49 protein-coding genes, 1 tRNA gene and 5 pseudogenes (1 of these 55 running past the window's edge) are annotated in these 57,671 nt (G+C 62.6%); 29 read left to right on the top strand and 26 right to left on the bottom strand.

Annotated elements, in window-relative coordinates:
• Positions 1–32: 32 nt before the first annotated feature.
• Positions 33–338 carry a HalOD1 output domain-containing protein gene (locus B378_RS0110120; protein WP_017343681.1) on the bottom strand — a complete coding sequence of 102 codons (306 nt, stop codon included), beginning with the start codon at positions 336–338 and terminating at the stop codon, positions 33–35.
• 121 nt (positions 339–459) lie between these two features.
• Here B378_RS0110120 and B378_RS0110115 point away from each other — a divergent pair, with 121 nt between their 5' ends.
• A complete protein-coding gene (locus B378_RS0110115; RefSeq protein ID WP_017343680.1) occupies positions 460–1,995 on the top strand; it encodes a phenylalanine--tRNA ligase subunit alpha in 1,536 nt (511 codons plus the stop codon).
• Positions 1,995–3,776 (top strand): phenylalanine--tRNA ligase subunit beta, encoded by a 1,782-nt coding sequence (pheT, locus tag B378_RS0110110; protein ID WP_017343679.1) that lies wholly within the window; start codon positions 1,995–1,997, stop codon positions 3,774–3,776. Before B378_RS0110115 ends, pheT begins: the two co-directional genes overlap by 1 nt.
• A 130-nt stretch (positions 3,777–3,906) precedes the next feature.
• On the opposite strand, the gene B378_RS0110105 is transcribed toward pheT, so the two are convergent.
• A complete protein-coding gene (locus tag B378_RS0110105) occupies positions 3,907–4,512 on the bottom strand; it encodes a hypothetical protein (RefSeq protein ID WP_017343678.1) in 606 nt (201 codons plus the stop codon).
• Between the two features lie 449 nt (positions 4,513–4,961).
• On the opposite strand from B378_RS0110105, the gene B378_RS0110100 reads away from it, so the two are divergent.
• The 3 genes from B378_RS0110100 to B378_RS16805 all read left to right on the top strand — a co-directional run bounded on the left by B378_RS0110100 (position 4,962) and on the right by B378_RS16805 (position 9,519).
• Complete coding sequence (locus B378_RS0110100; RefSeq protein WP_237738334.1) at positions 4,962–8,222, top strand: S8 family serine peptidase; 3,261 nt, start codon at positions 4,962–4,964, stop codon at positions 8,220–8,222.
• Positions 8,223–8,316: 94 nt separating this feature from the next.
• Positions 8,317–9,066: a cohesin domain-containing protein gene (locus tag B378_RS0110095; RefSeq protein WP_017343676.1), complete on the top strand. Its 750-nt coding sequence runs from the start codon at positions 8,317–8,319 to the stop codon at positions 9,064–9,066.
• Between the two features lie 297 nt (positions 9,067–9,363).
• Positions 9,364–9,519 carry a hypothetical protein gene (locus tag B378_RS16805; protein WP_017343675.1) on the top strand — a complete coding sequence of 52 codons (156 nt, stop codon included), beginning with the start codon at positions 9,364–9,366 and terminating at the stop codon, positions 9,517–9,519.
• 45 nt (positions 9,520–9,564) lie between these two features.
• Here B378_RS16805 and B378_RS0110085 read toward each other — a convergent pair whose 3' ends face one another.
• Positions 9,565–10,203 carry a bifunctional 4-hydroxy-2-oxoglutarate aldolase/2-dehydro-3-deoxy-phosphogluconate aldolase gene (locus tag B378_RS0110085; RefSeq protein WP_017343674.1) on the bottom strand — a complete coding sequence of 213 codons (639 nt, stop codon included), beginning with the start codon at positions 10,201–10,203 and terminating at the stop codon, positions 9,565–9,567.
• 245 nt (positions 10,204–10,448) lie between these two features.
• On the opposite strand from B378_RS0110085, the gene dgoD reads away from it, so the two are divergent.
• From dgoD to kdgK1, 3 genes are all read left to right on the top strand, one after another.
• Positions 10,449–11,600: a galactonate dehydratase gene (gene dgoD / locus B378_RS0110080; RefSeq protein ID WP_017343673.1), complete on the top strand. Its 1,152-nt coding sequence runs from the start codon at positions 10,449–10,451 to the stop codon at positions 11,598–11,600.
• Positions 11,601–11,640: 40 nt separating this feature from the next.
• A complete protein-coding gene (locus B378_RS0110075; RefSeq protein ID WP_017343672.1) occupies positions 11,641–12,471 on the top strand; it encodes an SDR family NAD(P)-dependent oxidoreductase in 831 nt (276 codons plus the stop codon).
• A 151-nt stretch (positions 12,472–12,622) separates the two neighbouring features.
• Positions 12,623–13,579 (top strand): bifunctional 2-dehydro-3-deoxygluconokinase/2-dehydro-3-deoxygalactonokinase, encoded by a 957-nt coding sequence (kdgK1, locus tag B378_RS0110070; protein WP_017343671.1) that lies wholly within the window; start codon positions 12,623–12,625, stop codon positions 13,577–13,579.
• A gap of 68 nt (positions 13,580–13,647) precedes the next feature.
• On the opposite strand, the gene B378_RS0110065 is transcribed toward kdgK1, so the two are convergent.
• Positions 13,648–14,652 (bottom strand): Gfo/Idh/MocA family protein, encoded by a 1,005-nt coding sequence (locus B378_RS0110065; RefSeq protein WP_017343670.1) that lies wholly within the window; start codon positions 14,650–14,652, stop codon positions 13,648–13,650.
• An 85-nt stretch (positions 14,653–14,737) separates the two neighbouring features.
• Positions 14,738–15,415 (bottom strand): MBL fold metallo-hydrolase, encoded by a 678-nt coding sequence (locus B378_RS0110060; protein WP_017343669.1) that lies wholly within the window; start codon positions 15,413–15,415, stop codon positions 14,738–14,740.
• A 198-nt stretch (positions 15,416–15,613) separates the two neighbouring features.
• On the opposite strand from B378_RS0110060, the gene B378_RS0110055 reads away from it, so the two are divergent.
• Positions 15,614–15,991, top strand: coding sequence for a YccF domain-containing protein (locus B378_RS0110055; protein WP_017343668.1), 378 nt, complete (start codon positions 15,614–15,616; stop codon positions 15,989–15,991).
• A 33-nt stretch (positions 15,992–16,024) separates the two neighbouring features.
• Here the strand turns inward: B378_RS0110055 and B378_RS0110050 are convergent, their stop codons facing one another.
• Together B378_RS0110050 and B378_RS17485 are read right to left on the bottom strand one after the other, a co-directional pair.
• Complete coding sequence (locus tag B378_RS0110050; RefSeq protein WP_017343667.1) at positions 16,025–16,495, bottom strand: FKBP-type peptidyl-prolyl cis-trans isomerase; 471 nt, start codon at positions 16,493–16,495, stop codon at positions 16,025–16,027.
• A gap of 81 nt (positions 16,496–16,576) precedes the next feature.
• Positions 16,577–16,666: pseudogene (locus B378_RS17485) on the bottom strand (peptide methionine sulfoxide reductase); the annotation flags it as partial.
• 1 nt (position 16,667) lies between these two features.
• Between B378_RS17485 and B378_RS17525 the strand changes: the two are divergent.
• The 6 genes and pseudogenes from B378_RS17525 to B378_RS0110020 form a co-directional block, all read left to right on the top strand.
• A pseudogene (locus tag B378_RS17525) lies at positions 16,668–16,784 on the top strand (DNA-binding protein); the annotation flags it as partial.
• A gap of 319 nt (positions 16,785–17,103) precedes the next feature.
• Complete coding sequence (locus tag B378_RS0110040) at positions 17,104–17,592, top strand: type II toxin-antitoxin system death-on-curing family toxin (protein ID WP_017343665.1); 489 nt, start codon at positions 17,104–17,106, stop codon at positions 17,590–17,592.
• Between the two features lie 25 nt (positions 17,593–17,617).
• Positions 17,618–17,758 (top strand): hypothetical protein, encoded by a 141-nt coding sequence (locus B378_RS17095; protein WP_017343664.1) that lies wholly within the window; start codon positions 17,618–17,620, stop codon positions 17,756–17,758.
• A 156-nt stretch (positions 17,759–17,914) separates the two neighbouring features.
• Positions 17,915–18,924 (top strand): annotated as a pseudogene (locus B378_RS15885) (tyrosine-type recombinase/integrase).
• A 107-nt stretch (positions 18,925–19,031) separates the two neighbouring features.
• Positions 19,032–19,724 (top strand): nucleotidyltransferase domain-containing protein, encoded by a 693-nt coding sequence (locus B378_RS0110025; protein ID WP_026046248.1) that lies wholly within the window; start codon positions 19,032–19,034, stop codon positions 19,722–19,724.
• Positions 19,717–20,229 (top strand): hypothetical protein, encoded by a 513-nt coding sequence (locus B378_RS0110020; protein WP_017343662.1) that lies wholly within the window; start codon positions 19,717–19,719, stop codon positions 20,227–20,229. The genes B378_RS0110025 and B378_RS0110020 overlap by 8 nt, the downstream gene beginning before the upstream one ends.
• A gap of 14 nt (positions 20,230–20,243) precedes the next feature.
• Here B378_RS0110020 and B378_RS0110015 read toward each other — a convergent pair whose 3' ends face one another.
• The gene (locus B378_RS0110015; protein ID WP_017343661.1) at positions 20,244–21,359 is read right to left on the bottom strand and encodes a site-specific integrase; all 1,116 of its coding nucleotides are present in this window, start codon (positions 21,357–21,359) and stop codon (positions 20,244–20,246) included.
• 2 nt (positions 21,360–21,361) lie between these two features.
• Positions 21,362–21,619 carry a hypothetical protein gene (locus B378_RS0110010; RefSeq protein ID WP_017343660.1) on the bottom strand — a complete coding sequence of 86 codons (258 nt, stop codon included), beginning with the start codon at positions 21,617–21,619 and terminating at the stop codon, positions 21,362–21,364.
• A 557-nt stretch (positions 21,620–22,176) separates the two neighbouring features.
• Here B378_RS0110010 and B378_RS15880 point away from each other — a divergent pair.
• The gene (locus B378_RS15880) at positions 22,177–23,130 is read left to right on the top strand and encodes a metallophosphoesterase (protein ID WP_017343659.1); all 954 of its coding nucleotides are present in this window, start codon (positions 22,177–22,179) and stop codon (positions 23,128–23,130) included.
• A gap of 57 nt (positions 23,131–23,187) precedes the next feature.
• On the opposite strand, the gene B378_RS0110000 is transcribed toward B378_RS15880, so the two are convergent.
• The 3 genes from B378_RS0110000 to B378_RS0109995 form a co-directional block, all read right to left on the bottom strand.
• Positions 23,188–25,293, bottom strand: a complete 2,106-nt coding sequence (locus tag B378_RS0110000) for a DUF262 domain-containing protein (RefSeq protein WP_017343658.1) — start codon at positions 25,291–25,293, stop codon at positions 23,188–23,190.
• Between the two features lie 117 nt (positions 25,294–25,410).
• The gene (locus B378_RS16795; protein WP_155118209.1) at positions 25,411–25,968 is read right to left on the bottom strand and encodes a hypothetical protein; all 558 of its coding nucleotides are present in this window, start codon (positions 25,966–25,968) and stop codon (positions 25,411–25,413) included.
• Between the two features lie 678 nt (positions 25,969–26,646).
• Positions 26,647–27,600 (bottom strand): DUF4268 domain-containing protein, encoded by a 954-nt coding sequence (locus tag B378_RS0109995; RefSeq protein WP_017343657.1) that lies wholly within the window; start codon positions 27,598–27,600, stop codon positions 26,647–26,649.
• A 361-nt stretch (positions 27,601–27,961) separates the two neighbouring features.
• Between B378_RS0109995 and B378_RS16445 the strand changes: the two genes are divergently transcribed.
• Positions 27,962–28,831: a DNA adenine methylase gene (locus B378_RS16445; RefSeq protein WP_026046247.1), complete on the top strand. Its 870-nt coding sequence runs from the start codon at positions 27,962–27,964 to the stop codon at positions 28,829–28,831.
• Positions 28,832–28,846: 15 nt separating this feature from the next.
• On the opposite strand, the gene B378_RS0109985 is transcribed toward B378_RS16445, so the two are convergent.
• The 3 genes from B378_RS0109985 to B378_RS0109975 all read right to left on the bottom strand — a co-directional run bounded on the left by B378_RS0109985 (position 28,847) and on the right by B378_RS0109975 (position 31,638).
• On the bottom strand, positions 28,847–29,884 hold the full coding sequence (locus B378_RS0109985) for a restriction endonuclease (RefSeq protein ID WP_017343656.1): 1,038 nt from the start codon (positions 29,882–29,884) through the stop codon (positions 28,847–28,849).
• Positions 29,885–29,961: 77 nt separating this feature from the next.
• On the bottom strand, positions 29,962–30,978 hold the full coding sequence (locus B378_RS0109980) for a hypothetical protein (protein ID WP_017343655.1): 1,017 nt from the start codon (positions 30,976–30,978) through the stop codon (positions 29,962–29,964).
• Between the two features lie 345 nt (positions 30,979–31,323).
• A complete protein-coding gene (locus tag B378_RS0109975) occupies positions 31,324–31,638 on the bottom strand; it encodes a hypothetical protein (protein ID WP_017343654.1) in 315 nt (104 codons plus the stop codon).
• Positions 31,639–31,731: 93 nt separating this feature from the next.
• On the opposite strand from B378_RS0109975, the gene B378_RS0109970 reads away from it, so the two are divergent.
• Both B378_RS0109970 and B378_RS17090 read left to right on the top strand, forming a co-directional pair.
• The gene (locus tag B378_RS0109970) at positions 31,732–32,070 is read left to right on the top strand and encodes a hypothetical protein (protein ID WP_017343653.1); all 339 of its coding nucleotides are present in this window, start codon (positions 31,732–31,734) and stop codon (positions 32,068–32,070) included.
• A gap of 28 nt (positions 32,071–32,098) precedes the next feature.
• Positions 32,099–32,239 (top strand): hypothetical protein, encoded by a 141-nt coding sequence (locus tag B378_RS17090; RefSeq protein WP_017343652.1) that lies wholly within the window; start codon positions 32,099–32,101, stop codon positions 32,237–32,239.
• Between the two features lie 275 nt (positions 32,240–32,514).
• Here the strand turns inward: B378_RS17090 and B378_RS0109960 are convergent.
• The 3 genes from B378_RS0109960 to B378_RS0109950 form a co-directional block, all read right to left on the bottom strand.
• Positions 32,515–32,587: transfer RNA gene (locus B378_RS0109960), tRNA-Arg, on the bottom strand.
• A gap of 27 nt (positions 32,588–32,614) precedes the next feature.
• Positions 32,615–35,221, bottom strand: coding sequence for an RND family transporter (locus B378_RS0109955; RefSeq protein ID WP_017343651.1), 2,607 nt, complete (start codon positions 35,219–35,221; stop codon positions 32,615–32,617).
• The gene (locus tag B378_RS0109950) at positions 35,222–37,024 is read right to left on the bottom strand and encodes a COG1361 S-layer family protein (RefSeq protein ID WP_017343650.1); all 1,803 of its coding nucleotides are present in this window, start codon (positions 37,022–37,024) and stop codon (positions 35,222–35,224) included.
• A gap of 282 nt (positions 37,025–37,306) precedes the next feature.
• Here B378_RS0109950 and B378_RS0109945 point away from each other — a divergent pair, with 282 nt between their 5' ends.
• From B378_RS0109945 to pepF, 4 genes are all read left to right on the top strand, one after another.
• Positions 37,307–38,113: a TrmB family transcriptional regulator gene (locus tag B378_RS0109945; RefSeq protein WP_017343649.1), complete on the top strand. Its 807-nt coding sequence runs from the start codon at positions 37,307–37,309 to the stop codon at positions 38,111–38,113.
• A gap of 161 nt (positions 38,114–38,274) precedes the next feature.
• On the top strand, positions 38,275–39,927 hold the full coding sequence (locus B378_RS0109940; protein WP_017343648.1) for a PAS domain-containing protein: 1,653 nt from the start codon (positions 38,275–38,277) through the stop codon (positions 39,925–39,927).
• A gap of 107 nt (positions 39,928–40,034) precedes the next feature.
• Positions 40,035–40,583 (top strand): ribosomal protein S18-alanine N-acetyltransferase, encoded by a 549-nt coding sequence (gene rimI, locus B378_RS0109935; protein ID WP_017343647.1) that lies wholly within the window; start codon positions 40,035–40,037, stop codon positions 40,581–40,583.
• Positions 40,584–40,656: 73 nt separating this feature from the next.
• Entirely contained in the window at positions 40,657–42,456 is a 1,800-nt protein-coding gene (gene pepF, locus B378_RS0109930; RefSeq protein WP_026046246.1) for an oligoendopeptidase F, read from the top strand.
• Positions 42,457–42,474: 18 nt separating this feature from the next.
• Here the strand turns inward: pepF and B378_RS17480 are convergent.
• Positions 42,475–42,570, bottom strand: a pseudogene (locus B378_RS17480) (IS6 family transposase); the annotation flags it as partial.
• A 232-nt stretch (positions 42,571–42,802) separates the two neighbouring features.
• On the opposite strand from B378_RS17480, the gene B378_RS0109925 reads away from it, so the two are divergent.
• The gene (locus tag B378_RS0109925) at positions 42,803–44,062 is read left to right on the top strand and encodes an RNA-guided endonuclease TnpB family protein (RefSeq protein ID WP_026046245.1); all 1,260 of its coding nucleotides are present in this window, start codon (positions 42,803–42,805) and stop codon (positions 44,060–44,062) included.
• 1,163 nt (positions 44,063–45,225) lie between these two features.
• Here the strand turns inward: B378_RS0109925 and B378_RS16780 are convergent.
• The 6 genes from B378_RS16780 to B378_RS0109915 all read right to left on the bottom strand — a co-directional run bounded on the left by B378_RS16780 (position 45,226) and on the right by B378_RS0109915 (position 51,499).
• On the bottom strand, positions 45,226–45,600 hold the full coding sequence (locus tag B378_RS16780; RefSeq protein WP_155118208.1) for a hypothetical protein: 375 nt from the start codon (positions 45,598–45,600) through the stop codon (positions 45,226–45,228).
• Positions 45,601–45,933: 333 nt separating this feature from the next.
• On the bottom strand, positions 45,934–48,780 hold the full coding sequence (locus tag B378_RS16775; RefSeq protein WP_155118207.1) for a PKD domain-containing protein: 2,847 nt from the start codon (positions 48,778–48,780) through the stop codon (positions 45,934–45,936).
• 83 nt (positions 48,781–48,863) lie between these two features.
• A complete protein-coding gene (locus B378_RS16770) occupies positions 48,864–49,370 on the bottom strand; it encodes a hypothetical protein (RefSeq protein ID WP_155118206.1) in 507 nt (168 codons plus the stop codon).
• Entirely contained in the window at positions 49,367–49,933 is a 567-nt protein-coding gene (locus B378_RS0109920) for a hypothetical protein (RefSeq protein ID WP_017343644.1), read from the bottom strand. The genes B378_RS16770 and B378_RS0109920 overlap by 4 nt, the downstream gene beginning before the upstream one ends.
• The gene (locus B378_RS17520) at positions 49,926–50,273 is read right to left on the bottom strand and encodes a Mov34/MPN/PAD-1 family protein (RefSeq protein ID WP_394295097.1); all 348 of its coding nucleotides are present in this window, start codon (positions 50,271–50,273) and stop codon (positions 49,926–49,928) included. Before B378_RS17520 ends, B378_RS0109920 begins: the two co-directional genes overlap by 8 nt.
• A 554-nt stretch (positions 50,274–50,827) precedes the next feature.
• Positions 50,828–51,499, bottom strand: coding sequence for a hypothetical protein (locus B378_RS0109915; RefSeq protein WP_017343643.1), 672 nt, complete (start codon positions 51,497–51,499; stop codon positions 50,828–50,830).
• 814 nt (positions 51,500–52,313) lie between these two features.
• Here B378_RS0109915 and B378_RS16425 point away from each other — a divergent pair.
• The 5 genes and pseudogenes from B378_RS16425 to B378_RS16765 all read left to right on the top strand — a co-directional run bounded on the left by B378_RS16425 (position 52,314) and on the right by B378_RS16765 (position 57,001).
• Positions 52,314–52,948 (top strand): annotated as a pseudogene (locus B378_RS16425) (IS6 family transposase).
• Between the two features lie 61 nt (positions 52,949–53,009).
• Positions 53,010–53,486, top strand: a complete 477-nt coding sequence (locus B378_RS0109905; RefSeq protein ID WP_017343641.1) for a hypothetical protein — start codon at positions 53,010–53,012, stop codon at positions 53,484–53,486.
• Between the two features lie 388 nt (positions 53,487–53,874).
• Entirely contained in the window at positions 53,875–54,288 is a 414-nt protein-coding gene (locus B378_RS0109900; RefSeq protein ID WP_017343640.1) for a winged helix-turn-helix domain-containing protein, read from the top strand.
• Positions 54,289–54,818: 530 nt separating this feature from the next.
• Positions 54,819–55,958, top strand: coding sequence for an aminopeptidase (locus B378_RS0109895; protein WP_017343639.1), 1,140 nt, complete (start codon positions 54,819–54,821; stop codon positions 55,956–55,958).
• Positions 55,959–56,524: 566 nt separating this feature from the next.
• A complete protein-coding gene (locus tag B378_RS16765) occupies positions 56,525–57,001 on the top strand; it encodes a hypothetical protein (RefSeq protein WP_155118204.1) in 477 nt (158 codons plus the stop codon).
• Between the two features lie 6 nt (positions 57,002–57,007).
• On the opposite strand, the gene B378_RS0109890 is transcribed toward B378_RS16765, so the two are convergent.
• A protein-coding gene (locus B378_RS0109890; RefSeq protein ID WP_017343638.1) for an O-acetylhomoserine aminocarboxypropyltransferase/cysteine synthase family protein crosses the window boundary here: on the bottom strand, positions 57,008–57,671 show its 3' portion. It continues 638 nt past the right edge of the window; the window shows 664 of its 1,302 coding nt (coding positions 639–1,302); its start codon lies beyond the right edge, outside the window; its stop codon occupies positions 57,008–57,010.

The raw sequence follows: 57,671 nt of genomic DNA, 5'->3' as shown, positions 1-57,671 counted from the left end.
GCGGAAAACGGGTCCGCGCCGTCGGCTGCGTCTCAGTCCCGCGCTCGGCGAGCGACCGCGGAGTCGGGGCCGACGCGGACGTCGTAGCCCGCCACCGTGAGCGAGATGTCGACGTCGGCGTCGGCCCGTCCCGCGACGAGCGCGTTCAGCGCGTCGGGATCGACGTGTTCGTACAGCACCACGCCCTCCTTGGACAGGTCGACGGGGTCGACATCGACGAGTTCGGCGATCGCCTCGACGACGGCGAGACTCGGAGCGGGACCGTCGTCGCCGTGACAGACGCGGGCCGTCTCCGGAACCGAGCCGGAATCGTTCGATCCGGTCGTTGCGCTGCTCATAGCTCCCGTACACCGATACGTTATATAATTCGATCGCTCAATTTATCAGAAACGATTCTCTTCCGACGTCCCGGTCCCGGAACCGTTACCAACCAGCCGCACGCGTGTAGAGACAACTCGAATGCGACTCCCGGAACGACAGCTCGCGGTCCTCGAGGCCGCGAGCGCGACGGACGAACGAACGGTGGCGGAGATAGCCGACGAGACGGACCTGAAGCCGGAGACGGTCGCCGGCGCGGCGTTCGACCTCGCCGACGAGGGGCTCGTCGAGGTCGGGTCCGCGACCGACGAGACGCTCGAACTCACCGACGAGGGGCGGACCTACGTCGAGGACGGGCTCCCCGAGACGCGGCTCTACCGGGCCGGGCTCGACGCGGGCGCCGACGCCGAACCGGTCTCGATGGGCGAGGTCATCGGCGGGGCCGATCTAGACGGCCCCGAGGTCGACATCGCGCTCGCGAACTTCGCGCGGAAGGGATTCGGGAGCGTCAACGGCGGCGAGCTCTCGGTCGATCCGGACGTCGACCCGGACGCCGACCCCGAGGCGACGGCGCTCGCGGCGCTCGCTGACGCCGGCGGTGAGGGCGAGGGGCTCGACGCGGAGGCCCTTGATGTCGACGAGGCGGCGATCGACCAGCTCGACTCGCGCGGGTTAGTGGCGGTCGGCGAGTCGGTCACGCGGACGGTCCGGCTCACCGACGACGGCGTCGACGCGCTGATGACCGGCGTGGAGGCGACCGAGACGGTCGGGGCGCTCACGCCCGAACTCCTCGCCAGCGGCGAGTGGCGTGACGCCGAGTTCGCCGAGTACAACGTCGAGGCCGACGCTGAGACGGCCCGCGGCGGCCGGAAACACGTCCTCCGTCGGACCGCCGACCGCGTGAAGGACGTGCTGGTCGGCATGGGGTTCCAAGAGATGGAGGGCCCGCACGCCGACGCCGACTTCTGGATCAACGACTGCCTGTTCATGCCCCAGGACCACCCGGCGCGGACCCACTGGGACCGGTTCGCGCTCGACGTGGACCGGATGGAGTCGATTCCGGACGAGCTGATGGCCCGCATCGAGGCCGCCCACCGCGACGGGTGGGGGGTCGACGGCGACGGCTACCACTCGCCGTGGTCGGCCGACTTCGCCCGCGAGGTCGCGCTCCGCGGTCACACCACCTCGCTGTCGATGCGCTACCTCTCGGGGATCGCGGGCGCGGAGCTGGAGCCGCCCCAGCGCTACTTCTCGGTCGAGAAGGTGTACCGCAACGACACGCTCGACCCGACGCACCTGCTGGAGTTCTTCCAGATCGAGGGGTGGGTGATGGCCGAGGACCTCTCGGTGCGCGACCTGATGGGCACCTTCGAGGAGTTCTACCGGCAGTTCGGGATCACGGACATCCGGTTCAAGCCGCACTACAACCCGTACACGGAGCCCTCCTTCGAGCTGTTCGGCGAGCACCCGGAGACGGGCGAGGAGATCGAGATCGGCAACTCCGGCGTCTTCCGCGAGGAGGTCACCGGCCCGCTCGGCGTCGACTGCGACGTGATGGCGTGGGGGCTCGCCTTGGAGCGACTGGCGATGCTCACCACCGGCGCGGAGGACATCCGTGACCTCCACGGAACCTTAGCCGACATCGACTTCCTGCGGAACGCGGAGGTGAGCTACTGATGCCCGTCGTCGACATCGACACCGACGAGCTGCGCGGGCTCACCGGCCGCACCGACACGAGCGACGAGGAGTTCAAGGAGGACCTGTTCGGCCTCGGCTTAGAGTTCGAGGGCGAGACCGACGACGGGCTCCTCCAGTTCGAGTTCGCGCCCGACCGGCTCGACCGACTCTCCGTCGAGGGGGTCGCGCGCTCGCTGCGCTACCACTACGGCGACGACCGCGGCGTCTACGTCCCCGACACGAACGACCCCGAGTGGACGATCGAAGTCGACGAGTCGGTGCCCGACGAGCGCCCGTACGTCACCGGCGCCGTCGTCCGCGGCCTCGACCTCGACGAGGCGGCCTTAGAGTCGCTGATCCAGCTCCAGGAGAAGCTCCACGCGACGATGGGTCGCGGCCGCGCAAAGGGCGCGATCGGGATCCACGACCTCGCGATGGTGAAGGGCGCACCGCTCCAGGAGGGCGCGGAGCCGTCGATCACCTACCGCGGTGTCGACCCCGACGGCGACACGTTCGTCCCGCTCGACGCGAACGACGAGCTGACCCCGAACGAGGTCCTTGATGAGCACGACACGGGGACGACCTACGCCGATCTCGTCGAGGGGCTCGACCGCTACCCGGCGATCTACGACGAGCTCGGCCTCTTCTCGTTCCCGCCGGTTATCAACGGGAAGCGCACCGAGGTGACGACCGGCTCCCGCGAGCTGCTCGTCGAACTCACCGGCACCGACCAGTGGACGATCGACCGGATGTGTAATATCATCTGTTACGCGCTGTCTGCCCGCGGCGCGACGATCGAGGAGGTCAAGGTGAACTACGCCGAGGGCGCCACGCACCCGAGCGAGTACGGCCGAGAGCTCGTCCGCCCGAACCTCGACGTCGACGAGAAGACCGTCTCGCACGACCGGATCGAGACGCTGCTCGGCGTCGAGTTCGAGCCCGAGGAGGTCGTCGACTGCTTCGAGCGCGCCGGGCTCGACGCCTCCTACACCCTCGATGAGGACGTGACCTACGAGGTGTCGATTCCGCCGTACCGCGTCGACGTGCTCCACCCGCTCGACCTCGTCGACGACGTGGGGCGCGCGTACGGCTTCGACAACTTAGAGCCGCGCTACCCCGACGTGGGGACAGTGGGGGGCCGCCATGAGCGCTCGCGCTTAGAGGACGCGGTCCGGACGAGCCTCGTCGGCCTCGGCTTCGAGGATCTCCTGAACTTCCACATGACGAGCGGAACGGAGAACTACGACCGGATGAACGTCGAGCCCGGGACCGGGGGCGCGGCGCTCGCCGACGGGGAGACGGCGAACGCGAGCGCCGGCGTCTTCGGCGGCGGCGACCCCGTCGAGATCACCGAGCCGTACAGCGAGGAGTACACCCAGCTCCGCACGTGGGCACTTCCGTCGCTCGTGATGCTGTTGGAGCGGAACACCCACAACGCCTACCCGCAAGACGTCGCCGAGGTCGGCTTCGTCGCCGAGCGCGACGACGACGAGGAGGCGAACGTCGCCGAGTCCCGCCACGTCGCCGGCGCGGTCGCCCGCCGCGACGCCTCCTACGAGGCCGCGAAGGGGCGCCTCCAGGCGCTCTGTGACGACTTCGGCGCCGAGTTGGCGACCCCGCGGACCGAACACCCGTCGTTCATCGAGGGCCGCGCCGCCGACGTCGAGATCGACGGCGAGCGCGTCGGCGTGATCGGCGAGCTCCACCCCGCGGTGCTCGTCGAACACGACCTGGAGGTGCCGGTCGCCGCCTTCGAGTTCGACCTCGACGCGCTGCGGTGAACGCCGAGCGTCGGACGGACAGGCCGCAGTGACGGAATCGTCCGGGTCGACCGCATTCTAGCGCGACGACTGCCGAGGCTAAGACAGCGGCTCGCCGTCGACGGTCTGACCGAGTCGACCGAGACGACGACTACCGGCCGGAACGATTCCAAGTGACCACTCCGGTCACGATGGAGGTTGCGAGGACCACGAACGCGGTCGGGGAACCGGCGACAGTCGCCGTCGCGGCGACGCTGACGGCCACCGCTAGGACACCGGTGACGGCGGCCGCGTCTGAAGACATCCACTTCCTCTCGTCACCCGCCGAGCCGTCGACGTCAGCGTCGTCTCCGCCGAGTCCGAGACGGTTCGCGCGGTCGGTGAGTTCTAGGCGGCTGGTCCGCTTGTCGAACTCGACGAGACCGGCGTCGGCCATCTTGGGCGCGTGGTGCTGATAGATAGTCGACTGTACCGACTTTCGGTCGTCGTAGCTGACTGCGTCGGGGTCGTCGACATCTATCTCCCACGCGGCGATAGTAGATGCGAGATCGGGTATCGTCGCCGAGTTGTTGGACTCGGCTCCGAGGAGTTGAAGCATCTGCCGTCGACGGTAGTTGCTGAGGACGTCGTAGATGAGATTGAGGTCGTCCGGGTTTCTCGTGCCCTCATCGAGCCGTTCGCAGAGTACGGTCACGCCGCCGCAGGGCGTGGCCGTCTCTTCGTCGCCATCGTCCGTACGTACTTGTGTAGTGTTCACACCGCTCCCTCCGTATCTCCAAATATATGTATAACAACTAAAACTTTTCAATTGACAGTATCTATATATTTTCTGCTATTCATCGGCTCATTCTCCATTCTTACAAGTTGAAAATAACATTCATGGATGACTTCGTACACTGGTGTACGTATTCTTTCACTTGCGCGATCTGCGGCAGTTGACTGCGCTCTCGCAACGGAAAAATTCACACCAAATACTCGGAACGAAGTGAGCTGCTGCGCGTTCCATAGACATCCGTTGTGGTATCCTTTTACCGCCATATTCCACAGATTATGGGGCTACATAGGAACGAAACCCCCCAAATGCGGTCATTAAGGTGATCATATTCTGTCTACTAACTATGCCCCGATGGGCTGTGGCCTCGAGGTGCGTGGTACCGCCGCGCGCACCGAATGTCACGTAACGTAATATTCGCCACGGTATTCGCGGTGATACTCCTGCTCGCGCCTGTTGGAGGCGCGGCCGGGGTAGCACCGGGGAGCGGGGGAACAGACGCGGCAACTGATACGGCATCGTTCGGCGACGGCATCCAGAACCCCGGAGCTCCAGTAGAGTTCGGGACACAGGGTGACGTCGACCCGGCCCTCCAGGAGGCTGACGGTACCGTCGAAGTGATTTTCCGCTTCGACGAGATCGACCGCGCGTCCCTCCAGGGCGTGACGAGACAAGCAGCCATCCGGTCGATGAAACAGCACTCGGCGGCCACCCAGCAGAACTTCCTCCGGTACGCGGGTAGTACGGAGGGAATCGAGACCGTCGAGCGGTTCTGGATCGCGAACGCGGTGCTCGCCGAGGTCGATACGGACGAGGTGAACATCGAGCGCGTCACCGAGATCAAAGGCGTCGACCGCGCACACGCGAACTTCGAGCTGACGGTTCCGGAGAACCTCCAGCAGGAGCGCGCGAGCGCCGACGATGTCCGGTCCGCGAGCTACAACACCACTTACGGCCTCGATCAGATCAACGCGACCGAGGTCTGGGACGAGTACGACACTCAGGGTGAGGGCGTCGGCGTCGCCGTGCTCGACACGGGCGTCGATCCCGATCATCCGGACATCAACATCGACCCCGATAACTTCGTCGAGGCGACCGAGGACGGCGTCGAGAACGTGGACCCGTACGACAGCAGCGACCACGGAACCCACGTTTCCGGGACCGTCGTCGGCGGCAACGCCAGCGGCGAGTACATCGGCGTCGCGCCCGATGCGGAGCTCTACCACGGTCTTGTCATCCCGGGCGGGAGCGGGAGCTTCGCGCAGGTCGCCAGCGGGATGGAGTGGGCCGCCAACGAGTCCGGCGTCGACGTCGTCTCGATGAGCCTGGGTGCGGAAGGCTACTTCACCGAGATGATCGAGCCGACGCAGAACATCGAGGCGGCTGGTAAAGTGCTGGTCGCGTCCGCGGGCAACAGCTACGAGGGTAGCTCCGGGAGCCCGGGGAACGTCTACGAGAGCATCGCCGCGGGCGCCAGCAACGAGGACGGCGGCATCGCCTCGTTCTCCAGCGGTGAGGAAGTCGACACCGAGGCTGACTGGGGCGACGCCGCCCCGAGCGACTGGCCGGACACCTACATCGTGCCCGACTACGCCGCGCCCGGCGTCGCGGTGAAAAGCGCCCAGCCCGGCGGCGGCTACCAAGAGCTCTCCGGCACGTCGATGGCCGCCCCGCACATCAGCGGCGCGTACGCCCTGATGCTCTCCGCGGCCGGCGACATCGACAAGTCCACCGCTACGGAGGCGCTCACGGAGACGGCCTGGGCGCCGACGGAGGATCCCGACCCGACCCGGTACGGTGACGGGATTATCGACATCAAGGAGGCGACCGACATGGTCGCGCTCGAACAGGAGATTACCGGCACGGTGACGGACGAAGACGGTTCGGCCATCGGGGGCGCGTCCGTCTCCACCGACCAAGGCTTCGAAGCGACCACGAACGAGGACGGTGAGTACACGGTGCTCGCCGAGACCGGCAATGTCACCGTTACCGCCGACGCGTTCGGCGCGGAGAGTTCGAGCCAGACGGTCGAAGTCGGTGATAACGAGACCGTCACCGCGAACTTCAGCCTCGGTCCCGCACTCGGCGTCTCGCTCGAGTCCGGCCAGGCGAGCGCCGTCGAAGGCGGCCAGAACGTCTCCGCGACGGTACAGGTCGCGAACCTCGAGACGTACACCGCGGAACTCGGCGACGGCTTCAGTGCCGAGAACGCCACGGTGTACCTGAACGGGAACGAGATCGCGCTCGGTGAACCGGTCGACCTCGGCGACTACAGCGGCATGGCGACCGTGACCGTCGAGACGGCCGACGGCTCCAGCGGCGACCTCTCGGTGGTTCACACCTTCGAGGGCGCCGGTGACAGTCTCGAAGTCACCACGGGCCCGACCGAGGTCTTCGCCGAGTTCACGCAGGTCGGCGTCGTCGATGACGACGGCGAGTACGGCTCTGACGTCGCGAGCCGCGCCGCCAGCCAGCTCCCGGCGAGCTACGAGCTGACAGTCATCGACGCCGACACCGCCATCGACTCGACCGGCGAGTACGATGCGTTCGTCGTCCAGCAAATCGACGAAGAGAACGCCGAGGCGTTCGCGGACGCGACCGCCAGCGTCGGGGTTGGCACGGTCTACCTCGACCAGTGGGGTAGCGACTCCAACGGTATCGAGGCGCGCTCGAGCGCCATCGGTGCGCCCGCCGAAGTCGACGACGACCTCGGCGACGAGTCGTCGTACACGAACATCGCGACCGACCACCCGGTCTTCGACGGCATCGACAGCGACACTGTCCAGATCCACACGGGCATCGACGTGTCGTACTTCAACGGTGCCGAAGGGACCGTGCTCGCCGACGCCCAGTTCGACGGCGACACCGTCCCCGGTAGCGGCGCCGCAGTCAGCGAGGAGCGGTGGGACGTCCTCGGTGCCGGCCTCGGTAGCACGCTATTCGTCAACGGTGACGAGTTTACCGAAGAGGCGAACACCATCCTCGCGAACATGGTCGAGGTCGCGGCGAACCCGCCGGAGCCCGCCGGCACGGTCGAAGTGACCGAGACGACGGTCTCGCCCGGTAGCAACGCCGAAGTGACGCTCCAGACGGACGTCAGCAACGTCTCCGGCTACGAGGCGACGATCGAGTTCGATCCGGAGAAGCTCCAAGTCAAGGACGTCTCCGGCGAGGACATGGCTGACCCCGTGATGGAGGTTGACAACGAGAACGGCGTGCTGTTCCTCACGCAGGCGCAGGCGGAGGGCGCCGACGCGCCCGAGATGGCCTCCATCGAGTTCGAGGTCGTCGACATGGATAACGGCGAGGAGGCCGAAGTCAGCCTCGTCGGCTCCGAGTCCGCGGTCTTCGGCCCCGACGGTGACTCCTACCTCACCAACTGGGACAACGGCCACGTCACGGTCCTCGACGGCCAGCTCGGCGACGTGAACGCCGACGGCGAGATCACCGCCGGTGACGCGGTCATCGTCCAGCGCTACATCGCCGGCCTGCCGACCGAGGTTCCGGACGACCAGATCGAGATGCTCGGTGACGTCAACCAGGACGGCCAGATCACGTCCGCTGACGTGACCTACATCCTGCAGATCGTCGCCGGCATCGAGGAACCGCCGGAGATGAACGCCGCGGACACCCAGTCCTCGGTCACCGCTCCGAGCGTCGAATCGACCGCCACGCCGAGCGCACCCGCGCTCTGACCGGCCGAATCACCCGTCAACCACAGCCGCCACAATTTTTCGTACCGCAGAACGCGCGAAATGATTAACACGGATCCTTACACACAGATAACGTATGTTCGATGACACCAGACACGCCGCCGCGCTCGCACTCGTGCTCGCGCTGGCGTTGGCCCCCGTCGCCGCGCCCGTAGCGGCCGCCGCCACCGCCGACGGGACCCCCGTGGTGACCGACAAGGCCGGTACGACCGCGAGCGACAATGCCCTCCTCTCCCAGCAGTACGCACAGCAGTCCGACGCCCCACAGCTCCGGCTCGGATCGGCGACAGTCAACCCGAACGACACCGCCGTGGTTCGGGTGTCGACCGACGCCAGCAACGTCGCCGGCTATCAGACCAACGTGACCTTCGACTCGTCCGTCGTCCAAGTCGAGGGCGTCGTGGGGAGCGACGACTTCGACGACCCCGTTGTGAACGTGAACAACGACGAGGGGTGGGTCGTCTTCACGCAGTCCGGTACCGAGGGCGTCGACGAACCGGTACTGGCTCGGCTCCGAGTCACCGCCGTCGGCGACGACGGCGACTCGACGGATCTGTCCTTCGTGGGCGAGGACACGGCCGTCAACGATGCCGACCGCGCCAGCGTCGACGTGGCGCTTGTCGGCGGGCAAGTCGACGTCGCGGCCGGCGACGTCGTCGCCAACAACGACGGCCAACAGGGCGCGAGCGACGGCAGCGAAACCACCGGCAACGGCGGCAACAGTGGCGGACTGCTCGGCGACGTGAATCTCGTCGTGGTCGCCGGCGGCGCCGCGGCGCTCGGGAGCGCCGTCGCCGGCGGCGTCTTCCTCGGAAAGCGCCTCTGAACCCGACCGGTCGGGAACGCCGACCACAGCGCGCCGGGGTTCTTTCTTCGCGTCGATCTGTCACGGTCCGACAGAAGACGGACTGCGCCCCCAGCCCGTGACGGTCCTCGAACGCGACCGCGAACCGCGGGTCGCGGGCCGGCGATCAGAGTTCGGTATCGACGAACTGTGAGGGGAGATACCGAGATGAGCCGAACACGCGGACGACAAACGTCTGTTCGGTCGCTTCTGTCACGAATTATCACAGATCTGGTCGCGAACAGAAGACATATATCCATCATAGCGCACTCGCTGGCCATGAACTGCGAAAAGTGCGGCGTCGACGCTCCGCTCGCGCACCGGGACGTTGACGGCTTCGCGTACTACCTGTGTGAGGCCTGTATCAGCGGGTGGGACGCGGTTCGCTCCCCCTCCGCCGACGCCGCCGACGAGACTCGGTCGCCCGCGCGGTAGCGGGCCTCGGGTTCGGCGGCGACGCCGGATCGGAGCGGTGAGCGGTCACTCCCGAGCCGCAGCGACGGCTTCGATGACCGCGCGCGCGTTTTCCCGGATCACGTCGAAGTCGCCGTCGGCGACCGCCTCGCCGTCGACGATCGAACTCCCGACGCCGACCGCGACCGCGCCCGCCCGGACGTACTCGCCCGCGTTGTCGGCGCCGACGCCGCCGGTCGGCACGAGCGGGACCTGCGGGAGCGGGCCGCCGATCGCCGCGACGTGGTCCGGGCCGCCGGTCTTCGCGGGGAACACCTTCACCGCGTCGGCGCCCGCCTCGTAGGCCTCGATTGCCTCGGTCGGCGTGTACGCGCCGACGACGACCGGCGTCCCGTACCGGTTCGCCGTCCGGATCACGTCCCGGTTCACCGTCGGCGTCACGAGGAACTCGGCGCCCGCGAGCTGCGCCGCGCGAGCGGTCTCCGCGTCGAGGACGGTGCCGGCGCCAACGACGGCGTCGTCGGTGCGTTCGGCTATCGCCTCGATAGAGGCCATCGCGTTCGGCGTGTCCGCCGTCACCTCCAGCGCCGTCACGCCGGCGTCGACGACCGCGTCCGCGACCGCCACGGCGTCGTCTCGCCCCACGCCGCGGAGGATCGCGATCACGCCGCCGTCCGTGATCCGGTCGAGTCGGTCGGTTCGCATGGCTGATACCTGCCCGCCGGGGGTCTTAAATCGGGCCGTGTCGGGGACGGCTGCGGCGCGGCCGCACACACCCGCTATTTAAGCGACGGACGGGCAAGTACCACCGTGGCGACGGACCGGTCCGCGTCGGAGGCCGGCGGCGACGGACGGCGGCCGCGACGGACGACGGCGGCGGACGCCGGCCGTGACCGACGGGGCGCGAGTCCCGCGATCCGCGGACCGGTTCGGAGTTACCCCAACCCATCATGCACATCACCGACTACGAGCTGTTCGAAGTGCCGCCCCGCTGGCTGTTCCTGAAACTCACGACGAGCGACGGGAGGGTCGGCTGGGGGGAGCCCGTCGTGGAGGGCCGCGCCAAGACGGTCGCCGCGGCGGTCGAGGAGCTGCTCGACAACTACCTGCTCGGCGAGGACCCGACGCGGATCGAAGACCACTGGCAGACGATGTACCGCGGCGGCTTCTACCGCGGCGGTCCGGTGCTGATGAGCGCCATCGCCGGCATCGACCAGACGCTGTGGGACCTCAAGGGGAAGCAGTTCGGCGCGCCCGTCCACGAGCTGCTCGGCGGTCGCGCGCGCGACCGGGTCCGCGTCTATCAGTGGATCGGCGGCGACCGCCCGGCGGACGTGGGCGAGGCCGCGCGCGAGAAGGTCGACGCCGGCTTCTCGGCGCTGAAGATGAACGCTACCGCGGAGTTGGAGTCGATCGACTCGCCGGCCGCGGTCGACGCCGCGGCCGAGCGGATCGCGGCCGTCCGGGAGGCGGTCGGCGACGAGGTCGACGTCGGCGTCGACTTCCACGGCCGGGTGGCCAAGCCGATGGCCCGCCGGCTCGCGGCGGCGCTCGAACCGTACGACCCAATGTTCATCGAGGAGCCGGTGCTCCCCGAGAACAACGACGCGCTCCCGGCGATCCGGGCGTCGACGACGATCCCGATCGCGACCGGCGAGCGGATGTACTCGCGGTGGGATTTCAAGGAGGTGTTAGAGGCGGACGCGGTGGACCTGATCCAGCCGGACGTCTCCCACGCCGGCGGGATCACCGAGCTGAAGAAGATCGCGTCGATGGCGGAGGCGTACGACGTGTCGGTCGCCCCGCACTGCCCGCTCGGGCCGATCGCGCTCGCCTCCTGCATTCAGGTCGACGCCTGTACGCCGAACGCGCTCATCCAGGAGCAGTCGCTCGACATCCACTACAACGAGACGAGCGACGTGCTAGACTACCTCGCCGACCCGTCGGTGTTCGAGTACCGCGACGGGTTCGTCGAGGTTCCCGACGGCGACGGGTTAGGGATCGAGATAGACGAGGAACACGTCCGCGAGCAGGCCGAGGAGGACGTCGACTGGCACAACCCCGTCTGGCGCCACGACGACGGCTCCGTCGCAGAGTGGTGATCCCGATGGCGACCGAATTTCGACGACCGGAGAGCGACCGATGACCCGCCGACGCGAGTCGCCGACCGAGGGCGCGGTCCCCGGGCGGTTCGCCGGTGAGACCGCGATCGTCACCGGGTCGACCCGCGGGATCGGGGCCGGCATCGCGGAGCGGCTCGCCGCCGAGGGGGCGAACGTCGTGGTCAGCGGGCGCTCCGTGGAGGCGGGCGAGGCCGTCGCCGAGCGGATCGCGGCGGGGGGTGCGGAAGGAGACGCGACGTTCGTCCGCGCCGACATGCGCGACCCGGACGACGTGGCCGCGCTGGCGGAGGCGGCGGCCGAGCGCTACGGCTCGGTCGACGTGCTCGTGAACAACGCCGGCGTCCAGACGGAGACGGCCGCCGACGACGCGACGCTCGACGACTGGGCGTTCGTCGTCGAGACGGACTTCCGGGCGTACTGGCTCGCCGCGCGGGCCGCCCTCGAACACATGGACCGCGGCGCGATCGTGAACGTCTCGTCGAACCACGCGTACGCGACGATGCCGGCGCACTTCCCGTACAACGCCGTGAAGGCGGGGATAAACGGGATGACGCGGTCGCTCGCGGTGGACTTCGGTCCCCGCGTCCGGGTGAACACGGTCGTCCCCGGCTGGGTGGAGGTTGAGCGGACGCGCGACGAGCTCCCCGAGGGGCGGCTGGAGGAGGTCGAGTCGATCCATCCGACCGGGCGGATCGGGGCGCCCGCCGACGTCGCCGGCGCCGTCTCCTTCCTCGCGAGCGAGGACGCCTCGTTCGTCACGGGGGCCGCGCTGCTCGTCGACGGCGGCCGCGGCGCGGTGATGCAAGATGACACGCTCCCGGACTACCGGGCGCGAGAAGACCGAGAGTAGGCGGGGACGGCGCGGTGAGGAGAGACGCGGCGCGAGTGAAGCGCGGGCGCCCCCGCCCGCGCAGGCCGACGGCGATCACCCCCTCTTATAATCGGCCGAGCGTAGCACCCACCATGAACCCGTTCGAGACCTGCGGTGCGGGGTGGCGCCGATGACCGACCTCGTCACGTTCGGCGAGACGATGCTCCGGCTGTCGCCGCCGCGCGGCGAGCGGCTGGAGACGACGCGCGACCTGACCGTCCAAGCCGGCGGCGCCGAGAGCAACGTCGCGGTCGGGGCCGCGCGGCTCGGCGCTGACGCCCGCTGGCTCTCGAAGCTCCCCGACTCGCCGCTGGGCCGGCGGATCGTGACCGAACTGCGGAGCCACGGCGTCCGCCCGGGGGTCGCGTGGGCCGACGCGGACGAGAGCCGCGTGGGGACCTACTACCTCGAACACGGCGGCGAGCCGCGGGGGACGAACGTGATCTACGACCGCGCCGACGCGGCGATCACGACCGTCGAGCCCGACGAACTCCCGACGGAGGCGGTCGCCGAGGCGGAGTGGTTCCACACGACGGGGATCACGCCCGCCCTCTCGGAGGCGACGGCAACGACGACGACCGCGCTGCTGCGGACCGCCGGCGAGGCGGGGACCACGCGCTCGTTCGACCTGAACTACCGGGCGAAGCTCTGGGACCCGGAGACGGCGCGGGCGGCCTACGAGGACCTGTTCGAGCACGTCGACACCCTGTTTGTCCCGCGGCGGGACGCCCGTGAGGTGCTCGACCGCGAGGGCGGCGCCGTCGAGATCGCGCACGGGCTCGCCACGGAGTTCGGCTTCGACACGGTGGTCGTCACCCGCGGGCTGGAGGGAGCCGTCGCGCTCCACGACGGCTCGGTGTACGAGCAGGACGTGTACGAGGCGGAGACGTTCGACGCGATCGGCACCGGCGACGCGTTCGTCGCCGGCTACGTCGCCGAGCGGCTGCGCGGCGGCGACCTCCCCGCGGCGCTCCGGTGGGGGTCGGCGACCGCGGCGCTGAAACGCACCACCGACGGCGACCTCGCGGTGACGAACCGGGCGGAGGTCCGCGACGTCATCGACGGCGAGGGCGGGATCGACCGGTGAGGCGGGCGGCGGCGCTCGGGACGTACTGACGGGACGGGAGTTCGGAGGCTGTTCTCCGGCGGCCGCGTTCAGAGTTCGACGGGGCCGCCCTCGGCGGCGCTTGCGGCGAGCGCGTCGATGACCTCCATGTTCGCGACCGCTTCCTCGCCGTCGGTCAGGGGGGCGGTCCCGTCGGCGACGCACTCGGCGAAGCGGTCGACCTGAAGCCGGTACTGGTCGACCGCGGGGAACGTCTCGACGCCGTGCCGGCCGTCGATCTCGTACTCTAACTCGACGGGCTCGTCGGTCGGGGCGTCGAACGCGCGCTCGACTTCGACCCACCCGTTTGTCGCGTCGACGCGGTACCGCTGGACGAGCTGGGTGTCGAAGCCGGACGCGACTCGCGCCGAGCGGCCGTCGTCGTACGCCAGCACCCCCGCGAGCTCCGTGTCGACGCCGGCGTCACGGGTGTCGCCGGCGTGGGCGTACGCGCGGTCCGGCTCCCCGAGAATCGTTCGAGCGAGCGAGACGGGGTAACAGCCGACGTCCATCAGCGACCCGCCCGCGAGGTCCGGGTCGAGCCGCACGTCGTTGGGGCGGTCGTACAGCGGGAAGCGGAAGGTGGCCGTCACCGTGCGGACGTCGTCGAGCTCGTCGGCCGCGAGCGCGACGGCGCGCTCGGTGCGGGGGTGGTACCGGTACATGAACGCCTCCATCAGTGTGACGCCCCGCTCCTCGCAGTGGGCGACCACGTCGCGCGCCTCGTCGGCGTCGGCGGCCAGCGGCTTCTCGCAGAGGACGTCTAGGCCGGCGTCCGCGGCGCGTTTCGTCCACTCGGCGTGGCTCCCGTTCGGGAGCGGGACGTACACGGCGTCGAGCGCGTCGTCGTCGAGGAGGGCGTCGTAGGAGCCGTAGCTGCGGGGGATCGCGTTCTCGGCCGCGAACCGCTCCGCGCGGTCGGCGTCGCGGGACGCCACCGCGCCGACGGCATGATCGCTGGCGGCGATCGCCGGGATCACCGCTTTCCGGGCGATCCCCGCGGTGCCGAGGACGCCGAATTCGAGGCTCGTCGAGCCGTTCGATGAAGCTGGCATGAGCGGGGGGACGCGCCCGCCGGGCAAGTCGGTTGGGGTCGCGGCTTCGACGGCGGCGATTACGGCGGCCGCCGTCGGTCTGTCCCTACCGGTCGGCCGCCAACTCCCGGATGCGGTCCGTCCCCGCGGCGACGCGGCCGCCGTGGAAGCAGAACGTCTCAGTCACGGCCCGGTCGGCGAGCGTCTCGACGCTCTCCCACGCGGTTTCGAGGTCCTGCGTCACCTCGGGTCGGGGGCCGACGAGCTCGTCGTCGACGACGTTGAGCGCGTCGGCGCTGACGAGCAGCTCCGCGTCGGGGAGGTACGCCGACACGTGTCCCGGACTGTGGCCGGGCGTCGCAATGACCTCCATCGGCCCCGCTGCGGTCGCGAAGGTTTCGCCCCCCGTCAGGCGGACGTCGACCGTCGTCGGGTCGATCGACAGCGGTCGCTCCTCGGTGGATTTGACGAGCTCCTTGTCACCTTCCAGGTACGGCACCTCCGTCTCGTGCGCGAACACGACGGCGTCGGTCCGGTCGACGACGGCCGCCAGACAGCCGGCGTGGTCCGGATCTTGATGGGTGACGAGGATTCCCCAAATGTCGGCGAGGCGCAACCCCTCGTCGTCGAGCGCGGCTTCGAGCACGTCCACCGTGTCGGGGAGCCCGACGTCGATCAGGAGGAGTCCCTGCGGCGTCTCGACGGCGGTCGCGTTGAACGTCGCGTCGCGGTCGTCCATCGATACCCGTAACGGGAGCCCGTGTACGCCCGGCGTCAGTTCCATACGAGAGACAGGCCGGCGAGCGTCTTGAAACGGACGGGGTCGGGCGGGGCGCCTCGCAGTAGTCGCCTCGAACACGTTACCGGGGGAACCGACTCGAAGCGCCTGTCGCCGCGACGTCCGGCATCGCCCCTGCTCGAACGGTTCGCGGCGACGGCGGCCGACGACACGGATTTCCCCCCTGAGCGTCTATCCCGAGTAATGGCACAACGGTCCCTGCTCGTTCGGGCGCTGTGGTTCGTATTTATCGGCTGGTGGGCGACGCCGATCGTCGTCAACGTCGCGTGGCTGCTCAACGTCACGATCGTGCTGCTCCCCGTCGGGATCAAGCTGATCAACCTCGTCCCGACGGTGCTCACGCTCGCGGAGCCGCGGTCGCTTTCCGACCCTGACTCGGCCCGGGGGCAGCGGTCGCTCGTCGTCCGTGCGATCTACTTCGTCCTCGTCGGGTGGTGGCTGAGCCTGCTGTGGGCGAACGTGGCGTCCGCGCTCGCGATGACAGTCGTGGGGCTACCGGTCGCGATCTGGATGCTCAACCGGCTCCCGTACGTCACGTCGCTGTACCGGTTCCACGGGTAGTCCCGCCGGGCACGCGGGGCGGACGGTTCGAACTCAGTTGATTTCGAGAATTTCGACGTCGAACGTCAGCGTCTCCCCGGCGAGCGGCGGGTTGAAGTCCGCCCGAACGGTGTCGTCGTCGACGTGGACGACTTCGCCTTGGCTGCCGTCTTGGGCCTCGAGGTACGCGCCCTCCTCGGGCAGTTGGCCGCCGAGCAGCTCCCGAAGTTCGTCGGTCTCGAACTCCTCGACGTTCTCGTCGCTGGGCTGTCCGTAGGCCTCCTCCGGCGGAATCGTCAGCGTGTCCGTCTCGCCGGCTTCCAATCCGATGAGTCCCTCCTCCATCCCCTCAATGACCTGTCCGGCCCCCACGTCGACCGTTAGCGGCGTGTACTCGCGGTCGGGCTGGGCCTCGGCGAGGCCCGCCTCCTCGGCGACCGAGTGCTGAGATGTGTCGAAGACGGTGCCGTCGTCGAGTCGGCCGGTGTACTCGAGCGTCACGGAGTCGCCAGCAGTTATCGACATACGAGTACGAGACGCGCCACACGGAAAGCCTGTGGCATCTGCGGACATCGGCCGCGCCGTGAGAACCGACGGCCGACGGCATCAGCCGGACGCCGGGAGTTCCTCGACCACCGCGACGTCGTGTCCGGCGGCGTAGCCGTTCAGCTTGGCAGCGATGGGTGACTCCCGCAACGGCAAGCGGCCCACCGAGAAGCAAGCGGATAGTATGTACGCGCTCTCTCGTAGCGTTCACCAGCACGTCACGGACCAGATACGGGAAGGCGGCGTCTGTGTCTGCGACACTCGATAGTCGGGACGTGATGACTAAGTGATGGTGGAGATCGGCGGGAACTGGTTCGGCGAGTCGCGGCGGACGAGCGCGATGCGAACCGAGACGTCTACGACGCGCTCGAAGACGAGTATCCGACGCACGGTTTCACGAGCCCACCTGTCGCTATGCGTCGCGTAGAGCGATACGGCGCGACGGGCGCTACTTCGACTGTCGAACGGATCGACCTTTCAGGTGTGAGACGGTCGAAATCGCCGTCGTGAAAACGGTGGTTTCTGACATCACTCACCCGCCTCATCATAGCAACATCTACACTGATACAGTATCGAGATTGGAGCGAATGGCCGACTCGTTATGGTACCCGTCCGTCGAAGACATCGTCACCATCCACGACGATGTCGTCGCGGAGTACCCCGACACTCCCGCCGGTGTTCGGAACCGTGGTGACATCGAGTTCGCATTAGACTACATCGAAGAGGGGAGTTTCGGTTCCGCACCAGACACCATCCACGAGAAGGCGTATCACCTCTTCCGTCTCCTCGTCGCCAATCACCCCTTCGTCGATGCGAACAAACGAACTGCACTCAACGTGACGGTCGTCTTCTACTTCCTCAACGGGAATCGGTTCGAGTACGACAACGAAGTGAGGGCGATTCTGAAAGAGTTCGGAACCGACGAGGCAGCGGTCGATGAAGGAGACACCACCGAGTATCTCCGATCCCACACCAAAGAGATGGATCTGGCCGGTGAGATCGACGACTGGCGAGACGAACTCGTCACGTACGGGCTTGATCAGTTGACCGGCGATTCCTCAAACCCGAACGATTAACGGCGTTCGAAGCGTCCGTTCAGACATGGCCACCGAAGAAGGTACAGAACCGGTCTCTCCGCTTGACGACGTGATGGAGGACATCCGGCGGGAACTGATTCGGCGGGTTGCGGCGGACGACCGCGATTCGAACCGAGACATCTACGACGCGCTCGAAGACGAGTAGCCGGCATTGTTGCGATTTTTCGGGTTTGATCGGTCGTTATCCCTCAACTAGAGCGATACGGCGCGACAGGAGTAAGACGGCACTGCGGAAAAGTTGGTGATTCGCCGAACGGGTGTCGAAGGCCGCGCCTTCGTGTGGTTCGAGACCGATCGAACCATGGAAATCGAACCAATCGACCCCGAAACGGCATTCGAGCTGTACCTCGCAGAAAAAGAGACCTCGGTTTCGGACGCGACGCTCGTCTCCCACAGGTCGCGGTTGAAGTTCTTTATCGAGTGGTGTGGGAAGCGCGACATCGAGAATCTGAACGAGCTGACTGGCCGGAAGATACAGGAGTTCCGACTCTGGCGACGCAACACCGGCGACCTGACAAAGGCGACGGTAAAGACGATCATGGATACGGTCCGCGTCTTCGTCAAGTGGCTGGAATCCATCGACGGCGTGGAACAAGAACTTCATAAGAAGGTCCGGTCGCCGGATCTCAATCCGGGTGAGAATAGCCGCGACGTGATGCTCGAGGCTGACGACGCGGAGGCGATGCTCCAGCATCTCGAGCGGTACGAGTACGCGTCGATCCGACACGTGACCGCGACGCTACTGTGGCACACGATGCTTCGGATGGGGTCCGTGCGCGCACTCGACATCAGAGACTACGACCCCGAAAAGCGGTCGCTCACGCTTCGACATCGCCCTGAGACCGGGACACCGCTTAAGAACAAGCAACAGGGAGAGCGCATTATCGCGGTGTCGAACGAGGTCTGTCTCGTTCTCGACGACTGGATCCGTGAAAACCGACCTGACGTTACGGATGACCACGGACGAGAGCCGCTCTTAGCGACGAATCAAGGACGAGTAGCAACAACCACGGTCCGGACGTACTGCTACCAGATCACCCGTCCCTGTGGTACGGACAACCCTGCCCTCATGACCGTGATGAAAGCGAGTGTGAAGCCACCAACAAAGACCACTCGGCACAGTGTCCGTCAAGCGTGAGCCCGCATCCGTTCCGTCGCGGCGCCATCACGCACTACTTACAGAGTGACGTACCCGAGACGGTGGTCAGCGACCGGGCGAACGTAACGTCCGATGTCATCGACCAGCACTACGACCAGCGCTCGCAGAAAGAGAAGATGGAACAACGGAGGGGATACCTCGACGACATATAGAGTCACTCCCGGCCGCCGTCGCTCACCACTCCACAAAACTATCTAATATAAACCAATCCGCATTTCTTATATAAACTTTAAATAGAAAGAGAAATAGATCGTTTGCTATGAAAAGCAGCTCGAATATTGTGGCCGAAGACAGGCTACAGATACTTCTCGACATACCGACCCAAAGCGGGAATTTATTCGGTAGTACGGCCACAGACACGGTTCTCTCCTTTTTATCCCGCCACCACACTGAGGAGTTCTCGATTAGTGACCTCGTCGAGGCAGTGGACTATTCGCAGCCGAGCGTCTCCAAGGCGGTAACCGTACTCTCCGAAAACGATCTCGTCGTCGAACGACGCGAGGGCAACACGCGATGGGTTCGAATCAACCGCGAGCGGCTCCACGTTCCGGACGATCCCCATTTACAGATTCCGCAGGCCGAGTTCCAAGAGCCGGTGAGAGCAGCAGCAACCGAACTCCGCGGCGAACTCGACGGCGTGATCGGGGTCGTTCTGTACGGCAGTGTCGCGCGAGGCGAAGCGGACCGGCGGAGCGACATCGATCTCTGGGTGCTCGTCGAGGAAGATCGGATGGCGAACCAGCGAGCGGCGAATCAGGTCAAACAAGGGCTCGAAGACGAGGAGTTCGAGAACGGCCGGTACGAATACGAGATCGACATCGAGGCGCTTCAGGCGGTCCCGAAGTACATCGCCGAGATACGGGAGGTGCTCAGCGACGGGATCGTGATCCACGGGACGGAGAAGTTCCAGACGGTCCGAAATATGGTTTTCCACGGTGATCTCGATGAGTGAAGGGTCCGATCCGCGGGATATCCGGACGGCTCTCGATGCGGCTATCGACGCGTTCAACGAGGAGGGGTTCGGCGTCCCGAACCGCGAGGATGAGATCGCAACCGACGACGACTGGAAAACACAGCTTACGAAGGCGTGTCGGCTGCTAGACGCAGTCGCACGAATCGACGGGCAAGGGCACTACACAGCCGTCATCGAACTTTGCTTCGGGGCAACCGAGCGGTCTATCGAGGCTTATGCCCTCGCAGTCGGTGGTGACGAGCTGGACGACTTCCACGACCACACGCACTGTTACGACCGAGCTGCCGACCTCGGCCTGCTCTCCCGGACGGCGACACGGGAGCTTCGGGGACTGTACGACGACAACAGGACAGACAGCTACTACGGCGGCAAGCGGCCCAGTGAGAAGCAAGCGGATAGTCTGTATGCGCTCTCTCACAGCGTTCACCAGTACGTCACGGACCAGATACGGGAAGGCGGCGTCTGTGTCTGCGACACTCGATAGTCGGGACGCAACGACTAGGTGTACGACGAGCCACGACCGTCGGCGTCGTCGAGGGCTTCCTGCCGCTGCTTCATTTTGTCCTCCTTCGACCGGACGTCGTAGTGCTGGTCGATAATTGTCGGCGAGACGTTACACCGGTCGCTAACGATTTCGACCGGAACACCTGCCCGGAGCAACTGCGTGATGTACCCCCGGCGGATCGGGTGAGGCGTGACGCTTGACGGACAGCGCGCGAATCGCGCCTCGTTGTTGGCGGCTTCGCAGTCGTCGGGGTCGCGGTCGTGTGGACACTCCCGACCGATGGCGCACGGCCGTGACCACCGGTAGACGTAGGTCCGGATGGTCGACGTCCCGACGCGACCTCGCTGGGTCGCGAGGAGCGGCTCTCGGCCGTGGTCGTCGACGACGTCCGGACGGCGCTGTTCGAGGTAGTCGTCGATCACCCCACACGCTTCTTCACTGATTGCGACGCGACGCTCGCCCGGTTCCTTGTTCTTGATTGGCGTATCTGAGTCTGGGCGATGATGGATCTCGATGTGGGGCGTCTCCGCGTCGGCTTGGTAGTCGCCCACGTCGAGGGCACGAGCTCCTCCCAAGCGTACACCCGTTTCCGTGAGAACGACCCAGCAGATGTGCTCCGTCGTGGCGTACTCGTATCGCTCGAGGTAGGCGAGGACCTCTTGGGCGCGCTCCGCGTTGAGCACGGTGTCTCGCGCGTTCTCGCCGTTATCGAGGTTCGGTGAGTCGACCTTGCGATACAGCCCGGATTCGACAGCGTCGATGGTCTCGCACCACTCGATGAACACGCGTAGCGAGTCCATCTGTGTCTTTTCGCTGACGACGTTGAGGTCTTCGCGCCGCCACACGCGGAACTCGTGGAGGTCGCGAGCGGAGAGTTGGTCGAGCGTATCGATGCCCTGGTCGTCACACCAGTCAACGAAGAAACCGAGCCGAGAGCGATGGGCATCGACGGTCGCGTCCTGGCAGTCGCGGGCCTTGTCGTCAAGGTAGAGTTCGAGTGCTCGTTCCGGAGCTGTGGGTTCGAGGGATTCGCTCGTCTGCTCGAGCAGTTCTTCGAGCCGATCCTCCAAGCTGTCCGGCTCGGCGATGGAAGGGACCTCGTTGGACACGGTTACTCTAACCCCTCGAGCATTTCCTCGACGAATCCATCCGGTGATTCCTCAGATGTAGTGGTCATCGCCCGGTCGGAATCCCGGGGAGGAGACGATTCGAGTGCTCGAAGATCGCGGGGGTTCTGGTCGATGTGTTCCTCGATAACGCTCTCGAGGTATGCCGAGACGGTGAGGTTACACTCCTCGGCAGCGCGGGTGAGATTGGTCTTCGAGTCCGAGTCGATACGAGCGGCGACCGATTCAGTGCGGTTGGTCACGTCAGTGCGCAGACCGAACTTACTGATATAGGTTGGTTAGAATTGGTGGTTAGACAGCCTGTATCCACCAATTCCTGTCAAAATCGGTTGTGTTTCCGGGATGAATCTGATCGATTAGATTCTTCAGTTACCAATTATGCTTCTGTATCAGCGTCTGGTTGCCAACTACAGAGGCGGAATCACAGGCTATCTACCAATTCACATCGACGAACGATCCATCTCGTCGAATCGCCATACAGCACGCCGATATTGGTGTTTCATATCCTCCACAAAGAGGTTCGTCCACTCGTGAGAAGCGCATCAATATCGGGGTATTTGTGGCGGGAAAGTTCTCGCGCGACAGTGACGAATTGGTTCGATCAATTCGTTCCGGACACCCACTAGCTTGGCAGAATGGCCAAGATGGTCTGGCCCTCAGTATCAGCAGAACTAACAGGATATCCGAAGTCGCGTGACTCGTGGAAACCACTAGCGGCCTCCGGCACAATCAGTCCGTAACGGGCCCGTTGGAGGTGACGGTCCACGACGTCAACACTAATCCTGAGCCGCCTCGAGACGTGGAACTCATCGCGACTGATGCTGACGAGGTGGAGCTACGGGTCGTTACTTGGAAGAAACACGATGTAACGGTCGAGTGGGAGGTCGGTGCCACGTACGCGATCAGGGGCGGGCGAGCGAAGCGATACATCGACGCCTCGGGTCCGGAGCTGCGGATCCACAGTAACGCGGATTTTGCTGTCGAGCGGCTTACGCCCGAATCAGACCGGTTACGGCTCCTTGTCCTCGGCGATACGCACGTCGGGTATCGACATCGCGCATCGAACACGAAGCCGCCGTGGGCCCGAGAGGTAGACAACAGACAAACGTTCAGTCGGAGTCTCGCCCGGGCTCGGGACCTCGACGTCGACGCGGTCGTCCACGCTGGCGACGTGTTCGACCACGAGATAACCCGGAACGATCGGGATCACGTTCGCGAGGAGATCCGACGCACCCACGACGCGGGGATCCCGCTGTACTACATCCACGGGAACCACGACAACGAAGCTGGTAACAGGACGTTACGTCAGGGTCCGGGAATCCATATCGGTGGTGAAGCCGTGGTGTTTGGCGACGGTGCCGTCCGACTTTCTGGACTTGATTACGGCGCGGGAGAGTTTTCGAGTCCGCCGCCGGAGAAGCCCGGTGACGATGGGGCATCGGTATCGATCATCGTTATACACGACACGCCGTATCCGGCAATCGACGAGAATGAGTCGCCGATCCATCGGACTGATCCGAATCATCTAGATCTCAGGGAGTTCCTCGACTCGGCCGAGGGGTGGTTGGACCTAATCGTCTCGGGGCATCTACACGTCGGGAGTCGCGCTTCCATAGCGGGCTACGAGACACCCCTCATCGTCACTGGTCCGACTGCGGAAATTAGCACATCGACACAGGAGAACGCCCCCTCAACCTGGTTGGTGACGGTGCTGAACGGAGAGGTTCAGGTCGAGCGGCAGCGGTTGGTATGAGCTGGCTCTGTAAGTCACCCAACTATGTTTTCGACAGTCCTCAAGCAGGAAGTGGAATCATTTCAGATCCATTTCTGCTTCGAACTGCTCTCGTTGCGCAGAATCGAGCGTGAGAACCCATTCGAACTGATCTCCGACCCACGACGTGGACATGATTGAGTGGCGGAACTCCTTGGAGTGTTTCGACGTCAGCCCCGCGAGAATGCCTGAGAGACCGCTACTGCCACCAACCGTCTCACCGTACTCGTCTTCCATCCGTTCAATCAGGTCGTCGGTGAGCAAGGGCTCCTTGGCGGCGTACAGAACGCGGAACATCGCCTCCTGTTTGCTGGTGAGGCGGTCGAAGAAATCAGGTGGGAACCACCCGGCAGACTCATCAGGGGCATCCGTTGAATCCGGCTTGGAGGACGCGGGATCGATAGACCAGTGATCGAGCGCGAATTCGACAAGCGTGTCGGTCTGCTCGTCGATGGCCGACTTCCCGAAGGTGTCGAACGCTGCGAGCTCCCGTTGAACCCGCAACGACGAGGAGGCGTACTCTTTCTCACGTCCACTGCTAGCGTGTTTCTTTTCGGCGAACGGCAAATTACCGTACGAGCCGTTCCAGTATCGACTGGCAAGTGTGAGGTTCCCGAGACGGTGAACGTGTTCATCGAACTCGCCGACGAGGCTCTCGGGAATCGCGTCAGTAGGGAGATTCTGGGCAAGAACGTGTTCGACTTGGAACTCAGTCGAGAGGATATGCCCGGGACTCGTCATGACTTCCTCCCCGGCCTCGGACTCAACCTGCTTCCCGTAGTGATAGAGCAGGTACTTGGTGTCTCGACTTGATGTACTCTGGTAGAAGTCGAGGTCGCGGAGTTGGCGCTCGAACCGGTCGTCGTCCGTGTATCGCTGTGTGATCGAGTCGAGTCGTTCGACGACGGTCTTGGGATCGATCGACGGTGTCGTGTGAACGTCGTGAGCGAGGCGAACAAGTCGCCCTCGGCCCGTGTCCGAACGCCGTGAGTCAATTGCGTACATCCGGAACACGAGCGTTTCACACGCGTCGACGACGGCAGCGAAGCCCTCGGGGTCATCGTCAGCAAAGTTCAGATACGACGCCATCAGGACGGGGAGGACGTTCGCCAGTCGTCCGAGCTCTAGGAGTCGGGTGAGAGAGGGTTCAACGGAATCCGGCACGTCCGGCTGGAGTATCGCTGAGAACGCCGTCGCGGCCTCACGGAGGTCTTGGACGTACGCGTCGATTTCCGACTGGACAGCATCGAGTTCGCCGGCGCGGAACTGCTCGCGGAGCCGGTCTTTCAGCGTCTCGAATCCGTTGAAATACTCATCAGAATCATAGCCGTCGTAGATGCCCCAATGGAACCGGAGGAAGCTGTCTTCATCGAAGTCATTCACCCGTTCATGGCCAGTGTTGAAAACGAACAGATCCCGGTAGATACTCCCGAACCGTTGTTTGATCTTGGTTTCGAGCGCGCCCTGATTGCTGGAGCGGTCGTCCATGTACATCAGGAAACTCTTCGTTTTGTCGAGCGTCGACAGCGGTCGGCCGCGGTCGTTGAGACTTTCAAAGATTGAGGCCGCCTCGGAGCCGTCATCGATCTCAACAACGTTGATCCGGCAGTCGTACCGAAGCGTTTCTGCGAGATCGGCTACGGCTTCAGGGTCATCGAGCTCCTCAAACTGTTCTGTGAAGAAGTCCGCGGCAGCCTTGAGACGCGTCTGTGACGGCGTTTCCGGGTCGATAGATGCGGAGCCGAGTAGGCCGTCACGGAAGTACTCGGAGTCCTGATCCTGTGGAAGCAATCGCGGTCGTTCATCGACCGGGAAAAGGAGGTTATCTTCGTCAAGTGTCGCTTCGATTGTGTCGTCGAACTTCGACGCGACGTATAGGAAAATAATCGCCGACGTCAGGCGCTGTTGGCCGTCCACGACATCGTACTTGTCGAACCGACGGCGACGATCCGTCTCGAACTGAGTGTCCTGCTTGCGAAGGATGATGTTTCCGAAGAAGTGCGACTTCTCCTCCGGGAGGTACAGGAGGTCCTCAAACAGGTCCGTGAGCTGGGGCTCGGTCCACGAGTAGCTGCGCTGGTAGCTCGGGATATCGAATAACCCATCCGTCAACAGGGAGTCGAGATGGACCGTGCGGGTTTCCATGCTGGTACGGTGGTGTGCCAGCCAATATAACTCATGGATGTCACTTTCTTAGTGTATTCAGATTGATCTCAATTTCTATCAGTCATTCACTGTTACAGTACCCCACGGAACGTGGGATTATGAGTCCCCAAAATGGTCTTCTGCTATTTCTCTAAGTGATTCGTCTGGATGAGGATCCGTTGACGTGTTGTTCGTTTCCTCTGGTCCAGTGAGGGTGAGAATTTCATCGAGATCCGATTGGGCGATCAGTGTAATATTAAATCCCTCTTGACCGCAGTACCGCATTTGGTCCGACAACTTGCCTTCCTCTATTTCTGTCTGGATGTCACTGTAAGGAACTTTCGGCACGAGTTCACGAACGGTCGAAAATTTGAGCCTTGCCCCATCATGGCTGTCACGATCTACTTCATCAACAGTCAGTAAATGGCTCAGACAGGCCCCGTGTTCATCTACGCTGCTCGTACAGTAGAGTAGCCCCTCATCACCAGGTGAAATTGTTTGCCAAGCCTCGTATCTCCCGAATCCCTCGCGCTTCCAGAACGGGCTCGCGTTAAAATACTCCCCATGGCGGAGAGGTTCATCACAGAACCGCGGGCCCCTCGCCCCCTCGACATATGCGGCGGCAGCGTGTTCTTCTATAGAACGACCGCTCACTTGGATCAGAAACGCCGTCATGATTGACACCACCTCCGCTGGTATCAAAAGAGTATGTGAGAGATACGCACCTTTGATCTTGTCCAGCAGTGTCAACCCGCTTGCTCCTAATCAGATACAACGAACTGAGATAGTGAACCTACGATGAACAGGCCAGCCGAATCCCTACCTATTCACTATTTGTCCTTCATTAACTTGCGGAGGTTTTGCTGAGTATTCGCATTCTCGTCGATTTCGAAGTCAGTCGCTGAGGCTATTTTCCGCATCGCCTCTTTTGCGTATTGACTACGAAGAGAGAATTCTGCTATGGAGTGGTCATCCTTACTTGGTTGTTTCCTAAAAACGCGACCACTATCATCTTCGAATTGTATGACATAGAAGTGTCGACCGTCGTTATCCACGAATTCTTTGAACGACCGTACATCGTCCTCAAATACGTTAGCATCACTTCCCATAGAGTAGAAACGTTGTCTCTACTGAATTAAAATCTACCATTAGGCTGATCTGATAACAGAACTGATCCACTTCCCTGCTACTCGCAATAGATATTCACATGACTACAGATGCCGATTTCCAATAAAGAATCTCAGCAGAGTCCGCAATTCAAAAGCGTGACTGGGGGAGGGGGGTGCGTCCGACAAGACGGGGAGGATGGCAGGCACCTACACAGCGAGTTCGTTACACCAGTAGAAGCAGCGATCAGTTGGAACCGAGAGCGGAAAGACGTGGTTCGAACTCCTCCTGGAATGCGTCCATCGCATCCACCCCCCATTCGACCAAATGATTTCGCTGGTCTGCGGTGAGATTGGTGATCGTCCTATCAATATCTTCAGGCTGTTTGATCCGGGATGCCTGTTTCTCAGGCAACCGTTCCCACGCTAACTCGACGCCTAAATTGCTCTCAATCTCTGTTCGGTTGCGTTTCAGCGCCTCGAATATCTCCTCGTTGCGTTCCTTATCCGACGTGGAGATGTAGAGCTCAACGGAGAACTCCGGCCCCTGGTGGAACACCCAGCCGAATCGGACGCCCCCGATACCGGCACTGAACGTTAGATAGTTCCGAGGTCCGGGCTTGAGTTTGTACCAAGTCGGCCGTCGCTGCGAGTACGCCTCGACCATCTCGGCGAAGAACTGCCGGTAGCTACGCTCAAGGTCGGACAGCGACTCGGTGCTCACCTCGCGTTCCCATTCGTTGGGCTCGACAACGACTTCGAACTCGAACCCACGCTCCTCGGATCCCTCGATACTCACGACGCGGGGTCTGATCGCGAAGAATTTCGCACCTTTCGGCCCGGTTTCGTTCAACCATTCGAGGACGCTCCGGTGTTCCGGCCGGAATTCCTCGGCGAGCCACATCGTGAACCCAGCGTTCTTTCCCGACGAGTACGTCAGGAGCTTCCCCAAGTGGTCGTGGTCCGTCCGATTGTATTGATTCTCGATAACGACGGTCTCACCGGTGTTCATCTCTCGTGCGACGATGTCGGCCGAGAAGTCACCGACGGCTTCCTCAGCTCGTGCGTCTTCAATTTCTATCCCCAACTCGGACGCGAGCAGGTCGATGTTCTCTGTCAACCATTGCGTGAAATCCCGCTCTTCGTTCTCCCACACCGAGCGGAGGTCGTGCTCGTGGATTCGCGAGACGTTGTGGTCCATAGACAGGCGTCGCCGGGAGTTTTGATAAATGGTTGTGGGCCGTCCCGGAGCGTCGTGCGCTGCGATTCGTTGCCGGACGCACCCCCCTCCCGGCGAAGATGACCCTGAAGAGATGAATACGAGTGTCGAATTCGATACAGAGGCGACTCTGGGATCGTGTCTCGTGTTACGACACTGGAATCGCAGTCGAGTACCTCTGTAGTTTGCTGGACGCACCCCCCTCCGTCCGTCTCTTCCACTCAAAGCCCGATAGAGTACAATACAGTCGTGCTGCGGCTGACGGATCTCTAAACCACATCTCAAGTGTCCATACTACCCCAACGGGACAGTTTTTTGCGAATACCGAGGAGATCTACACTGAATGGTAGAGCCGATCTTAAAATGGGCAGGTGGAAAGCGCCAGCTTCTCTCAGAAATCACGGCGCTGTTTCCAACCACATATGAGGCGTATCACGAACCGTTCGTGGGAGGTGGCGCTGTCTTTTTTGATCAAGATCCTGACGATGGAACGATCAACGATCTGAACACGCGGTTGACTACCTTTTATGAGATCGTTCGATATCAACCAGACGCACTTATAGACGAAAACAAGACGCACGAACACACGGAAGAATACTACTATAACGCTCGCTCGGAGTTTAATGCGCTCTTCTCACAGTCGAATCTAACGCGGGACGAGCGAGTCCGAGAGGCGAGTTTGCTTTTATATTTGAATCGGACCTGTTTCAACGGATTGTACCGAGAGAACAGTGACGGCGAATTTAACGTCTCTTTCGGCCGGTATTCAAACCCAGACTGGGTACAAGAACAGCGGATCCGAAAGGCATCGCGCGTCCTCCAAGGCACGGCCGTGTTCAATACGGATTTCAGCTACGTCGTCGATGAGGCTTCCAGCGGCGATCTTGTGTATTTTGATCCGCCGTACGAACCGGTGTCGAAAACCGCGGATTTCAATTCGTACCAAGCAGAGGGATTCGACCGAGAGGATCAACGCCGACTTCGCGATGTCGTGGTGGAACTCACGGAAATGGATGTTTCCGTGATCCTCTCTAACTCCCCGCCAGTCACGGAGTTATACGAGGACCACGGCATGTTCTCGATCAGATATGTAGATGCTACTCGTGCGATAAACAGCGATGCCAGTAGTCGCGGAGAGGTCTCAGAAGTTCTCATTACAAACGTTCCAGCAGAGGCGCAGCGGAGAAAGACTCTCTCGGATTTTACTGAATGAGCTGTCGGAGACCGCTCAACGTGGCGTTGAGTCCAGCACGTATTGTTGCTCAGATCCCCGGCCGCTCGTCGTGATTTCAGGGAGACAAACGAGCCACTCGCCAACGGTTCGGGCGCGTCGACGCGTGGTTGAATCCGAGAGAGTGGTCTCGTCTGCGAGGATCTCCGTAATATCGCGTCGGGAGAGAGTACCGTCTTCTTCGAGTTGAGCGTATACACGGGAGATGATCTCGACATCACGGATCTGCTGTGTGAGGAGGGCGTCCGCAGATTCTCGATTGCCGCGATCGAGATACGTGAGATATTCCTCGCCGAGGCGGGTGAGTCCCCAGCGGCGGATCGTGTGGTTGTCAATCTCGACCTCCTGTTCTTTGTGGAGGAACTGGAGAAGCCACGCAGCAATACCGTAGTAATCCGCTTGCCGTGGATCGAAGCTGTCTGAATCCGTCCGTCTTCGAACGTATTCTGCGATATCGGGTTTAATATCAGAACCCACTCCGACCGCTTGGATGACAGTGCGAATCACCTCAAAGTTGTCCGCCTGTGGTACCTCTAGAGATGGGATGGTATCGGTGCGCTCCGGCTTCTCGAACGCACTCCAGAACGTGGGGTCAAGTTCGTAGGATTCGTCGTTTGTAACGACACCGATGCCGCTCTCAACCATGATGTCTGTGAGACGGTCACCGTCGATCAATCGGATGAAATCTTGGTCTGCGCTTGTCTCGGCTCCAGAGGTGAACGAGGAGGTCGTGATCACCGTTCCGATGTGATACTGTTGCTCCGAGAGAGCGCCTTTAAATCCGCGGAGGGTGCGGGCGCCGACGCTGTTCCCGGTAGCATATTGTTTCGCTTGTACGCCGAGCCGAGCGTGGAACAGTTCTCGATCGATAACGGCGTGAATATCGATCCCGCCATCGCCACGGAAGGGCGTTAGCTCAAGTTCACGAGTTGGCTCCGCACGCTCGATCACCATCTTACAGAGCTGTTCAAACTGCTCGTGATCGATCTGTAACCCCTTATCAAGCAGTTCCTCCTTCGCGGTCGATGCTTTCATTCAAGATCGAAGTTTTCGCCGCTGAATAAAAATCCACTCGCCAGAGCAACCAGTCCGTTTCGGTAGCTGGATGAGGCTTATGTTGAGAAATCCAATTCCGAATACTCGTACGTGTAACACTTGATCCCGTTCGCCTCACAGTGCGTCGCAAGCTCTCCCGGCAAGATGTCCTCCTCCTCGAAGTCACCCAAAAATGCGACAGTCACGTTGTCGTCCTCACGCTCCTCGGAGCCTTCCACCACGACGGCCGTGTTCGGGTCGCTGTGGCTGGTCTTAATTACCTTGTCACCTGCCACGTACGGATTCTCCGCGAACGCGAGGTTCTCGTGTTTGTACGTCCAGAGTTTGATGTCCTGATCGTCACAGTACGACGCGAGGATCGCGGGGTGGTAGTCCCGCCACGCACCTGGTCCCTCATCGAGCGAACTCGGGAACGCGACCCGCACCGCTTCCCCGTCCATTTCGTGTCCGAACGCGCCGGTGTTCTGCTCCGGCGGTAGTACTTCGACGGCGATTCCCACCGACGGCTCCGAGTCGCCAGCCTTCACCACCCGATCCCCTGGTGAGAACGGATTCTCCGGCTTCTGGTTCATGTGAGCGGTGTTAGGACCGAGGTCGATCAGTTCGTTCATCGGGCGGGCCGCGAGGTGGTCGAGTTTTTCCGGGGACTCGCCCGAGAACGCCTTCTCCGTTTCGACCTTCGATTTCAGCGTTTCGAGGCGTTCCCACCCGAGCAACATCAGACTATCCTCGTTATCTCGATGCCAGACCATTACTACGATGTCGTCATCGGGATCGCGTTCAACGAGCGACTCGGGAAGGAAGGCCGAGACGTCCCGCGATGACTTCACGTCGACCGTGTAGCCGAAAACCTCGAAGTCATGCCCAGAGAAGCTCTCGGAGTTACACCGCCGGATTGCTTCCTCGTTTTCCCACTCCCACATCTCGACGGGGAGATACTCGCGACAGAACTGCTCGAACGCGAGCTCGCCGAGGTTGCCGATTCGCTTCACGTCTATGTCGTCCGCCCCTTGGATGACCGCTTGGTGGTTGGCCCGCTCGTAGTCAATTTCGTCCGGCGTGAACCGATACATGCCCGAATATCAAACGCCGGATAAATATATTTTTAGTATGAGATATCAAATCAAAGAACCGGAAGAGGAAGCCATATCGAGATTTACTCGCTGATGACTTCAGTCAGTCCACTGGGTATTCTCTGAATGTCGATGGGTCGGTCAGAAGTATATTCGACCAGCGCGACGGGCGCTGGTTCGGCCGTCGAACGACGAGACCTTCCAGGTGTGAGGCGGCTGAATTCGGCCGTTTCAAAACCGCCGTTTCTGACAACTGGTTTAGTAGTATGTGCCATCCGTGCGAGATACAGAACGGATATCTCGCGTCGGGGCTCAGTGTGGATTTGGTCGGTCTGTATAGAGGACTCACTTCCAATCATGCTCCTCGATGCCCTCGTAGTGTTTCAGGCGACTATCGATCTCCCAGGCTTCCCAGCCGCATTCGTGGTAGAGAACATCGGCGAGTTTGTCGAAGCGACTCTTGTTGAGCTCGATACCGCGGTTTCCGCGGTAAGTGATGTAGGGTTCGCGTCGAAGGTCCGCATAGACGTCACGCGCAGTCGGGTAGTCGCCGTCGATCGCTGAGAGATTGAGGAGCGCCTCCTCCGTGATCGGTGTGCCCCACTTGTGTTTCGCTATCATCGTCGCCAGGAGGGCACACTTCACCGACGGCTTCTCCATAGCGGAGGGATGAATCCATTCATACATAAAGGCTGTTAATGACAGTTAACGCTAGTGAGAACGCTTATACACATACAGATGGTGTCTCTCTGTATGAGTAGTCTGGAACAGGCGGACGACCGCGGGGCGAAGAAAGAGCTCCGGAAGGAGCACCCGAGCGGGTGGCTGTACCTCACGCAGCACGATGCGATCCCAATTCTCGTAGACGCGTTGCTCGATCTCCCGCCGAACCGCGAGTTCAACAAAACCGAATTCGCAGAACACGCCGGCGTCACGCGCCAAACCGTCGGTAACTACACCGATCTCCTGATCGAGGTCGAACTCATCGAGGAGGTTCCGAACACGTCACCGCGTCGGTACCGGGTCGCGGACAGCGATGCCGTCCGCGAACTCTTCGAGCTGAACAGCGCGCTCAACAGCGTCGGCGAGTAGTAACGACCCTCAAAGCGTCTCTTCGGATATGGTCACAGAGGAAGGCGCAGAACTGACCTCGCCGCTTGACGGTGTGATGGAGGATAGTTGGCAGGAACTGGTTCGACGGGTCGCGGCAGACGACCGCGATGCGAACCGAGACATCTACGACGCCCTCGAAGACGAGTAGTCGGCGCTGTTACGGTTTCACAGTTCTACGCTGTTGCTATCGGTCGGGTAGAACGATACGGCGCGACGGGATCCACGCGAGCGACCGAAGGGAGCGAGCGTGGAGCCAGTCGCACCCGTGTTCGAGCGAGCGAAGCGACGCGAGAACACGGGTGCGACGGGACTTTGAACCAGAGCCAGACGGTCCTGCTCGCTCACTCCGTTCGCTGCGCGGGCTGCGACTGGCAGGGTTCAAATCCCGCATGCGCCGCTACTGCTCACTTCGTTCGCAGATAGCGGGCGCGACGGGATTTGAACCCGCGGCATCTTGGTCCGGAACCAAGTGCTCTGTCCGCTGAGCTACGCGCCCTCACGAGCCGGTATCCGCGGCGAGCGTTTAATCCTTCTGACTCGGGTCCTCGGCGGGCGGCCGTGGGTCGGTCTGCCACTCGAACGCGTCGGCGTCGTCGGCGACGCCGGAGTCGGCCGTCCCGCCGTCGGTCCGAGCTCGGTCGGTCGCGTCGCCCTCGGCGTCGGCGTCGATGGCGCCCGCGGCGTCGAGGAAGCGACCCACGAACAGCAGTCCGGGGCGGCGCTCGACGACGGCGACCCAGACGACGAGCGCCGGCGGCAACACGATCAGCGACGCCAGGTACGCGAGCGTGATGCTGGCGGCGGTGAGCAGCCCGAACTGGCCGAGGATCGGGGTGATGGCCAAGACGAGGACGCCCGTGCCGAGCGCGGTCGTCGCCCACGTGCCGGTGAGCGCGCCGCCGGTGCCGCGGAGCGTGGTGACGACCGCGGCGTCGACGTCGCCGCCGCGGGGGTACTCGTCGTGGAACCGGTGCGCGACGTGGACGGTGTAGTCCACCCCGAGCCCGATAGTGATCGCGAGGATCGTCGCGGTGATCGCGTTGAACGGGATGCCGCCGAGCCGCATCGTGGCGGTGAGCGTCGCGACGGCGACCGTGACCGGGACGAGCGTGACGAGCCCCAGCGTCGGGCTGCCGAGCAGCAGCCAGAACAAGATTACGAGGAACACCGCCGAGAGCCCGAGAGCGGCCGCCAGCGAGACGATCGCGGAGTCGAAGATCGTGTCCGCGACCGCCTGGAACACGACGATCTGGCCGGTCGCGGTCGCGTCGCCGCGGTAGCGGTCGGCCACGCGCCGGGCGTCGGCGGTGATCTCGGCGTCGCTGGCGTCGGACTCGACGGCGTACACGATCCGCGTCGAGCGGCTGTCGTCGGCGAGGTACTCGCCGGTGAAGTCGTCGTACGGCGAGTTCCGCAGCTCGGCGTAGATGCGGTCGAGGTTCCGGTTCGGCCGCCCGTCGTCGAGCGCGGACTCCTCGACCAGCTGCTCGAACTCTGGGTCCTCGGCGGCGTAGGCGTCGATCGCGCTCTGGACGCTGTCGGCGCTGGCGCGGCCGTCGACCGTGACGAACGAGTCGGGCGGGTCGCGCTCGGCGCGCGCGAGGCTGCGGAGGGCGCTGTCGCTGGTCATGCGCCGCTCGACGTAGATCGTGACGGTGTCGTCCTCGCTCGTGGCGAAGTTGTCGGAGAGGAAGTTGATCGTCTCCGTCGCGGTGTACTCGCCGGGCTGGAGCGGGCCGGGGAAGTAGTCGATGTACGCCGGCTCCTCGCTCGGCGGCAGGAAGTCGTCCTGCTCGAAGGTTGTGTCGACGCCCGCGCCGTAGCCCGCGGCGCCGGCCGTGATCAGCAGGACGACGACGAGGAAGACCGCGGGTGCGGGCCGCGATATCGCGGACAGTTTGGGGAGGAGCCGCCCGAGCGCGGAGTCCTCGGCGCCGAGCGGGCGGGAGCCGAACTCGGGCAGCGAGCGCTTTGCGCGCCAGCGGTCTAAGAGCAGCTTGGCGGCCGGGAGGAAGCCGACGAAGATGACGAGGGTGAAACAGATCCCGAGCCCGGCGACCAACCCGAACTCCCGGAGCGGGGGCAGCGAGCTGGTGAGGTTCGCGAGGAAGCCGATGATCGTCGTGCCGGCGATGATCGAGTACGCCACCACGAGCTGGCCGAGCGCGCCGCGCATCGCCGTCTCCGGCGGCGCGCCCGCCGCGCGGTCCTCGCGGTAGCGGTTTACCGTGTGGATCCCGAAGTCGATCCCGATCGCTAAGAGGAGGACCGGCACCGCGATCAGCACCTCCGAGAAGGCGATCCCCGCGTACCCCGTGAAGCCGAACGTCCACACGACCGTCATCAACAGTGCGATCCCGCCGAGCACGAAGTCGAACGGGTCGCGGTAGGCGTACGCTAAGAGGCCGAGGATGACCGCGAGCGCCGCGGGCACGACGATCGACAGCGAGTCGAAGATGACGCGCTCGAACTCATCATCGACGATCCCCCCGCCGAACGCGGTGATGTCACCCGGGGCCTCCTCGGCGACGGTGCGGGCCTCGCTTTGGATCGCCTGGGTGTCCGCCGAGGCCGGGAACGAGTGGGAGACGACGCCGAGCGACGCAGAGGCGGTGCCGGACTCGCTGTTGAAATCGTCGGACAGCAGCGTCGCGAAGCCGGGGTCCTCTGCCGCGGCGTCGACCGCGGCGTCGATTTCGCCGTCGCTGGCCCGCTGGATCGCGTCGCGGGCCGCCGCCGGTGTGTCGGCGTCCTCGTCGAGCTCGGCCGCGACGTCCATCGCGGGCGCGGAGAAGTCGGTCACCCGCAACCCGTCGCGCTCGTCCAACCGCTCGGCGGTCGCCAGCATGTCGAGCAGGCCGCGGCGGTCGAGCACGTTCACGTCGCGCTGGATCAGCTGCGTCGTCGGGTCGTCACCCCCGAACGCGGGCTCGAACCGCTCGTTCACGCGGTCGAGCGCGTCCGCCTCCTCGATCCCGTCCGTGAACTGGTCGCTGCCTGCGCTCGCCTCCAGCAGCGCCATGCCGGGCGCGAACAGGGCGGTGACGACGAGGCAGGCGATCACGACCCGGCGCGGCTGCTCGATGACCCGGTCGGTGATCGCGCCGAACAGCCGGGTGACGGGGTCCATCTATCGGGAGCGGAACCGGCTTCGAAGCCGAGCGATCGCCCGGCTCACCCGGCCGCGCTGCCAGACCAAGGCGCCGCCGACCGCGACGACGCCGAGCAGGGCGACGATCCCGAGCGGTGAGGTGAGGGCCCCGCTGTCGTCGGCGGTCGTCACCTCGACCGGGAGCCGGTAGGTGTCGGAGAGCTGTTCGTCGCCGTCGGCGTCGTCGTACCGGAAGTCGACCGCGGCCGCGTACGTCTTCGGCGTCGCGCCGCCGTCGACCGCGACCTCGAAGCTGACCGTCGTCTCCTCGCCCGGGTCGAGCGAGGTGACGAACGCCTCGTCGTCGGACGAGGAGAGCGGCGAGTCGACGAACAGCTTCGCCTGTAGGTTCGAGATCGGCTCGGGCCCGGTGTTGCGGACGACCGCGTCGTACCGGACCGTCGACCCGGGCGTCACCGACGAGGGGTCGGTCGCGTTCGGCTCGGCGGGCGACACGGCGAAGACGTCCGCCTCGGGGGCGACGTCGACGACCACGTCGAGCGTGTCGGAGACGATGACGTCGCCGGCCGACCCCGTCGAGACGAGCGAGACGGTGCCGTCGTCGCCCTCGCTCGCGCTCACCCCCTCGTCGGTGCCGAGCCCGCGGTAGCGGACCGCCACGTTGACCGTCCGCGCGCCGGGGTTCGCGTCCGTCCGGAGGCCGGCGTCGAACGTCGCGGTCGCGGTCTCGCCGACCGCGAGGTCGCCGACCGTGTCCCGCGTCGAGCGCGGGACGATGTTCGGGTCGGACTGGACCGTCTCCTGCCCGACACCCTCGGGCGCGGGCGCCTCGTTACTGAAGACGACGACCGCGTTCTCGATGTCGCGAGGGCCGCGGTTGCGAACCTCGACGGTGAACGAGCCGTCCTCGCCGACGCGCAGCGTGCTGTTCAACCCCTCCGCGGAGAACGCCTGCCGCGAGAGCGGCGTCACGCCCGTCCGGACCGTCCGCGCGGCCGCGTTCGCGCGCTCGGCGTCGCGGTAGTCGACGTCGAACTCCAGCGTCGACGCTCGCGCGGTCGCCTGGCCCGCGGCGGCCAGCCGGTAGGTGAACGTGCGGTTCTCGCCCGGCGCCCACGCGCCGACGTACGTCTCGGTCGTGCCCGCGTCGGTGGCGAAGGAGAGGTCGGGGTCGATCGGGTTCGCCGCCACGCTGGCCTCGTGAGCGGTCTCGTTCCGGACGTTCCGCATCGTCACCTCGACGATCCCGTTGTCCCCGGCCTGAACGACGCCATCGACGTCGACGACCGCGAACTGCGCGCGGTCGGTGATCTCCACGGAGACGTACACGGTCTCCGTCACGATCTCCTCGTCGCGGACGGTGGAGCCGTCGTCGACCTCGGCGCTCTCGACGTTTCGGTACTCCAGTCGGATCGGAACGCGGTAGACGCCCGGCTCGGCGTCTTTGTCCGGGACGACGGTGAACTCGATCGGCCCGGTGACGCCGCGCGCGACGTCGCCGACGGTCTGCTCGCCGGTCCGCACGTCGAACGGGACCTCGCGGTTGGCCGCGTCGCCGGTGAGGATCCGCGCCGTCGTCTCGTGGGCGGTCACCACCTCGCTCTCGAGGTTGTCCGCCCCCTGCGCGTCGATGTCGCCGCGGTTGTTCAGGCTCACCTGGAGCGTCGACTCCTCGCCGGGGACGAACGCCGTCTCCGGCGCGAACGCCTCGATGTCGGGGTCGCCGCGCACCGTGTCGTTGGCCGTCTGCGCGACCGCCGTGCCGGTCGCGAGCAGGGACGCGACGAGGAGGAGGACGGCGGCCGTCCGGATTCGACTCATGTAACTGCGAACGGGTACGGGACTGCGACGTAATACCCTTCGGGAACCTATGACAACAACGTATCTGTTTTCGTAGATGAACCACAGAGTTCGGTGGCGATTGAAGTTCGCCGAGACCGGAATTTCACCGGTTGTGGACGCGTTGAATCGTTCCGAGAGCGGATCCGCGGCCGACCGTCGCGGGGCGACAGCGAAACGGTCGGACGTTGTACGCGCGTTCTTTTATATACTCGTGCGGCGGAGAGCGCCGACGCTTTGTGGGGGCCGGGCCTACGGGAAGGCATGGAGTCGCTCCGCGACCTCGGCCTGTCGAGCTACGAGGACCGGGCGTACCGCGCGCTGCTGGCGCTCGGCACCGGGACCGCCGCGGCCGCCGCCGAGGAGAGCGGCGTGCCGAAGGGGCGCATCTACGACGCGCTCGGCGGCTTAGAGTCGCGCGGGCTGGTCCGCGTCCAGACCGACCGGGAGCCGAAGCGGTACGCGCCCGTCGAGCCCGCGGTCGCCGTCGACCGGCTCGTCGAGGCGAAGCGGCGGGAGCTGCGACAGCGGATCGAGACGTACGAGTCGGGCAAGTCGGAGCTGATCGACCGGCTGGCGGACGCCGAGGCGACCGACGACGAGTTCTGGACCGCCGCGGTCGGCGCCGACGACTCGCTCGACCTCCTCTTCGAGCGCATCGACGCCGCCGAGGAGTCGATTGTCGTCGTCGCCACCGACGTCTCCGCGCAGTTCGACGTCGACCGCGAGGGGCCGGAGCTGCTCGACCGCCTCCTCGCGGCGATCCGGAGCGGCGTCGATGTCTCCGTGCTGCTCTCGCCGAGCGTGTTCGACGACGCCCGCGCCGCCGTCGACGAGGACCGCGCGACGCTGACGATCGCGCAGGGCCCCTTCGAGCTGCGGATCACCGAGGACGCGTACGGGAACTTCTACCTCATCGACGGCGAGGAGGTGTGCTTAGAGGTCGCCGACCCGCTCGCGCCCGACCGGCTGTTCGGCATGCTCGACTTACGCGACCGCGGGTTCGCCGCCCGCGTGCGCGACGGCTTCGAGGCCGCGTGGGCGGCGGGGACCGTCGTCGACGAGGTGTGACGGCCCGCGAGGGCGACATCTCGTGAGCCGCGAGAAGTCCACGGCGCCCGAGGGTCGCGCCGGACCCGGATCGGCCCGACGCCCGAACCGAATTATCGCGTTTGATTCTCCCGCCGCGCAGTTTTATCACCCCGCGTCCGTACGACGGATCAGAACTCACCGTGACCCTCCGGCCATCCGACACGTCGACGCCGGTCCGCGGCGCTGACGAGGGCGACGCCCCCGACCCCGACGACCGAGCCGCGACCGACGCGCCGACCGCCGACGCGGAGCGGCCGGGTCGGTCGGACGAGCGCGCCGATGCCGACGGCTCTCCGCCGTCACCGACCGACGCCGACGAGGGGTCGGGAGGCCTCGGCGCGACGCCCGCGGAGGGGTGGTCGCGCCCGATCGAGCCCGACCGGTTCCTGCTCGCCGTCGCCGTCGACGGCGAGGTGCTGTTCGCCGGGCCGTCGGTGCCCGACGTCGTCGGCGTCGAGCGCGAGGCGCTCGTCGGGAGCGATCTCCTCGACCGCGTCCACCCGAGCGACCGCGAGCCGGTGGCCGACGCGCTGTCGGCGGTCGCGACGAGCCGGACAGTCACCCACCGGATCCGCCGCGCGAGCGGGGGATACGCGTGGGTCGAGTCCGTCGTCGACGAGGAGCTCGCCCCGGATTTCGGCGGGCGGATCGTCACGGTCCGCCGGGTCGACGCGGACCGCACTTTCCCGGAGCGCTACCGCGCCTTCCTCGAGTACGGCAGCGACCTCGTCACCGTCGTCGACGGCGAGGGGCTCGTCGTCTACGAGAGCCCCTCCGTCGAGGAGGTACTCGGCTACGAGCAGGGGTCGACCGTCGGGCGCTCCCCGCTCGGCTACGTCCACCCGGACGACCGCGACCGGGTGACCGAGCGGTTCTACCGCGCGCTCACCGAGCCCGACGCGGCGCCCACGCTGGAGTACCGCTACCGGGCCGCCGACGGAGACTGGGTGTGGTTAGAGTCGCGCACGCGGTCACTGCCGGCCGACAGCCCGGTCGGCGAACTGCTCATCAACTCCCGCGACGTCAGCGAGCGGAAAGAGCGCGAGCGGCGGCTCACCGACCGGAACGAGCGGCTCGACCGCTTCGCGAGCATCGTCTCGCACGACCTGCGGAATCCCCTCTCCGTGATTCGCGGCTCCATCGAGATGGCGCGGCTGCGCGGGGAGACGGAGCCGCTCGAACGCGGCGAGCGCGCCGTCGACCGGATCGACCGGCTCGTCTCGGAGCTGCTCACCCTCGCGCGGCAGGGAACCGGGATGGACGAGCCCGCGGAGTTCGACCTCGCGAGCGTCGCCCGCGACGCCTGGGAGACCGCCGCCGAGGGCGACGACGCGGAGTTAGTTGTCGCCCGCGACGCCCGGATGTACGGCGACCGCGGCCGGATGCGGCAGGCGCTGGAGAACCTGTTCCGCAACGCGACGGAGCACGGGATGCCGGACGCGGCCGAGGCGAGCGGGGACGATTCCGACGGAGACGACCTCACCGTCCTCGTCACCGCCACCGACGAGGGGTTCCTCGTCGCCGACGACGGGACGGGGATCGACCCCGACCACCGAGAGTCGGTGTTCGACTCCGGGTTCACCACGCGGGCGGACGGGACGGGGTACGGGCTCGACATCGTCCGCGAGGTCGTCGAGTCGCACGGGTGGCGCGTGGAGCTGCGTGCGCCCGCGGACGACCCCATCGGGCTCCCTGACGGGCGGCGGCTCCGGCCGCCGGACGGCGCCTGCTTCGAGGTGTGCGCACCCGACCCCGCCGGCGCCGACCCGGACGAGCCCTGGATCGACGCGTGAGGGGGCCGACGCGTCGTCGCCGCGGCCTTCGTCGACCCGGCGCGTTCCCTCTCAGCACCTCTCCGCCGACCCGAGGCGTTTATTCTCCGCGGCCCGCAAGCCGACCCGTGAGCGTCCCCGACGTCGCGGTCCGGCGGGCGGAGCGCGCCGACCTGCTCGCGGTGGTGCGGATCGAGCGCGCCTGCTTCTCGGACCCGTGGCCGCACGACGCCTTCGAGCGGCTGCTGGACGAGCCGGCGTTCCTCGTCGCGGAGCGGGCGGGCGCGGTCGTCGGGTTCGTCGTCGCCGACCGGACGCCGAACCACGGCCGCGACATCGGCCACATCAAGGACCTGGCCGTCCATCCCGACGCCCGCGGCGAGGGGATCGGCCGGACCCTCCTCCGGTCGGCGCTGGCCCGGCTCCGCGCGACCGGCGTGGCGGTGGCCCGGCTGGAGGTGCGCGAGGGGAACGACCCCGCGCGGTCGCTGTACGCCGACGAGGGGTTCGAGCCGATCCGGCGGGTGGGCGGCTACTACCGCGACGGCGAGGACGCGCTCGTGCTCGTCGTCGACCTCGCGGACTGGGCCGAGGGGGAGGCGGCGGACAGTCGCGGCGGGTCTGGCGCGGACGGCAGCGAGGCCGGCGACGCCGGCGGCGACACAGGTGAGCGGTAACGCACCGCACGCATATCGGCCCGCCGCACGGGGTTTGACAAGGCTTAGTGTGCGCGAGGCCGACCCGAACGGTATGAGTTCGGTTCCCGAGCGGTCCGAGATCGACGCCGAGTACAAGTGGGACCTCGACGGCATCTACGCCGACGACGAGGCGTGGGAGTCGGCCTACGAGGAGGTGTCCGGGCGGATCGACGAGTTAGCCGCCTACGAGGGGCGCGCGACCGAGGACGCCGCCACGCTCCTCGAACTGCTCGAACTGCGCGAGGAGATCTTCCGCGAGCTCCAGCAGGTGATGACCTACGCCCGCCTGCGCAGCGCCGAGGACACGCGGAACCAAGAGTACCAGGCGATGTCCGCGAAGGCGTCGTCGCTGGGCTCCGAGGCGTCGAGCGCGGTCTCGTACCTCGAACCGGAGATCCAGTCGCTGACGGAGTCGGACGTGGAGGCCTTCCTCGACGACGAGCCCGCCCTCGCCGAGTACGAGCACTACCTCGACGACGTGCTCCGGAAGAAGCCGCACACGCGGTCGAGCGAGGTCGAGGAGGTGCTGGCGGACCTCTCGGAGGTCACCGACGCGCCGAGCGAGATCTACTCGATGCTGACGAACGCCGACATGACGTACGGCGTCGTCGAGGACCCCGACGGCAAGGACGTGGAGATCACGCAGGCGAACTTCACGAAGCTCCAGACGAACCCGGACCGCGAGTTCCGCGAGCGCGTCCACGAGACGTTCTACGACGAGTGGGAAGACGTGCGCAACACGGTCGGCACCTCCTTAGAGAAGGCCGTCCGCGAGCACGTGACGAGCGCCGAGATCCGCGACTACGACTCCGCGCGCGCCGCCGCGCTCGACGACTCGAACGTCCCGGTCGAGGTGTACGACACCCTCGTCGACACGGTCGACGACAACCTCGACGTGCTCCACCGCCACGCGGAGCTGAAGGAGGCGGCGCTCGGCGTCGACCAGCTACAGAGCCACGACCTCTACATGTCGCTGACGGGCGACCAGGGGCCGGACGTCGAGTACGAGCAGGCCCGCGAGTGGGTGATCGAGGCGGTCGCGCCGCTCGGCGACGCCTATCAGGAGCGGCTGGCCGAGGGGCTCGACTCGCGGTGGGTCGACGTGTACGAGAACCGCGGGAAGCGCTCGGGCGCGTTCTCCTCCGGCACGTACGACACCCAGCCGTACATCATGATGAACTACCAGGACGACATCGCCTCGATGTTCACCTTGGCCCACGAGCTCGGCCACTCGATGCACTCCGAGCTGGCGGGCGACGCCCAGCCGTGGCACGACGCGAGCTACGAGATCTTCGTCGCGGAGATCGCCTCCACCGTCAACGAGACGCTGCTCACCCACCACCTGCTCGACACCGTCGAGGACGACGAGCTCCGCACGCACGTGCTCGACGAGTACCTCGAACGCTTCCGTTCAACCCTCTTCCGGCAGACGATGTTCGCGACGTTCGAACAGCAGATCCACGAGCGCGTGGAGGCCGGCGACGCGCTCACGCCCGACGCGTTCGACGAGATGTACGGCGATCTGAAGGGCGACTACTACGCGCCCGCCGAGCTGACGGGCGGCATCGAGCGCGAGTGGCAGCGCATCCCCCACTTCTACTACGACTTCTACGTCTACCAGTACGCGACCGGTATCTCCGCCGCGGCCGCCATCGTCGAGCGGATCCTCGACGAGGGCGACTCCGCCGCCGCCGACTACCGCGAGATGCTGAAGGCGGGCGGCTCCGAGTACCCCCTCGACGTCGTCGAGCTCGCCGGCATCGACATGGCCTCGCCCGACCCGATCGAGTCCGCCGTCGGCGTGTACGACGGCTACCTTGACGAGATTGCGACGCTGCTCGACTTAGAGTAACGGCGGAGTATCCTCGCGTTAAGTTTGACGTGAATTGTGGTAGACGGCGAAGGCTTCGAGCCAGTTTTGAGCTGTCTCTAACGCGACATTGCTAAAATTATTCGCAAACGATGATAGAGATACGAGCGCATACCCCCGCCTTGCCGTGAGTGACGAGTGTTCCGACAGAGTGTCGGAACCGAGGAACGAACAGGCGGGGGTCGAGCGGACATCATAGTGTGACAACCCACCGTTCTATTGTAGTGCCGGATTTCCCACGGGTTCACTTCCACTCCGGATGGCTGGGATATATATCTGCCACAACCAAAATCTTCGTACGGTGACGATGGATCTTCGTACGGTGACGATGGGCGAACTCACGAAAACCCTCGAACTGAAGCTTGTGGACCCGAACCTCCATAAGCGACAGAAACTTCGTGAGACACGCGACGCCTATCAACGGGCGCTTCAGGCCGCCTTTGACACTGGTTGTGACACGCAGTCAGCAACCAACGATGTGGTTGTCGAGTACGACCTGAGCGGCTACGCGAAAAATGCTCTCAAGAAGTACGTCCCACAACTCTGTGGGAACAGCTACGACGCCAACGAGATCCACGACGACCACCCAGTGCGGTTCACAAACGAGGGCCTACAACTCGACCACCAGCCACAGAACGCTATCGAGTGGTACGCCAAAGTCCCGCACCACGAGGATTACCACCTCTGGATACCGGCACGCGCCAATCCCGACCAGCGGGATTGGCTTGAAGCGTTAAACGCAGACGACGCCGAGATGGGTGAAAGTCGGCTGTTCGAGCGGGATGGAACGTGGTACCTCCACATCACCGCTACCCGCGACGTGGAGGACGAATCTGAGGCGTCCGCCGATAAGCGGACGCCGGTTGGTGTGGACATCGGAGAAGCGAGCCTCGTCACGGTGTGTCACCGCGACGGCTCCGGTTCTCCGGTTCGCCCCCGCCTGTGGGCCGACGACGGCAAAGCCGTTCGTCGGCTCCGAAAAACCTACTTCACCGCCACAAGACGGCTTCAGAAGCGTGGTAGTGAGCGAATCGCAGAGTCCTACGGTGACGCACTGTGGGACCAGATTGACGACGTTTTTCACCGTGTGACCAGCGAGGTCGTGGACTACGCCGAGTCCGTCGACAACCCAGTGTTGGTGCTGGAAGACCTGAGGTACATCCGCGAGAACATGGACTACGGTGAGTATATGAATCGGCGGTTACACGGGTGGGGCTTTGCCAAGCTCCACGCACAGATTCGCTACAAAGCCACCGAGAAGGGGATTCCCGTCGAGACGGTGAATCCCCGGAACACGTCGAAGGCGTGTCACGCCTGCGGTGAACACGGTTACCGGCCACGACAGGCGACGTTTAGATGCTCGAACGACGGCTGTTGGGTCGGTGAGTATCAAGCCGACGTGAACGGGGCGATAAACATTGCAGACCGCTACCGTAGTGGAGAGAGTCACCGCCAAAGCGACTGGGCTTCCCGGCAGAAGGCTGGTGACGATGACTCGGCTACGGATGGGGCCTCTTTGACCGGGCCACAAGACAGCCAAGCCGATGCTGAAAACCAGCAGACGACGCTTGGAACGTATGCGTCTTGAAATCAACAGGCCGCTTCGCTCGGCCTGAAATCCCGTGGTGGGATTCCTCCGCGTTCACGCGGAGGAGGAGGTCAAGTTTGTTGTTCTATCTCCCAAAGGACACGTTCGATGGCGTTCCGATTTCCATGTCGAATGACTTGAAATCGATAGCCGTCTTCAGCGAGTACTGATCCGAGATAGTCCGCGTCATCGACGAGAAATTCGATATTATTCAGCTGATAGCGCTGATGTAGATCGGTCAGAAACCATCGCGTCGTCTGTTTATTTGCGGTTGGATAGAGGCTCACATGGAGGATCTCGTTCGTCTGTGATCAACCGCGCCGTACAGCCAGAACTGCTGGCCGTGGAGGCGGAGCATCTTTTCGTCAACCGCGAGTTGATCCTCTGAGACGGTCGAGATCGGCTGTAAATCGGCTTTGTGAACCCAATTATGGATCGCAAGGCTCTGTTGAAATCCTATTATTCGGACACATCATCGGCTGAAACAGCCGATAGAATGCGCTTGCGAATGTGGCGCAAGGTGCGGATCAACCTGTAAAAGAATCAATTGCTTACTGTGGAATATACATAATGTTATAATAACTTTTTTATAGTTACTATAATGACATGTGATATGAAACGAAGCGAGATTGAGCGTGACACAGATCTTGAGGTGAGCGATTGGTATGAGTCAGAAGTCTCCAATGTCACGTGTTGGGAGTGTGGGCATGAACACGATGAACTTCTTGTTCTTAAGAGTAGCCGTCTGTACAGTATAGCCGGAAAAGTACGATGGAAATGTGAAAACTGTGGTTCAATTGGCACTGACTGAAGAGTGTCAGTACGTTGTTTTTCGACAAAGACCTACTATATTGACCACACCCGGGACAGAATGTGTCACTTCCTAAGGATTTCAACAGAGCCGATCGCAACATGACCCCGCTTGATCCCAAATAGTTCAAGATGTTTACTTACCTCACGTAGTGACATACCGGCCAAGTGACAGCGGATCCCTATTTCAATCGCCCAGCGCGGAGTTCGATCTCGCTCCACAAACGACAAGTCGATCCACGCGATACGTTCGCTGAGGCGGTCGAATTCTGCCATAGACACTCAGAACTCGTCCGCCTCATCCTCTAACTTAACACGACCAAATGGACATCCATAGAGATTATTAATGGATACTACTGGAGTAATCTGATCCCGACGACGAGAAGGAACAAGCCGGAAATTCCAACAAGTATGAATTCAGTTATGAGGCTGGAGGCTGTTGAGCCGTTAACATTCTCTCCAGGTAGATTCGATTCGAGTGCCTCGATTTCCATCGAGAAGCCAGTTAGCTGGCGTTCATCTTCTGGGTGTCCAGCTGGGTAATAGAGGAAGTCCGCGATTATTACGCGTGTCCCTGTAGAGCTCGCATACACTTGTGCTGACATCGATTGGGTCTCTCCCGGAGATAATCTGAACGTCGCACTCAATTTGCCCTGACCACTGCTTCCCACACCATCGGTACCCGAGACGTACATGTCCGACGGGATAGTTAGAATGATCTGAACCACGACAGTACACTGATTCGATTGAGGTGTAACGATTTGTCCAGAAACTAGAGCAGGCTGATTTGTAGTGATTTGATCATCAACTGCTTGGATTGAGGTCTGGCTAATACTCGCTTTCTCTTGGACATTCCCCGAACACGTCTCAGAATTCGTCGCATTGGTGAGAGTTACATCTGCGCCCGACATCGCCGTCTGCGGAGTTGCAGCCACAACGCCAGTACAGACAACCAGCACTGCGAGTACACAGACAAAAGCAATGTGTGTACGGGCACTACTAATCATGATGGCTACTCAAAAATGGACGAGTCTAAAAACAATGACGCAGTCTCTCATCCTCTATAGAATATCATCAATTAGGGAGTCAATCCAAGTCGTAACCTGCGGGATAATTCCTGGTCGTTGAATCGTGACCTCCTCGTTTGACTGACGAACATAACTTATGTCCTCTGGTTGGCTGGCAGGATAATATCGAATTGTTACATCAATGGGAACATCTGATCCGATGATAGATTCATCAGCAATTCGTAGACCAACACGCATTGATCGCTGAGCTCCGGGTTCAATTCGTCCGATCCCAGTAATCTGAGCGTTATTCGCTTCGCTCACGCCTCGCTGTCGAACTACCTCAAGGCCATCGGGCGTATCAATGATGAATTCCACGACGACAGTTCGATCATTTGACGACGGGTTCTCTAGTGAGGTAGTCAAGAACGTTTTCGTAACCCGCTCACTCTCCGGGTCGATCTCGATGTTGGATAGGTGTGTACTCTCTGTAGGCGGTTCACGGAAGCTACGGACATTAACTGACCAAGACCGGGTAGAGGTACTACCCTGTGGATCACTCGCTTCTACGGTCAGATCGTATGTACCTCCCTCATCAAAAGTCTCTGTTACTGACGGTCCAGCACCGATTATGCTGCTGTTTCGGTACCATTGGTACTCCACACCCTGTTTTTCCGGATCGACAGCTGATACATCAAATGAGCGAGTTTCGCCAGACATCACGGTAAGGCTATCCTCACCTGGTGAGACATCACGAATTTCGGGAGGTCTACTTTCGACCTCCATGTCCCACGTGACTTGGTTTTCGGCACCATGACTATCTACGACCGATATCTCAACTGTCCTTTCCCCCGGAGTTGAGAACGCCTGCTGGAAGCTGACGAGTTCTTCATCACCCGTCATTCGTTGCGTTTCAACTGTGTCTCCATCTATCTGGAACCGGACCGTTGCTGGTGACGAATCACGGTTGGTAATAACAGCAGCAAAGCGAGCGGTCCTTTGTGAAAGAATAGATTCAGAGTCTTCAGAGGGATTCCGACGTACTATCGAGGGCTCATCGTTCTGGACACTAACCGTATAGGTCTGCGTCGTTTCAGCACCGTACTTGTTGGTCACCGTGAGAGTGACCTCATGCTTGCCGACTTCGTCGAAGCGCATGGTTGTCGACTGTTGGTCATCGGTTTCCCCCGTGTCGGAACGCCACTGGTAATCGAAAGACAGCGACCGGTCTTTGGGATCTGAAGCTTCTACGTCGAATTCAACCGGTTCACCAACCGCCACTACTGGTTGTTCTGGACCAGCAGATTCGAGCCGTGGTGGTGTTGATTCGACGGTAATTTCAGTTGATTCGGTTGCCACGAGACCAGCTTCATTTGTGACCTCAACAACGGCTTCAACTGTTCCAACCTGCGCGAAGGTATGCTGGATAGACCGTCCAGTAAACTCATTACCAGCTATTTGCCACTGGACGTCAGTGATCCCCCTACCGTTTGGATCAGTCGGGTCGACAGAGAATGTAACTGACTCACCCGGGGTGACGGTAGAGCGGTCTGGTGTTATTTCAGAGATAGAGGGGCGAGCGAGGGCTTTCACTGTCCACTCAGCGAAGGTATCTTCGGTGAGGTCGCTGTCATCAGAAACTCTGACACTCAACGTATGGGTTCCAGGAGTCAAGATACTCCTGTCAAGATCAAACGACGCGCCTGTCCCGACTTGATCTCCGTCTACTCGCCATGAGATATCGAGGTCTGAATTCGGTGTATCGCCGTCCTCAACAGTTACTCTGAACGATGTGGATTGATCTGGCTCGATATCAACCGACTCGCTTTCTGGTGTCTGTTCAGCAATCCGTGGCGGCGTGACAACATCGATCGTCCACTCACGAGTTGCTGCCTCGGTTTCGGCTTGATTATCGTTAACGACGGCTTTCAGTGTATGAGTCCCCGGAGAAAGATCATCAGCGTAGACAGTAAACCGGTCAGCGGTACCATAGCTCTCACCGTCAATGAGCCATTCCGTCGAGAGGGCCCCAGGACTAGAGTCAGGGTCAGAAGCGTCGACACTGAATTCCTCGGAATCGTCTGTCGCAACATTGAGCCTCACATTACCAGATGGGAATGCCGAATCGATTGTCGGCGGCTGCGGAGGCTTCTCGATGACCACCTCCTTGTACCATGAATCATCGTCAGTCTCAACGCCGAACTCGTAGGTCCCAGGTGAAAGGTCGCCTGTGTCGATCGTACAGGACATGTCGTCTCGGATCTCTGAGGCCTCTAGTTCAAGGAACTCACCGCCCACATTTTCGTTAGCAAGATAGCAGTTCGCATACTGAGTTCCGAGCCCCTCTCCATCATTGAGGATAGCATACATTATCTTCGCAGATTCGCCTTTTTCAATCCGTGAAGTTACTTCTCCGTCTTTCTCAATACGGAGATTACCTACGATGAAGTTCGGCTCACCAGCTTTGACAAGGAACGGAAGGTCATCAGTGCTTGAAGGACTCTCGATATAATGCGTGTATTCGCCGGGCGACAGCGGATCGCTGTCGACAGTAAGGAACCACGTATCTGTTTCTCCAGGCTCCAAGTACATTTCATTCTCCCGATATATAGAACCTACTTCATAAGTAATAGTCTGGGTGCCAGCTGCGTCCCCCTCATTAGTTACCTCAATTTCTAATTCAAATGTGTCTCCTTGTACAACGCTGGAGTCGGCAATGGTTTTGACAATGAATTCTGTGGAATCTGATTGGTGGACAGCCTCGCCATGTCCACCGATTTCTCTAGTTTCGTCTAAATTGTCAGTAGCAGATACAGGTCCTGTGAGAAATAACGTAAAACAAGCTACAATAACAATCGAAGCAACGAGTGCCGTTTTGATATGGCCACCCCCCTTGAGCATTTGTACAGTAGTTGTAGATTATCTCTTATTAATCTGTCTTTCAGTTGTTATTTATTATTCCGCGAAAAATTTGCTAGCGGCAATCAAACGTGGTCTTGATCTGAACACTCGTCAGAAGTGTTCCGAACGTACTCGTCTTTATCAAACATCGATGGCTGACCCTCTGATTCTTTTTCGCCTTCATCACCAGTTGGACCAGATGTGGCTTTAGCTGATTCTTGAAGCTCTCGTGCCCCATTGATGGCCGCATCAATATGGTCCGCAGTCTCTTCCAGCTTCGCAATTGCCGCATCGAGTTCGGCGGAAACACTGGCTGACCTGGATCTCGAATCCGTCGGTTCTGTCCCAACTAACTCCGAAAGCGTAGTAATGTGGGTCTCCGCATCATTCACCGTGTTATCGGCGTCGAGCAATCGCCGGTGTAGTTCTGCAACGGTCGCGGCCGTCACCTCGACATCAGGGGACGACGGGGTATGCTCGTCCGTCGTCGCGTTACGCTCAGTTTCAGGGGTGAGAGGCGAGTCACCCTCACAGTTAGCGCGCTCTTCGGCGGACTTCTGATTGTCTGGTTCTGTCGTATTGTCACTCATAATTGCTCATCTCCGTTGGTCATCTCCTCGATGGCGTTGCGAATCGCAGAGGTCGGCATCCCCGTATCATCAGCGATGGTGCGTGCGTCGCTCCGCTCAAGGTCCTCAACGAACCTGTTATTATGAAGCGCCCAATGACGAACAGCCTCGCTAATGGACGGGACGTAGCGAACAGTCCGCCCATCCCGAAATCGTCCGAAGGCACCTTTATCAACGAGTTCGTTTAATTTCGTTGAGAGCCACGGCCGATGTTTTGCCGACTGGTATTCTTCGATGACATCGGGGTGGTCGTTCTGTAGGAGTTCAATGATCTCATCGGTAGTCCGGGGAGACCCCATATCAGTGAGTGCCTCCGACAGTCGGCGCTGCGGGGGAGACAAGTTTTCAGCTATCTCCTCAGAGTCGGACTCAGCATTACTCGTCGGCAGGTACCCGACGTCAGCGAGTAACTCTTCGAGCAGTTCGGGATCATTCGCGGCGAGATCAGAGATCCCCTTGACTGTGCTCTCATCGAGTTGCGCAAGCGCCTCAGCCAGGCGCGGGTCCAGATCAGCATCAGTCATCGCCAGTCACCACCCGTCGTGGGTTACGGAATGCTGGTCCGTACAGCGCTAGCTCATGCCGATACTGTTCACCGCGCCACGAGACGCTGTTGCTTCGGACAACCGGGTCATGGCGCTCCGACGGGCCCGGATTCCCATTGTGGTCTTTGTACGCATGGATTCCTTGGAAGAACTCAAAGTCCGAGGTACCCAGCGCATCCGAGAACTGTGAAGCGATCTGCTCAGCACTGTCGCGGTCAGTATCACTCGGGCGCGTCGACCCACCTGGATGTGTGTGGAAGCGTGCCAGTAGCTTGGGTGCTTCGCCGTCTGGATACAGCGCTGCGACCTTACGCGCCATCTTTCGCCCGTATGACGTGACACTCCGACGAGTCGCTGACGCGTAGTATTCCGGATTGTCGACGCGGAAGAGGTCGGTGGGAGTAGTGTACGTTGGTCCAGCCAGGATGTACACAGTCTCAACACGCTGGTGAGCTCCGTTGAGACCGCGGGCTTCCAGCTTTTGAAGGAAGTCCCGACCCGTCGGGAAGACGAATGTACCACGATCGTGGGCCGTCGATGAGTCTCCCGGATCGACATCAGGGGTTGGGGGACTCGTGGGGCCTGACGGGGCATCTGAGCCACTTCCAGACGGCTGGTCCACGTCAGAGCTCAGATCGATCGTATGCGTCCGGAACCATCCGCTTGCGGAGCCACTGTTCTCGCTCGTATTGGATTTCGTAAACCCGGTGTTGATCGATACATCAACCTCCCAGTCATCGTTGTCACCGCCCTGATCGTCGTCGTCATCACCTCCGAATAGGTTTCCAAACATGGTTTGTAAGGTTCAAATCCGTCAGCAAAGCCATTTAGCCAACAATGTACCGATGTTCGACCAAACGGACGCTGACGTGGTTATTGGCGGAAATTAACCCCCACTTTCGGCGCGACGTACATCATCCCAATCATCCCCAACGCCACGAGTAAGATGAGCAGGGTGCTATTGCTCACATCGGGGATGCCGATCCCGGGCTCATCGTCACCGGTGTTGGGCTCCTGGACGTCGAAGTTAAACGTGAGCCCATCGATCTCCTGAGACATCTCCGGATGGCCAGCGGGCCAGTACTCGATGTCTCCGGTAACCCGGAGCTCACCGGTACGCTCGCTGTAGACATTCCCCGAGAGGTCCATGATGCCGGATCCCGGCTGCATCGTGAACGTGGAGGTCACCATCCCAGCACCGGCGCTCCCCCAGTCACTGCCGCCGGAGATCGACATTCCCGAGGGAACCCGGAGCGTAACGGCGACCTTCACTGGGCACTCGACAGTATTGTCGAGCTGGAAGCCCCCGTCGATGCGCCCCGCATCCCCAGAGGTGATCACCGTTTCAGGCGCGTAAAGCCGTGCCTGATCCATCTCGGGAGTCCGCGGGTTTTCGCACTCTTCAACCTGCGTCGTCGTCGTGTTGTCTGCGGTCGAGTTGTTCTCCTGCGCAACTGCGGGCCCGGCCGCGAGGGGGAGCATGACGCTGCCCAGAACGATCGCGGCCACGAGCACGATCGCCGTCTGCGATTTGTGAGATGCCATGACGCAACTAGGACATGACACCCCACCAACTTAAGCTTTACTCGTAAGTGTTACTCGTACTGGTTATTCGTACTATCTTCCAGAGCCTCTATAATCTATTCAACGCCAGTCCAAGTGTCCTAAGAGGCATGATCCGCTCGTTTACTCATAGAATCGAAGTTGAATTTCACTAGTCTGTGTTTGTTCGGTAGTGTCACTCTCATCAAATTCGTAAACGACGTACCCTGTTAGTTGGTATGGGCCTGACTCGGTAGCACGGACAGCGATCTGCTCATTGGCTGTGTCACCGGGATCGATTTCAAAGGTTGATGTGTATTGACCTCCACCTTGATTAAATGATGTCTCGGATACAGTTAGTCCAGTTGGAACTTCGAGAATGAGTTGCGCTGAAACTGGACCATCCCCAATTGTGTTCGTGATACTAAGTGTTAGATATACAGGATTTCCAACAGAGACAGCCTGTTGCTCTGGCTTTAACGAAATAGTTACATCCGTATTATCTAAGTTAATCGGATCTTCCGGTAGTGGCTGAACATTAACAATTTCACTGGCACGGGCTACGTCAGATTCGTGCTGATAGCCGACTCTAGTATTTGGAAATGCTTCACCACTATAGACAATATTATTTCCATAAGTAATTAGAACCTCAACCGTGTGTCGACCAGCTTGCTTAAACCGGTGCGTAAATTGGGGACCTTCTGAGATATACTCTGACCCCTCCGGTACTGAGGCCCGCGTATTTGGTCCTACTCGCCAAAAATAGGGCGGTGTTCAGATAAGAATTGAAATGTGAGGCGTACGTTTTAAAGTATCTATGCCCGAAAACAACCGCCTCGGCGGCTGTTTAGACGAGATCAACTTAGACTTTGTGGAGCGAGAGGCAACACCGCGGCTGTTGATGAAGCTCAGTATTCAGCTTCATTTAGCAGGATTATCGCTTTCGAATACTATCTTGTTTCTTGAGGTATTCGGTGTTGAACGAGTGCGCTCCACCGTTCATAACTGGGTTCACAAAGCCGATCTACAGCCGGAGTCTGGCCGGAGCCCGAATCACGTTGCGGTTGATGAGACGGTGATTCGGCTTGACGATGAACAATATTGGCTGTACGCTGCTGTTGATCCGAAACGAATGATCTGCTTCACACACAGCTTGAGCCGACGACAAATAACGCTCTCGCAGATCGATTTTTCGCTGATCTCCGTGACAAACACGACGTGGATGACGCAACCGTTCTCGTCGATGGATCAGCTTCACTTCAGCGAGCCTGTCGCAAACACGACCTCGATTTCAAATATGAACGACATGGAAATCGGAACAGCGTCAAACATGTCTTTCGTAATATAAAACGCAGAACTATCAGTTTCTCAAACTGTTTTAGAAACGCCAAAGCAGAAACTGCTGATGAGTGGCTCAGATCGTTCGCTTTCGCATGGAACCAGCTTATCTGAACACTACGGCGCACGACCCGCACAAGGACTATATTTCGCTCGGATCTATCCGTCTGGCGAGATGGACCGCAGGCTCCTCGCCGTCCCGGGCGCCCTCCTGCTCGGCTTCCTGATCGCGGACGTGAGCGTCGTCGGCTGGCGGGCGACGTTCTACCCGGGACCGGGACTCGACCAACACCAAGTCGTGAACGCAACCGACCTCCCCGCGCGGTGCGCCGACGCCGCGGTCGCCCTCGCGGACGGCAACAACGTCTCGATCCGAGGGTACCGGATCGCTCCCGAGTCCGTCGACCTCCTGATCGAACGCGCCTCAACCTCCGGAGAGTGGGCCCTCGGCGACGCGAACTGCGCGAACCGGCTCGCCGGAGTCGACAACCTGCGCGTCGACGGGGAGTCGTACAGGGTCCTCGGCGGGTACTCGCGCGAGCGGCTAGACCGGACCCCGCTGGCGGGGCTGGCGAGGCTCGGCAGCGGGCTCGTCGGCGTCGCGCTGCTCGCGGTCGGGCTCCTCGCGACCGTCCATGGGGAGTCAGAGTGACGGCCTCATCGTCTCCCGACGAGGTTATTTAAATAACTCGCGGTGGCGCGTGCCGGCGAGCGGCCGCCTGTGGCGGCCGCGAGTCGCACGCGCGAGGGAGTCGCGAGCGCTTTTAAGCGCGAGCGACGAGGCTGGGGAGGTGTGAGGCGCTGTGCTGTGCGGGGTGGGACTCAAAGGGGCAGCCGTGAGGCCGGCGTAGGCGACGCAAGTACCGCAAGGAGAGAGCGCTAGCGACCGACTGAGGAACGCAGCGAGCGTACGCCGGCCTCACGGCTGGGGCTTTGGCGGTCTTCACCGATGATCTTCCGTCAGTATTTAAAAGACGGCTTTTTTGAGAAACTTTGGCTTAAAAGAGCCTAAGCATCCCTCCCTCGTACGAAACACTACGATGGCGACGAATCACTCGCAGCCCGCCGGCGCAGGATTCCCGGAGGATCCCGAAGACCTGCTGCCCGAGGACAGCGTCCTCAGCCTCGACGAGTACCTGGCGATGCACGCAGCGGTCGGACACCGCACCAGGTACGAAATTCTCTATCGACTCGTCCACAGCGACGACATGAGCCCCAAAGAACTGGAGGACGCTATCGAGGTCGACGACAGTACCCTCCACTACCACCTCAACAAACTGGTCGACGCCGGCCTCGTCGAAAAGCGCCAACACACCGAGCGAGGAGCGGACGGCCTCTACACGTACTACCGAGCGACGGTGTTCGGCGAGGTAACGCTCACGAGCGGCGTCGACGAACTGATCCGCGGCGAAGCGGAGTTCGAAGCGATGTACGACAGTTCGACCGAGGATTGACATCCTCCCCGCGCTGAAGGGCGGAGCTTTCTCCTTACACTTCCGTAACGGACTCCTCGCCTCTCCCGCGAGCTTTTAAATAGCGCAGTGGCGCGTGCCTGCGAGCGGCCGGCAGGCCGCGAGCAGCACGCGCGAGGGAGTCGCTGGCGGCGCCAGCCGCCAGCGACGAGGCTGGGGAGGTGAGAGGTGCGGGGCGGTGCCGTGCGGGGTGGGACTCAAAGGGGCAGTCGCGAGGCGGGCGCAGGCGTTCACGAGAGCAGAGCTCTCGTGAGCCAATCAGAACGCGGAGCGTTCTGATGACGACGTAAGCACCGCAACGAGGGAGCGGTAGCGACCGGGTGAGGAGCGCAGCGAGCGTGCGCCCGCCTCGCGACTGGGGCTTTGGCGGTGGTCGCCGCCGATCCCCGATCCGCCATTTATAAACCACCAACTCAGCAGCCAGCGGGACTCGTTCCCGATACGGCGCCGACCGATTATAAACAATCACCGTCCCGGCATCGATTTACGCTTCCCCGAACACACACAGCGTAATGGACGAACGCGTACGCGAGCACGCCGAGGTGCTCGTCGACTGGAGCGCACGGGTCGAGGCCGGCGACGACGTGGTCGTCAGCGTCGCGGAGGACGCCCACGAGTTAGGCGTCGCGGTCGCAGAGGCGCTCGGCGAACGGGGCGCGAACGTGACGACGCTGTACGGGTCAAGCGAACTCTCCCGCGCCTATTTAAAAGGCATCGAGGCCGGAACCGACGGCGACGTCGAGGCCAAGGACTTCGACTCGGATCCCGCCGTCGACCGCGCGATCTTCGAGGCCGCCGACGCCTACCTCCGGATCGGGGGCGGGCGCAACACCACCGCGACCGCGGACGTCGACCGCCCGACGCGGCAGGCGTACGCGAAGGCCCGCAAGGGCGTCCGCGAGGCGCGGATGGACACCGACTGGGTGTCGACGGTCCACCCCACGCGCTCGCTCGCTCAGCAGGCCGGGATGGCCTACGAGGAGTATCAGGACTTCGTCTACGACGCCGTCCTCCGCGACTGGGAGTCGCTCGCCGAGGAGATGGCGCAGATGAAAGACGTCCTCGACGCCGGCGACGAGGTCCGGATCGTCACGGAGCGCGACGACGCGCCCGACACCGACGTGACGATGTCGATCGCGGGCCGCACGGCGGTCAACTCCGCGGCCTCCGTCGCGTACGACTCCCATAACCTACCATCGGGCGAGGTGTTCACGGCCCCCTACGACACGGAGGGCGAGGTCTTCTTCGACGTGCCGATGACTATCGACGCGACCCGCGTCCGGAACGTTCACCTCGCGTTCGAGGGCGGCGAGGTCGTCGACTTCTCGGCGGAGTCGGGCGAGGACGCGCTCGCCGACATCCTCGACACCGACGAGGGCGCCCGGCGGCTCGGCGAACTGGGCATCGGGATGAACCGCGGCATCGACCGGTTCACCGACTCGATCCTCTTCGACGAGAAGATGGGCGACACCGTCCACCTCGCGGTCGGCCGCGCCTACGACGCCTGCCTCCCGGAGGGCGAGTCCGGCAACGACAGCGCGGTCCACGTCGACATGATCTCGGACGTGAGCGAGCGCTCCCGGATGGAAGTCGACGGCGAGGTCGTCCAGCGGAACGGGACGTTCCGGTGGGAGGACGGGTTCGAAGAGTAGGTCGGGAGGACGATAGCTCGGCGAGAGAAAGAGGGACCGGCGGCGCCGTTGAAATCCATAACCGGTGATATGTTCTTAGAGGCGTGCTGAATACAGAGCGCGAATGCGACATAGACCGAGGCCGACCCACGGGAGAGAGTGGTCGCTCAGTATACGTGGACACCTCGTACGGGTCGTACGGTCTCCGGTGTTGAGAACACTTGAGCGGATTCACACAAGAGACTTATCAGCCGGCAAGGATTTTTCTGTTAATGACATCTCATACTCGACGTGCCGTATTGGTGAGTCTCGCTAGTGTCGGCCTTGCCGGCTGTACTGCGTCTGGCAACTCGCAACCACCAAGCGAAGACGAGCTCCCGGATCAGTGCCCCACGTCGCAGAATCTGGATGTCCAGTGGCCACAAAATCTGAACGCAGATGCCGTCGCCGATTTTGCTAAAACGTACGAAGTGGCGTATCGATCCCATAATAGCGATCTACAGCCTCCATGGTCCTCTTCCAGTTATTCTGCCAGAGTGGAACGAGAACCAGAGCGAGTTGCTGACGGGTATCGAGTAACGCTGGTTGTGAGTGCTGACGTTTATGAGGCATCGGGGAGCCTGAACGCATACGAAGTCGACTCGGACGGCATTCCGAAGATTACCGACCGGTTGGAGAGCAGTGACCTACCCGGCGATCCGACCTACGTCCCAATTGAGGAGGTTGATGATCAACTTCTCCGCGGATTGCTTGAGTCAGCCGCAGTCAATAGAGTTGAGGCGGATTCTGTCGATGACTCGAAGATAGAACAATATTCTGAGTTGATCGCGGCTCTCTCGCCGGATGCCTCGACCATCGAATCCTCTTCAGGCGGGCCGGAATACGCATATTTCGATGTCGAGGGGACACCCGTACTCCTCGAATTCAGGATAGCGACCTCTGATGGCGGTCTTTGGGAGGAAGAAATTCTGTATTATGTCACAGAATACGCAGTTCGGCGAACAGAGTCTACGGATTCAGCCCCGGAAAACGGGAAACTCATCGAATGTCGGTCCCCAGAGTGACCGCGGTTACTGCGTTGCCGCCTCGATGGCCGCCTCTAAGTCGGCGACGATGTCCGCGGGGTCCTCGATGCCGACCGACAGCCGCACCATGTCGTCGGTGACGCCCGCGGCCTCCTGTTCTTCCTCGGTCAGCTGCTGGTGGGTCGTCGACGCCGGGTGGATGACGAGCGTCTTCGAGTCGCCGACGTTCGCGACCAGCGAGGCGAGGTCCGCCTCCTCGACGGTCGCCCGCGCCGCCTCGTAGCCGGCCTCCAGCCCGAAGGTGAGCATTCCGCCGTAGCCTCCGTCCAGGTACTCGCTGGCCTCCTCGTGGGTCTCGTGGCTCTCCAAGCCGGGGTAGTTCACCCACGCGATATCGTCGTGGTCCTCGAGGTACTCCGCGACGATCCCCGCGTTCTCGCAGTGGCGGTCCATCCGCAGCGGGAGCGACTCCGTCTGCTGGAGCGTGTTCCACGCGTCGAACGGCGACTGCTGGTCGCCGAGGTCGCGCAGGCCGCGGGTGACCGCCGCGAAGGTGAAGGCGGCGTCGCCGAACCGCTCGGCGAAGTTGATCCCGTGGTAGGCGGGGTTGTCCTGCGCGATCTCCGGGTACTTCTCGGCGTGCTCGGCCCACGGGAACGAGCCGCCGTCGACGACGACGCCGCCGACCGTGGTGCCGTTGCCCGTGAGC

Origin of the sequence: Halorubrum sp. T3, from assembly GCF_000296615.1 — an archaeon.
GTDB classification, from domain to species: domain Archaea; phylum Halobacteriota; class Halobacteria; order Halobacteriales; family Haloferacaceae; genus Halorubrum; species Halorubrum ruber.
Note: the sequence above shows the minus strand (reverse complement) of the source record. Positions and strands in the feature narration are given on the sequence as shown.

Bases quoted from the DNA above. Each gene is read 5' to 3' on its own strand.
- B378_RS0110120 (WP_017343681.1), bottom strand. From the start codon at position 338: ATGAGCAGCGCAACGACCGGATCGAACGATTCCGGCTCGGTTCCGGAG.
- B378_RS0110115 (WP_017343680.1), top strand. From the start codon at position 460: ATGCGACTCCCGGAACGACAGCTCGCGGTCCTCGAGGCCGCGAGCGCG.
- pheT (WP_017343679.1), top strand. From the start codon at position 1,995: ATGCCCGTCGTCGACATCGACACCGACGAGCTGCGCGGGCTCACCGGC.
- B378_RS0110095 (WP_017343676.1), top strand. From the start codon at position 8,317: ATGTTCGATGACACCAGACACGCCGCCGCGCTCGCACTCGTGCTCGCG.
- B378_RS16805 (WP_017343675.1), top strand. From the start codon at position 9,364: ATGAACTGCGAAAAGTGCGGCGTCGACGCTCCGCTCGCGCACCGGGAC.
- B378_RS0110085 (WP_017343674.1), bottom strand. From the start codon at position 10,203: ATGCGAACCGACCGACTCGACCGGATCACGGACGGCGGCGTGATCGCG.
- dgoD (WP_017343673.1), top strand. From the start codon at position 10,449: ATGCACATCACCGACTACGAGCTGTTCGAAGTGCCGCCCCGCTGGCTG.
- B378_RS0110075 (WP_017343672.1), top strand. From the start codon at position 11,641: ATGACCCGCCGACGCGAGTCGCCGACCGAGGGCGCGGTCCCCGGGCGG.
- kdgK1 (WP_017343671.1), top strand. From the start codon at position 12,623: ATGACCGACCTCGTCACGTTCGGCGAGACGATGCTCCGGCTGTCGCCG.
- B378_RS0110065 (WP_017343670.1), bottom strand. From the start codon at position 14,652: ATGCCAGCTTCATCGAACGGCTCGACGAGCCTCGAATTCGGCGTCCTC.
- B378_RS0110060 (WP_017343669.1), bottom strand. From the start codon at position 15,415: ATGGAACTGACGCCGGGCGTACACGGGCTCCCGTTACGGGTATCGATG.
- B378_RS0110055 (WP_017343668.1), top strand. From the start codon at position 15,614: ATGGCACAACGGTCCCTGCTCGTTCGGGCGCTGTGGTTCGTATTTATC.
- B378_RS0110050 (WP_017343667.1), bottom strand. From the start codon at position 16,495: ATGTCGATAACTGCTGGCGACTCCGTGACGCTCGAGTACACCGGCCGA.
- B378_RS0110040 (WP_017343665.1), top strand. From the start codon at position 17,104: ATGGCCGACTCGTTATGGTACCCGTCCGTCGAAGACATCGTCACCATC.
- B378_RS17095 (WP_017343664.1), top strand. From the start codon at position 17,618: ATGGCCACCGAAGAAGGTACAGAACCGGTCTCTCCGCTTGACGACGTG.
- B378_RS0110025 (WP_026046248.1), top strand. From the start codon at position 19,032: ATGAAAAGCAGCTCGAATATTGTGGCCGAAGACAGGCTACAGATACTT.
- B378_RS0110020 (WP_017343662.1), top strand. From the start codon at position 19,717: ATGAGTGAAGGGTCCGATCCGCGGGATATCCGGACGGCTCTCGATGCG.
- B378_RS0110000 (WP_017343658.1), bottom strand. From the start codon at position 25,293: ATGGAAACCCGCACGGTCCATCTCGACTCCCTGTTGACGGATGGGTTA.
- B378_RS16795 (WP_155118209.1), bottom strand. From the start codon at position 25,968: ATGACGGCGTTTCTGATCCAAGTGAGCGGTCGTTCTATAGAAGAACAC.
- B378_RS0109995 (WP_017343657.1), bottom strand. From the start codon at position 27,600: ATGGACCACAACGTCTCGCGAATCCACGAGCACGACCTCCGCTCGGTG.
- B378_RS16445 (WP_026046247.1), top strand. From the start codon at position 27,962: ATGGTAGAGCCGATCTTAAAATGGGCAGGTGGAAAGCGCCAGCTTCTC.
- B378_RS0109985 (WP_017343656.1), bottom strand. From the start codon at position 29,884: ATGAAAGCATCGACCGCGAAGGAGGAACTGCTTGATAAGGGGTTACAG.
- B378_RS0109980 (WP_017343655.1), bottom strand. From the start codon at position 30,978: ATGTATCGGTTCACGCCGGACGAAATTGACTACGAGCGGGCCAACCAC.
- B378_RS0109975 (WP_017343654.1), bottom strand. From the start codon at position 31,638: ATGGAGAAGCCGTCGGTGAAGTGTGCCCTCCTGGCGACGATGATAGCG.
- B378_RS0109970 (WP_017343653.1), top strand. From the start codon at position 31,732: ATGAGTAGTCTGGAACAGGCGGACGACCGCGGGGCGAAGAAAGAGCTC.
- B378_RS17090 (WP_017343652.1), top strand. From the start codon at position 32,099: ATGGTCACAGAGGAAGGCGCAGAACTGACCTCGCCGCTTGACGGTGTG.
- B378_RS0109955 (WP_017343651.1), bottom strand. From the start codon at position 35,221: ATGGACCCCGTCACCCGGCTGTTCGGCGCGATCACCGACCGGGTCATC.
- B378_RS0109950 (WP_017343650.1), bottom strand. From the start codon at position 37,024: ATGAGTCGAATCCGGACGGCCGCCGTCCTCCTCCTCGTCGCGTCCCTG.
- B378_RS0109945 (WP_017343649.1), top strand. From the start codon at position 37,307: ATGGAGTCGCTCCGCGACCTCGGCCTGTCGAGCTACGAGGACCGGGCG.
- pepF (WP_026046246.1), top strand. From the start codon at position 40,657: ATGAGTTCGGTTCCCGAGCGGTCCGAGATCGACGCCGAGTACAAGTGG.
- B378_RS0109925 (WP_026046245.1), top strand. From the start codon at position 42,803: ATGGGCGAACTCACGAAAACCCTCGAACTGAAGCTTGTGGACCCGAAC.
- B378_RS16775 (WP_155118207.1), bottom strand. From the start codon at position 48,780: ATGCTCAAGGGGGGTGGCCATATCAAAACGGCACTCGTTGCTTCGATT.
- B378_RS16770 (WP_155118206.1), bottom strand. From the start codon at position 49,370: ATGAGTGACAATACGACAGAACCAGACAATCAGAAGTCCGCCGAAGAG.
- B378_RS0109920 (WP_017343644.1), bottom strand. From the start codon at position 49,933: ATGACTGATGCTGATCTGGACCCGCGCCTGGCTGAGGCGCTTGCGCAA.
- B378_RS17520 (WP_394295097.1), bottom strand. From the start codon at position 50,273: ATGGCGCGTAAGGTCGCAGCGCTGTATCCAGACGGCGAAGCACCCAAG.
- B378_RS0109915 (WP_017343643.1), bottom strand. From the start codon at position 51,499: ATGGCATCTCACAAATCGCAGACGGCGATCGTGCTCGTGGCCGCGATC.
- B378_RS0109905 (WP_017343641.1), top strand. From the start codon at position 53,010: ATGGACCGCAGGCTCCTCGCCGTCCCGGGCGCCCTCCTGCTCGGCTTC.
- B378_RS0109900 (WP_017343640.1), top strand. From the start codon at position 53,875: ATGGCGACGAATCACTCGCAGCCCGCCGGCGCAGGATTCCCGGAGGAT.
- B378_RS0109895 (WP_017343639.1), top strand. From the start codon at position 54,819: ATGGACGAACGCGTACGCGAGCACGCCGAGGTGCTCGTCGACTGGAGC.